56 protein-coding genes, 1 riboswitch and 1 other annotated feature (1 of these 58 cut by a window edge) are annotated in these 57671 nt (G+C 29.7%); of the genes, 45 read left to right on the top strand and 11 right to left on the bottom strand.

Annotated elements, in window-relative coordinates; translation table 11 throughout:
- The first annotated feature begins 4 nt into the window (after positions 1–4).
- The 17 genes from B3086_RS08465 (at position 5) to B3086_RS08385 (ending at position 15598) form a co-directional block, all read left to right on the top strand.
- Complete coding sequence (locus B3086_RS08465; protein WP_346848002.1) at positions 5–670, top strand: CpXC domain-containing protein; 666 nt, start codon at positions 5–7, stop codon at positions 668–670.
- A gap of 381 nt (positions 671–1051) precedes the next feature.
- A complete protein-coding gene (locus B3086_RS08460; RefSeq protein ID WP_346893195.1) occupies positions 1052–1861 on the top strand; it encodes a CAP domain-containing protein in 810 nt (269 codons plus the stop codon).
- A 474-nt stretch (positions 1862–2335) separates the two neighbouring features.
- The gene (locus B3086_RS08455; RefSeq protein WP_346893193.1) at positions 2336–4000 is read left to right on the top strand and encodes a ribonuclease J; all 1665 of its coding nucleotides are present in this window, start codon (positions 2336–2338) and stop codon (positions 3998–4000) included.
- Between the two features lie 139 nt (positions 4001–4139).
- A complete protein-coding gene (locus B3086_RS08450) occupies positions 4140–4796 on the top strand; it encodes an SIMPL domain-containing protein (protein WP_346848005.1) in 657 nt (218 codons plus the stop codon).
- A 122-nt stretch (positions 4797–4918) separates the two neighbouring features.
- Positions 4919–5398: a DUF6241 domain-containing protein gene (locus B3086_RS08445; protein ID WP_346893191.1), complete on the top strand. Its 480-nt coding sequence runs from the start codon at positions 4919–4921 to the stop codon at positions 5396–5398.
- 238 nt (positions 5399–5636) lie between these two features.
- Positions 5637–6923 carry a hypothetical protein gene (locus tag B3086_RS08440; RefSeq protein ID WP_346893189.1) on the top strand — a complete coding sequence of 429 codons (1287 nt, stop codon included), beginning with the start codon at positions 5637–5639 and terminating at the stop codon, positions 6921–6923.
- Complete coding sequence (locus B3086_RS08435) at positions 6910–7581, top strand: DUF6320 domain-containing protein (RefSeq protein WP_035129438.1); 672 nt, start codon at positions 6910–6912, stop codon at positions 7579–7581. Before B3086_RS08440 ends, B3086_RS08435 begins: the two co-directional genes overlap by 14 nt.
- 10 nt (positions 7582–7591) lie before the next feature.
- Positions 7592–8512 carry an alpha/beta hydrolase gene (locus tag B3086_RS08430; protein ID WP_346848008.1) on the top strand — a complete coding sequence of 307 codons (921 nt, stop codon included), beginning with the start codon at positions 7592–7594 and terminating at the stop codon, positions 8510–8512.
- A gap of 41 nt (positions 8513–8553) precedes the next feature.
- Entirely contained in the window at positions 8554–9330 is a 777-nt protein-coding gene (locus B3086_RS08425; protein WP_346848009.1) for a GNAT family N-acetyltransferase, read from the top strand.
- Positions 9331–9335: 5 nt separating this feature from the next.
- The gene (def, locus tag B3086_RS08420; RefSeq protein WP_346848010.1) at positions 9336–9788 is read left to right on the top strand and encodes a peptide deformylase; all 453 of its coding nucleotides are present in this window, start codon (positions 9336–9338) and stop codon (positions 9786–9788) included.
- 201 nt (positions 9789–9989) lie between these two features.
- Positions 9990–10556 carry a hypothetical protein gene (locus B3086_RS08415; protein WP_346848011.1) on the top strand — a complete coding sequence of 189 codons (567 nt, stop codon included), beginning with the start codon at positions 9990–9992 and terminating at the stop codon, positions 10554–10556.
- Positions 10557–10580: 24 nt separating this feature from the next.
- Entirely contained in the window at positions 10581–10769 is a 189-nt protein-coding gene (locus tag B3086_RS08410; RefSeq protein ID WP_346848012.1) for a hypothetical protein, read from the top strand.
- A 173-nt stretch (positions 10770–10942) separates the two neighbouring features.
- Entirely contained in the window at positions 10943–11074 is a 132-nt protein-coding gene (locus B3086_RS08405) for a hypothetical protein (RefSeq protein WP_346848013.1), read from the top strand.
- A 15-nt stretch (positions 11075–11089) separates the two neighbouring features.
- Positions 11090–11761, top strand: coding sequence for an NUDIX hydrolase (locus B3086_RS08400; protein WP_346848014.1), 672 nt, complete (start codon positions 11090–11092; stop codon positions 11759–11761).
- A gap of 144 nt (positions 11762–11905) precedes the next feature.
- Positions 11906–12595: a Crp/Fnr family transcriptional regulator gene (locus B3086_RS08395; RefSeq protein WP_346848015.1), complete on the top strand. Its 690-nt coding sequence runs from the start codon at positions 11906–11908 to the stop codon at positions 12593–12595.
- A 201-nt stretch (positions 12596–12796) separates the two neighbouring features.
- Positions 12797–14446 carry a hydroxylamine reductase gene (hcp, locus tag B3086_RS08390; protein WP_346848016.1) on the top strand — a complete coding sequence of 550 codons (1650 nt, stop codon included), beginning with the start codon at positions 12797–12799 and terminating at the stop codon, positions 14444–14446.
- 258 nt (positions 14447–14704) lie between these two features.
- Positions 14705–15598: an AraC family transcriptional regulator gene (locus B3086_RS08385; RefSeq protein WP_346848017.1), complete on the top strand. Its 894-nt coding sequence runs from the start codon at positions 14705–14707 to the stop codon at positions 15596–15598.
- Between the two features lie 49 nt (positions 15599–15647).
- On the opposite strand, the gene B3086_RS08380 is transcribed toward B3086_RS08385, so the two are convergent.
- Positions 15648–17195, bottom strand: a complete 1548-nt coding sequence (locus tag B3086_RS08380; protein WP_346893186.1) for an ABC-F family ATP-binding cassette domain-containing protein — start codon at positions 17193–17195, stop codon at positions 15648–15650.
- Positions 17196–17880: 685 nt separating this feature from the next.
- On the opposite strand from B3086_RS08380, the gene B3086_RS08375 reads away from it, so the two are divergent.
- Complete coding sequence (locus B3086_RS08375) at positions 17881–18474, top strand: GNAT family N-acetyltransferase (protein WP_346877443.1); 594 nt, start codon at positions 17881–17883, stop codon at positions 18472–18474.
- Between the two features lie 94 nt (positions 18475–18568).
- Here B3086_RS08375 and alr read toward each other — a convergent pair whose 3' ends face one another.
- Positions 18569–19729, bottom strand: a complete 1161-nt coding sequence (alr, locus tag B3086_RS08370; RefSeq protein WP_346893184.1) for an alanine racemase — start codon at positions 19727–19729, stop codon at positions 18569–18571.
- Between the two features lie 150 nt (positions 19730–19879).
- Positions 19880–21343: a PLP-dependent aminotransferase family protein gene (locus tag B3086_RS08365; protein ID WP_346877445.1), complete on the bottom strand. Its 1464-nt coding sequence runs from the start codon at positions 21341–21343 to the stop codon at positions 19880–19882.
- A gap of 218 nt (positions 21344–21561) precedes the next feature.
- Between B3086_RS08365 and B3086_RS08360 the strand changes: the two genes are divergently transcribed.
- From B3086_RS08360 to B3086_RS08345, 4 genes are all read left to right on the top strand, one after another.
- Positions 21562–22167 (top strand): DUF445 domain-containing protein, encoded by a 606-nt coding sequence (locus tag B3086_RS08360; protein WP_346877446.1) that lies wholly within the window; start codon positions 21562–21564, stop codon positions 22165–22167.
- Between the two features lie 90 nt (positions 22168–22257).
- A riboswitch (PreQ1 riboswitch) is annotated at positions 22258–22302 on the top strand.
- 117 nt (positions 22303–22419) lie between these two features.
- Entirely contained in the window at positions 22420–23400 is a 981-nt protein-coding gene (locus B3086_RS08355; protein WP_346877447.1) for a nucleoside hydrolase, read from the top strand.
- A 19-nt stretch (positions 23401–23419) separates the two neighbouring features.
- Positions 23420–23980: an ECF transporter S component gene (locus B3086_RS08350; RefSeq protein ID WP_346877448.1), complete on the top strand. Its 561-nt coding sequence runs from the start codon at positions 23420–23422 to the stop codon at positions 23978–23980.
- A 1-nt stretch (position 23981) separates the two neighbouring features.
- Positions 23982–24671, top strand: a complete 690-nt coding sequence (locus B3086_RS08345; protein ID WP_346877449.1) for a radical SAM protein — start codon at positions 23982–23984, stop codon at positions 24669–24671.
- 66 nt (positions 24672–24737) lie between these two features.
- On the opposite strand, the gene B3086_RS08340 is transcribed toward B3086_RS08345, so the two are convergent.
- Positions 24738–25631 carry a D-alanine--D-alanine ligase gene (locus B3086_RS08340; RefSeq protein ID WP_346877450.1) on the bottom strand — a complete coding sequence of 298 codons (894 nt, stop codon included), beginning with the start codon at positions 25629–25631 and terminating at the stop codon, positions 24738–24740.
- Positions 25632–25985: 354 nt separating this feature from the next.
- On the opposite strand from B3086_RS08340, the gene B3086_RS08335 reads away from it, so the two are divergent.
- A complete protein-coding gene (locus tag B3086_RS08335; RefSeq protein ID WP_346877451.1) occupies positions 25986–26441 on the top strand; it encodes a hypothetical protein in 456 nt (151 codons plus the stop codon).
- A 159-nt stretch (positions 26442–26600) separates the two neighbouring features.
- Entirely contained in the window at positions 26601–28082 is a 1482-nt protein-coding gene (locus B3086_RS08330; RefSeq protein WP_346877452.1) for a nicotinate phosphoribosyltransferase, read from the top strand.
- A gap of 77 nt (positions 28083–28159) precedes the next feature.
- Here the strand turns inward: B3086_RS08330 and B3086_RS08325 are convergent, their stop codons facing one another.
- The 4 genes from B3086_RS08325 to B3086_RS08310 form a co-directional block, all read right to left on the bottom strand.
- Entirely contained in the window at positions 28160–28465 is a 306-nt protein-coding gene (locus B3086_RS08325; RefSeq protein WP_035132868.1) for a hypothetical protein, read from the bottom strand.
- 22 nt (positions 28466–28487) lie between these two features.
- A complete protein-coding gene (locus tag B3086_RS08320; RefSeq protein ID WP_035132870.1) occupies positions 28488–29279 on the bottom strand; it encodes an SDR family NAD(P)-dependent oxidoreductase in 792 nt (263 codons plus the stop codon).
- 109 nt (positions 29280–29388) lie between these two features.
- Positions 29389–30852 carry a UDP-N-acetylmuramoyl-L-alanyl-D-glutamate--2,6-diaminopimelate ligase gene (locus B3086_RS08315; RefSeq protein WP_346893182.1) on the bottom strand — a complete coding sequence of 488 codons (1464 nt, stop codon included), beginning with the start codon at positions 30850–30852 and terminating at the stop codon, positions 29389–29391.
- A gap of 129 nt (positions 30853–30981) precedes the next feature.
- Complete coding sequence (locus tag B3086_RS08310; RefSeq protein ID WP_346893180.1) at positions 30982–31842, bottom strand: metallophosphoesterase; 861 nt, start codon at positions 31840–31842, stop codon at positions 30982–30984.
- Positions 31843–32080: 238 nt separating this feature from the next.
- Between B3086_RS08310 and B3086_RS08305 the strand changes: the two genes are divergently transcribed.
- The 20 genes from B3086_RS08305 (at position 32081) to B3086_RS08210 (ending at position 53837) form a co-directional block, all read left to right on the top strand.
- On the top strand, positions 32081–33106 hold the full coding sequence (locus tag B3086_RS08305) for a low specificity L-threonine aldolase (protein ID WP_346891758.1): 1026 nt from the start codon (positions 32081–32083) through the stop codon (positions 33104–33106).
- Between the two features lie 262 nt (positions 33107–33368).
- Positions 33369–34559, top strand: coding sequence for a MerR family transcriptional regulator (locus tag B3086_RS08300; protein ID WP_346848034.1), 1191 nt, complete (start codon positions 33369–33371; stop codon positions 34557–34559).
- Between the two features lie 128 nt (positions 34560–34687).
- Complete coding sequence (gene arcA / locus B3086_RS08295; protein ID WP_346848216.1) at positions 34688–35920, top strand: arginine deiminase; 1233 nt, start codon at positions 34688–34690, stop codon at positions 35918–35920.
- Positions 35921–36079: 159 nt separating this feature from the next.
- Entirely contained in the window at positions 36080–37075 is a 996-nt protein-coding gene (argF, locus tag B3086_RS08290) for an ornithine carbamoyltransferase (protein WP_346877456.1), read from the top strand.
- 148 nt (positions 37076–37223) lie between these two features.
- Complete coding sequence (gene arcC / locus B3086_RS08285) at positions 37224–38159, top strand: carbamate kinase (protein WP_346848036.1); 936 nt, start codon at positions 37224–37226, stop codon at positions 38157–38159.
- Positions 38160–38405: 246 nt separating this feature from the next.
- Positions 38406–38690: a putative quinol monooxygenase gene (locus B3086_RS08280; RefSeq protein WP_346848037.1), complete on the top strand. Its 285-nt coding sequence runs from the start codon at positions 38406–38408 to the stop codon at positions 38688–38690.
- A 449-nt stretch (positions 38691–39139) separates the two neighbouring features.
- Positions 39140–40039 (top strand): arginase, encoded by a 900-nt coding sequence (gene rocF / locus B3086_RS08275; RefSeq protein ID WP_346848038.1) that lies wholly within the window; start codon positions 39140–39142, stop codon positions 40037–40039.
- A 102-nt stretch (positions 40040–40141) separates the two neighbouring features.
- Positions 40142–40330, top strand: coding sequence for a DUF1858 domain-containing protein (locus B3086_RS08270; RefSeq protein ID WP_346848039.1), 189 nt, complete (start codon positions 40142–40144; stop codon positions 40328–40330).
- A gap of 164 nt (positions 40331–40494) precedes the next feature.
- Positions 40495–40698, top strand: coding sequence for a heavy metal-associated domain-containing protein (locus B3086_RS08265; protein ID WP_346877457.1), 204 nt, complete (start codon positions 40495–40497; stop codon positions 40696–40698).
- A gap of 66 nt (positions 40699–40764) precedes the next feature.
- Positions 40765–41631 (top strand): SDR family oxidoreductase, encoded by an 867-nt coding sequence (locus tag B3086_RS08260; RefSeq protein WP_346848041.1) that lies wholly within the window; start codon positions 40765–40767, stop codon positions 41629–41631.
- Between the two features lie 214 nt (positions 41632–41845).
- Entirely contained in the window at positions 41846–43090 is a 1245-nt protein-coding gene (locus B3086_RS08255; RefSeq protein ID WP_346878790.1) for a metal-dependent hydrolase family protein, read from the top strand.
- Between the two features lie 312 nt (positions 43091–43402).
- Entirely contained in the window at positions 43403–44332 is a 930-nt protein-coding gene (locus tag B3086_RS08250) for an ABC transporter permease (RefSeq protein WP_346848043.1), read from the top strand.
- Positions 44333–44343: 11 nt separating this feature from the next.
- Positions 44344–45282, top strand: coding sequence for an ABC transporter permease (locus tag B3086_RS08245; protein WP_346848044.1), 939 nt, complete (start codon positions 44344–44346; stop codon positions 45280–45282).
- A gap of 11 nt (positions 45283–45293) precedes the next feature.
- On the top strand, positions 45294–46310 hold the full coding sequence (locus tag B3086_RS08240; RefSeq protein WP_346891768.1) for an ABC transporter ATP-binding protein: 1017 nt from the start codon (positions 45294–45296) through the stop codon (positions 46308–46310).
- Positions 46303–47280 (top strand): dipeptide ABC transporter ATP-binding protein, encoded by a 978-nt coding sequence (locus B3086_RS08235; protein ID WP_346891770.1) that lies wholly within the window; start codon positions 46303–46305, stop codon positions 47278–47280. The genes B3086_RS08240 and B3086_RS08235 overlap by 8 nt, the downstream gene beginning before the upstream one ends.
- Positions 47281–47314: 34 nt before the next feature.
- A complete protein-coding gene (locus B3086_RS08230; RefSeq protein ID WP_346848047.1) occupies positions 47315–49006 on the top strand; it encodes a peptide ABC transporter substrate-binding protein in 1692 nt (563 codons plus the stop codon).
- Between the two features lie 119 nt (positions 49007–49125).
- Positions 49126–49391 (top strand) — a binding site (T-box leader).
- Between the two features lie 124 nt (positions 49392–49515).
- Entirely contained in the window at positions 49516–50523 is a 1008-nt protein-coding gene (gene asnA / locus B3086_RS08225; protein WP_346848217.1) for an aspartate--ammonia ligase, read from the top strand.
- Positions 50524–50916: 393 nt separating this feature from the next.
- Entirely contained in the window at positions 50917–52527 is a 1611-nt protein-coding gene (locus tag B3086_RS08220) for a CTP synthase (RefSeq protein ID WP_346893178.1), read from the top strand.
- Between the two features lie 256 nt (positions 52528–52783).
- Positions 52784–53197 carry a flavodoxin gene (locus tag B3086_RS08215; protein ID WP_346848049.1) on the top strand — a complete coding sequence of 138 codons (414 nt, stop codon included), beginning with the start codon at positions 52784–52786 and terminating at the stop codon, positions 53195–53197.
- Between the two features lie 13 nt (positions 53198–53210).
- On the top strand, positions 53211–53837 hold the full coding sequence (locus B3086_RS08210; protein WP_346848050.1) for a DUF3793 family protein: 627 nt from the start codon (positions 53211–53213) through the stop codon (positions 53835–53837).
- Between the two features lie 61 nt (positions 53838–53898).
- On the opposite strand, the gene feoB is transcribed toward B3086_RS08210, so the two are convergent.
- Together feoB and B3086_RS08200 are read right to left on the bottom strand one after the other, a co-directional pair.
- Positions 53899–56058, bottom strand: a complete 2160-nt coding sequence (gene feoB, locus B3086_RS08205) for a ferrous iron transport protein B (protein ID WP_346848051.1) — start codon at positions 56056–56058, stop codon at positions 53899–53901.
- A 209-nt stretch (positions 56059–56267) separates the two neighbouring features.
- On the bottom strand, positions 56268–56534 hold the full coding sequence (locus tag B3086_RS08200) for a FeoA family protein (protein WP_346848052.1): 267 nt from the start codon (positions 56532–56534) through the stop codon (positions 56268–56270).
- Between the two features lie 317 nt (positions 56535–56851).
- On the opposite strand from B3086_RS08200, the gene B3086_RS08195 reads away from it, so the two are divergent.
- Positions 56852–57349 carry a metal-dependent transcriptional regulator gene (locus B3086_RS08195; protein ID WP_346848053.1) on the top strand — a complete coding sequence of 166 codons (498 nt, stop codon included), beginning with the start codon at positions 56852–56854 and terminating at the stop codon, positions 57347–57349.
- 61 nt (positions 57350–57410) lie between these two features.
- On the opposite strand, the gene B3086_RS08190 is transcribed toward B3086_RS08195, so the two are convergent.
- Positions 57411–57671, bottom strand: partial view of a HAMP domain-containing sensor histidine kinase gene (locus tag B3086_RS08190; RefSeq protein WP_346848054.1) — the final stretch only. The gene runs 1563 nt beyond the window's last position; 261 of the gene's 1824 nt are visible here — the last part of the coding sequence; the start codon falls outside the window, past its right edge; the stop codon is at positions 57411–57413.

The raw sequence follows: 57671 nt of genomic DNA, 5'->3' as shown, positions 1-57671 counted from the left end.
ACTTATGGCTTTAAAGAGGAATGTGGAAGTAACCTGTCCAAATTGTTTGATAAAAAGCAACATTAAGTTATGGAATAGTATTAATGTAACTATAGATGAAAGAATAAAAGAGAAAGTATTAGATAATGACTTTTTTAAATTTAAATGTCCTATATGTGGACATGTATCAACCTTTGAATATGATTGTTTGTATCATGATATGAATAAAAGAGAGATGATATATTTAATAACAAATTATAGTAGAAATAACGATGAATTAGCTAAAGAGCTAGAAGCATTATCAGATGAAATCTTGCCTCAATTTGGTAATGATTATAAACTTAGAATTGTAACTAGTAACTATGATTTAATAGAAAAAATTAAAATTTTAGACTGTAATTTAGATGATAGAGTTATGGAAATATATAAATTATATTATATTACTAATTTAGTAGACACTAATTTGGATTTTTGTACTAAAAAGATATATTTTGATTATGATATTATTAAAGATAGTATGATTTTTATACTTATAGATGAAAAAGGGGAAACACCATTGTACAATATAGATATGAAAATATATAATTTTATAAGAGATAAATACTTAAATAATATAGAGAAAAAGGTATACAAGGGTTTTCAAGTTATTGATGAACAGTGGGCAATTGGGATTAATGAATATAATAATTAATGATTTAGTATAATTAAGGCGGTATAAATACCGCCTTTTTATTATTAATTCTTCAAAGATATTTAAAAAATGTGGAAAATTATAATGAAAAACATTCAGATATTCATAAATCTTATAAAATTATTTTTAGTAATTTTATCTATGGATATTTTTACAAAAATCCTGAAATCCAGTAATATTCTTATTTTGGGTTTGGTTAATAAATCCATTATGGATAATGGTTACCTTTGGAGGATAATGTATCATTCATTAGAAATTATCAACCATTATAAAACTAAAATTTATATGTTATAAATATAGGACAAGGTGGTTAGACGTAAAAGTACATTAACTACTAGAAAAGTGGACAAGTTATTAAGTCCAAATATAGGAGGAATGGAAATGAAATCGAGAACATTATCAATATTAACATTATTATTAGTAGGAAGTACATTCGTAGGTGGAGTACAAGCTGAAGCTGCTGTAAAGACTAGAAGTCAAGTGAAAACTGTGAGTTATAGAACTATAAGTAACAATCAATATGGCAATGTAGATTATACTAAATTTATGAGTGGAAACTTTACAACTGACTTTGAAGCTATGAAAAAGATTATAATAAATCAAAATAATTGTACTACAGTACCAAGTACACCGTCAAAAGACCAAGTAAAGGAACCAGTAGTGGAACAACCAACAACAGAACCAACTACCAAGCCAACGACACAACCAACAACAGGACAGGATACGGCAACTAAAACTCCTGTTACTGAAGCACCAGTTGTGCCTGAAACACCAGTTGTTAATGAGAAGTTTATGGCTCAAGTTGAACAAGCTATATTTAATAAAGTAAACGAAGAGAGATCTAAAGCTGGAGTAGCGCCTTTAACTTATAACAAGACTATGGAAAAATATGCTAGAATTAAATCTCAAGATATGGGAGATAAAAATTATTTTAGTCACCAAGACTTAAGTGGAAATCTTATAACAACTAAAATGAAGGCTGATGGAGTTTCATATAGAGCTTGGGGAGAAAATATAGCATATATAGGGGGCGTATCTGACCCAACTGCATTAGCTAATCAATTTATGACTAACTGGATGAATTCAGAAGGTCATAGAAAAAATATACTATCAACTAATTTTGAAAGTATAGGTGTAGGTGTATATAAAGCTGGTAATAGAGTTTATGCAACTCAAGAGTTCTATAAATAATAACAGATAAATTTTAAAAATCAAATATACATTTTCCCATAAAATTAAAAAATGTCCCTTATTGCAGATAGTAAAGCTGCAATGAGGGATATTTTTATTAACTTTAATTTTACTAGTTTTTATTTCTTGTAGTAGTAAATTCAGTATATTTCTCTATGAAGATTAATATATTTTACTATATAAATTATTAATTTAGGAGGAAGATATGTCTAGAGGTAGGGGTAAGGAGGATAAAAAGACAGCTAAGAATGCTGGCAAGGATAAGAAGGGTGACAAGAAAGTTAAGAATAAGAATGAGTTAAAGAAGAAAAAATAAACATAGTATTTTAAATCTATAAAAAGTATAAGGGCTATCTCAAAGTTGAGATAGTCTCTTTATTTACTATAAAAAATAATTAAATTAATAAAAGTATTTAAATTCATACTATAACACATAATAAATATATATTAATTAATGTTAAAGGAAGGGATTTTATGGAAGAGAAAAAATGTGTTAAAGTAATACCTCTGGGGGGATTAGGTGAAATAGGTAAAAATATTACTGCTATTGAATATGATAAAGACATTGTAGTTATAGATTGTGGAATAGCATTTCCAGATGAAGAAATGTATGGGGTTGACTTAATCATACCTGATATAACTTATTTAATGGATAATAAAGAAAGAGTAAAAGCTTTTGTTCTTACTCATGGACATGAAGATCACATTGGTTCATTACCTTATATTTTAAAACAACTAAATATTCCGGTGTACGGAACTAGATTAACATTAGGTATATTAGGTAATAAACTAAAGGAACATTTTTTAGAAAATGAATATACCCTTAAAACTGTGGAAGCTGGAGAAACTATAGAATTTGAAGATATTAAAGTTGAATTCATAAGAAATACCCATAGCATAGCTGATTCTTGTTCCTTAGCTATACACACTCCTATTGGGAACATAGTCCATACTGGAGATTTTAAAATTGATTATACACCTATAGATGGTTTAGTTATGGATTTAGAAAGAATATCTGAATTGGGAAAAGAAGGGGTATTGCTTTTAATGGCAGATAGTACTAATGTAGAAAGACAAGGTCATAGTTTATCAGAAAAGTCTATAGGACAGACCTTAAATAGAATTTTTTCTACAGCTACTGGAAGAGTGATAGTTGCAACCTTTGCCTCCAATATACATAGAATGCAACAAATAGCTGATGCTTCAGTTAAGTACAAAAGAAAAATTGCCTTTAGTGGTAGAAGTATGGAAAATATATCTACTGTAGCTATGGAGTTAGGTTATTTACATATTCCAGAAGGATCTATGATAAATGTAGATGACATAAGAAATTACAGAAATGAAGAAGTAACTATAATAACTACAGGTAGCCAAGGAGAGCCTATGGCAGGCCTTGCGAGAATAGCATTTTCAAATCATAGAAAGATTCAATTAGAGCCTGATGATCTTTTTATTATCTCAGCATCTCCTATACCTGGGAATGATAAGCTTATATCTAAAGTTATCAATGAACTCTATAAAAAAGGCGCAGATGTTATCTATGAAGCTTTAGAAGATATCCATGTATCTGGGCATGCTTGTCAAGAAGAGTTAAAATTAATACATTCATTAGTTCATCCAAAGTATTTTATGCCTGTTCATGGAGAATATAGGCATTTAAAACATCACAAAGATCTGGCTAAAAGTTTAGGTATGGAAGATAAGAATATATTTATAATGAATACTGGAGATATACTTCAGCTTTCTGAGGATGAAGCAAGAATATCTGGTAGGGTTCATACTGGAAGGGTACTTGTAGATGGTATAGGAGTAGGTGATGTAGGCAACATAGTACTAAGAGACAGAAGGTATTTAGGTCAAGATGGTATGGTTGTCGTAGTTGTAACTATAGAGAAGGAAAGTTATAGTATATTAGCAGGACCAGATATTATAACTAGAGGTTTTGTTTATGCCAAGGAAGCAGAAGATATGATCAATAAAATTAGAGATATAGCAAGAGAAGAAATTGAAAATTCTTTAGCAAATAATCAGATAGAATGGTATGTATTAAAGACTAATGTAAAAAGATCCATAGAGAGATTCTTATATGATGAAACTAAAAGACGACCAACTATATTCCCAATAATTATGGAAGTATAATATACTAATGTTTAAATAACGTGCTACAGATAATAGTTCTCTGTGGCATGTTATTTATTTTATAATAGCTATTAGTAATATTTAAATCCTAATTTAATAAATTTATACTATACAAATTTATTAAATTAGGAGGGGTATTATGGAAGAAAGAGTTATAAGTGTGAAAGGAAAGGGTAAAGCATCAATACCACCAGATACAATAGAAATTAATATGATATTAACTACGTTAAAACCTACCTATGAAGAAGCTATGAATGCTGCTAGTAGAGACTTGGATGAATTGAGGTTATGCTTAAGGAGTGCAGGTTTTGATAAAAAAGATATAAAGACTACTAATTTTAGAGTGGACACTAAGTATGAAAATATTTCTGATGCAAATGGAAATTATAGGAGAGTTTTTGTAGGATATGAAGTTACCAATAACTTAAGAATTGAATTTGAGCAAAATGCCATGATGTTAACTAGAGTCCTTAATGCTCTTGCAGGTTGCAAAGCAACACCTGAGTTTTCTATAAGGTATAGGGTTAAAGATGATACAGAAGTTAAGAATTTACTTTTGGAAAGGGCTGTAGAGGATGCAAGATCAAAGGCTAAAGTAATGGCAGAGGCTGCAGGGGTAAGATTAGGAAAGGTACTAAGTATAGATTATAGTGGGAGTGATATTCAATTATATAGGGATATTTATAGTATGAATAAGAATCTAATTTCTACAGGAGGAGCTCCAAACATTGATTTGCAGCCTGATGATATAGATGTAGAAGATACAGTGACTGTAGTTTGGAGGATGGAAAGTTAATTTATTATGGTATTATAAGAGTAGTTAAGCCTTAGAAATAAGGCTTTTTTTATAAAATCATTGAAAAGTATATGGAGTTATTGATACAATTATTTACATATAAGATAAAAGGGGGTAAGTGTATGAAGGGTTTTTTTAGAAAAAAGTCAGTTATCATTTTTATTATAGTAATTCTTGTAATAATAGCTGTATTTGGGGTAAATTATCTAATGGATAGAAAGTCAGGAAAGTTAACAGCTAAAGAAAATCAACAGGAAATAAAATCAATTAATGAAGAGATATCAAAAGAAGATTCTAAGGAATTGAAGCCAGCAGATTATTATCCAGAAGCAGATGTTTATGATATAATGCATAGAATGGCTAATACTAAGATAATTGCAGAGAATAATAAAATTTGGGGAGAATTATCCATGGAAAAAGAAGAAATTCAAAATTTAAAAAGTATTGTAGAAAAGATAGATTATGAGGATAGAGAAAAACTGTTAGATATTTTAAATAGATGGGAAAAAGGAGATTTCTCTCAGGCAGATAAGGATCATAATTATGTATGGGAAAAGTTAGGTGGAACTATAGGACGAGCTGTAGGTATAAAAGCTGATTAAAAGGTATAGAATTTTTATTCTATACCTTTTAATATTTTTTCACTAATATGGCTAGAATACAAAGGCAGATTAGAATTTTAATTATATATTTAGATTAAATTTTATGTTAATTTCATATAAAATGTTTATAAAAGTTATTAGCTAGATGCAAGCTAATGAAAGTATAGATTAAATTTGATATAATAATTAGTAATTAGGAATTATTATATTAACAATAGTTAAGAAAGAGTGAAGATAAATGAATAAAAAAAGTCATCAAACAAAGTGGAGACGATTAGATAATACAGCAAAAATATTTCCTGTCATTGCTAATGAAAACTTAAGTAATGTATTTAGAGTGTCTGTCACTTTGAAGGGAGATGTAGTACCAGAAATTTTACAGCAAGCATTAGAAGAGGTACTTCCATGGTTTGATGGATTTAACGTAAGGCTTAGAAGAGGTTTTTTTTGGTATTACTTTGAAACTAATAAAAAAATGCCCATAGTAGAAAAAGAAGCTACCTACCCATGTAAGTATATAGACCCACGTAGTAATCAGCAATTTTTATTTCGTGTATCTTACTATGAAAAAAGAATTAACTTAGAGGTTTTTCATGCCATTACAGATGGAATGGGTGCTATTAACTTTTTAAAGGAACTTACTTATCACTATGTAGAACTACTTAAAATCAAGGATTCCTCTAAAAAAGTTACAAGGAGACCCAGTAGTGAATGCATACTTGATACTGAGGATAGTTATTTAAAAAATTATAAGAGGTTAGCTGAGAAACCATATAGTACTAAAAAGGCTTATCAGTTAAAGGGCGAAGTACTATATCTAGATACAATAAGTGTTATTCATGGTTATGTTGACCTAGCAGGACTTAAATCAAAATGTAAAGAAAAAGGAGTAAGTATAACTAGATACTTATTGGCGTTATTGATATGGTGTATTTATGAGGAATACTTAAATAAGCAAAAATATGAAGACCCTATATCAATTAATTTACCTATTAATCTTAGATCTTTCTTTGATTCTACAACTACTATGAACTTCTTTGCTGTAACAGCTATAGAATTTTTATCTGATGGAAAAGAGCATAGTTTTGAGGATATTCTTTTTATGGTAAATAAACAGATGGATGAAAATATAACTAAAGAGAAGCTAGAAGAAACTATTTCTTATAATGTATCCAACGAGAAAAAACCTTTAGTTAGATTTGCTCCACTAGTCCTTAAGTATATTGCATTACAGTTAGTTTACGGAAGAATAAGTAGGGGAAATACTATGACTCTATCTAACTTAGGATATATAAAGGTTCTCCCAGAATTTGAGGAGTACATAGAGAACTTTCATTTTATTATAGGTGTATCTAAAAAACAAAAAATGAAGTGTGGAGTATGCTCTTATAAAGATAAAGTGGTAGTGACTTTTTCTTCAGTGTTAGGAGATACATATTTGCAAAGAGCTTTCTTTAGAGCTTTAACTAAAGAAGGAATTGGTGTAACAATAGAAAGTAATGGTGTATTAAATGAAAAGGTGTAGAAGATGTCAAGTAAACATATTGGATGAAACACATACTTGCCCTCTATGCAGGAGAGTATTAGAGTATGATGAAATGAATGAAGAATCCACAAGAATGTATCCTAATGTTGAGTTTGATATAGGTAAATATAACAAAATAAAAAGAATTTTTTTGTTTATATTAACTGTAGTTTCTGTAGTTTTAGGTTTTATTAATTATATTACCTACTCAGGAGTTATATGGTCTTTAATTGCGGTGGTTGGAATTATATATTTTGGAGTTACAGTTACCTATTCCATTATGAATAATGCTAATTTGGCTTCTAAAATATTAGTTCAAACCATAGGAGCTGGAATACTAGTTGTAGTCATTGATAATGTTACAGGATACATTGGATGGTCTGTGAACTATGCAGTCCCTGCAATGATACTATTTGCTAATTTAGCAATTGTGCTTCTTATGATAGTTAATCCCATGAATTGGCAAAGTTATTTTATGTATCAAATTGCTATTACTATTTTTAGCTTTATTCCTTTGATACTATTTTGGGTAAAATTAATAGATAGACCGTTTTTAGCTATTTTAACTAGTGGAATTTCAATTCTTATTTTAATTGGTACCATAGTTTTTGGGGATAGAAGCGTAAAAAATGAATTAATTCGCAGATTTAATACCTAGGAGAGAGAAGATGAAAGAGAAAAAGATTAGTATTCGTGGAAATTTAGTTAGAGAATTAATTAATAATATTACAGATACTTCCTTGGGGGAACCAATTCAAACAGGGAAATTTAGAAAGCATCCTGTAGAACCACCTTGGAAGTGTCCTAATGGATATTTATATGAAAAAATAGAGTTAGATAATTTTGTTATGGAATACTTAAAGCCAGAAGAAAAATCTAACGGAAAAGTAATTCTGCAACTTCATGGTGGAGGCTACATTGGTCCCATGAAAAATGTGTATAGAAGATTTGCAGTAAATTATTCAGAACTAGGTAAAAGTACAGAGGTTTTAACTATTGATTATAGAGTAGCTCCAGAGAATCCATTTCCGGCAGCATTAGAAGATGCAATAGCTGCTTATCAGTGGCTTATAGAAGAAAAAAATTATGAATCAAAGAAAATCATGGTAGTAGGAGATTCTGCTGGAGGAGGATTAGCATTAGCACTGTGTCTTTACCTAAGGGATAATGAAATTTCTCTTCCGGCAGGAATTGTAGTTATGTCACCTTGGAATGATTTGACTCATAGTGGTACAAGTTATATAGAAAATTATGAGATTGATCCTCTTTTTGGTAAGACTACAAACAATATGCTATATGATTCAGCATATGTAGGAGATAATAATCCTCATAACCCATATATATCACCGGTATATGGAGATTTTACAGGATTTCCACCAATGCTTATGCAAGTGGGAACCCATGAAGTACTTTTAAGTGATACTCTTACCGTGGCAGAGAAGGCAAGAAATGAAAAGGTTAAAGTTAAATTGTCTGTTTATGAAGGTATGTTTCATGTGTTTCAAATGGCAGGAGATTTAATTCCGGAAAGTAAAGCGGCATGGAAGGAAGTTGGAACTTTTATAAATAAAATTTGGAAAACTAAATAGTGATAATAGATTTAACTATTTTGGGGAAGGGGAATAAATCATTGAATATTATTACTGTAAACAATGAAAATATTGAAAAGGAACATATTTGCTGTGCTATTGCTGATAAGAAAGGTGAATGCCAAGTGTCATCGAAGAAAGCATGGATGAAGGCTAGGTTCGCTGATGGATTGGTATTCAAAAAAGGTGATGTAAGAGGTAAAGTTTTTATTGAGTATATACCTGCAGAGAAAGCTTGGTGTCCTATTATTGCAGAAGAGTACATGTTCATTAATTGTCTTTGGGTATCTGGTCAATATAAGGGTCAAGGGATTTCGAATAAATTATTAAATGAATGTATTATATATAGTAAAAACAAAGGAAAAAAGGGATTAGTAATCCTATCTTCAGATAAAAAAAGATCCTATTTAACAGATAAAAAATATCTGATTCATAAGGGGTTCTTAATTGCAGATAGAGCAGAGCCTTATTATGAACTGTTATATTTACCTTTTAAAGATGGAGAAAGTAAACCTTCATTTAAGTCATGTGCAAAGGAAGGTAAAATAGATGAAATGGGATTTGTACTTTATTATAGTAATCAATGTCCTTTTACAGCTAAGTATGTGCCTCTTGTTGAGGAAATTGCTAAAAGTATGAATATTAATATGCAGGTTAAGAAATATGAAACTAAAGAAGAAGCTCAAAATTCACCAACACCATTTACTACCTATAGTTTATTTTATAATGGAGAATTTATTACAAATGATATCTTAAGTGAGAAAAAATTTATTAAAATATTAGAAGAAAATCAAGATTACAGTAAAGTAGAGGTATAGAATAAATGGCATTAAGAAAAATTAGACTTTCAAATGATGAGATATTAAGAAAAAAAAGCAAAGTGGTTGAAAAGGTAGATGATAGAATTAGATTAATCTTAAATGATATGGCAGATACTATGTACAATACAGAAAATGGTGGTGGCTTAGCTGCTCCACAGATAGGAATATTAAAAAGATTAGTTGTAATGGATATGGGACAAGGATTGATAAAATTAGTTAATCCAAAGATAATCTACAAAGAAGGGGAACAAAATGTGGTAGAGGGTTGCTTAAGTATACCAGATACTTGGGGAAAACTAAAAAGACCAGCAAAGGTTATAGTGCAAGCCTTAGATGAAAATGGTGAGGAGGTTACATTTACCGGTACAGGTGACTTAGCAAAATGTTTCTGTCATGAGATTGATCACTTAGATGGAATACTCTTTACGGATCTTGTAACAGAATACATTAGGTAATTATCTTTTAAAATAAAAGTATCCTATACTATTTAAAGAATAATATAGGATGCTTTTTTAAATTATGTTATATAAAAATTATAATAGCCTTGAATGCGTTGAATGTGCAAATTAATTTATGTAAAATAAAGAATATTATAACAATATATTTTATTATGATATATAATTAAATAGATGTTTTATGGTAAAGAGAGGTACTTAATGGTGGATGAGCAAAATATACAGAATGAAATGATAAGTAAAGAAAAGTTAATAGAGTTTGTTGCTCCTTATTATAAAAATAAAGATATAATGCATGGCTTATCACATATTGAAAGAGTTCTAAAATATGTTGAAAGATTAGTGAAGAGCATTGATTATAAAGTTGATATGGATATTTTATTATATGGTGCATACTTTCATGGCTTTATATATAATAGTGAGAAAAATATAATTCAATGGTTACAGTCACAGAATATGTCTCAGAGTATGATAAAGAAAATTATTAATGCTTCAATAGAATCACAAAAGGATGAGGAAGCTATCACTATAGAAGGAAAAATTCTTCATGATGCACACATGATAGAAGGTGGAAAAACATATTTAATTGTTAAATCACTTATAACAGGGTCAGTTAGAGGACAAACATTAGAAGAAACGATTAAATATATAGAAGATAATATACTTGGTAAGGGTACTTGTTATTTGCCAAAAGCAAAAAAGATCTATCGGGAGCAACAAGAGTTTGCTAAGGCTTTTATTTATGATTTAAAGGTGGGTTTAAAGTGATAATTACATTGGGAGGTTTTTAATTTGAATTTTGAAGTTGTTTTAAGAGAAAAGTACTTAGAAAATCCCTGCTCACTTCAGCCAACGGCGTTATGGAAAACCATAAAGATGACTTCTGATTTTAAAAAGGAAATTAAAGTTAATAATAATGAAATTGTAAATCTTATTATAGAAAATGTGGATTTCAAGGAAATGATATTTGACATATTTTAAGAAGAAAATTATAGATAAGGCTTATTTTCAAAATTAATGAATCTTTAGTACAGGTGCTTTTATATAGCAAAATTCCTGAAACCCGCATGAATAGAACAACTATTTAACTATTTACCTATTTAACTAGTTTCATAGTTAAATAGTAGAAATTTTAAATAGTTAGGAGAATATTTATGTATAATATACGCTATGCTACTATTGATGATGCAAAAATACTAGGAGAAATTAATATTGGTAAGGAGCTAAAAGAGTATCGTTATGTAAAAGAAATTGAACAATTAAAGGTGGTGACTTTTAGGCAATGAGCCTAAAAGTAAATTATGACAATTCATAGAGAAAAAGTAAATTCTAGAGGTGAGACCTTGGAAAAATTTTTAGAAAGGTATAATCCTGAGAAATATAAGAAACCTGCAGTGACGGTGGATACTTTAATATTTACTGAGAAAAAGGTGCATGAAGAAAAAAATCAACTACAAATATTGCTAGTGAAGAGAAAAGATCACCCTTGTATAGGTAAGTGGGCAATTCCTGGAGGGTTTGTGAATATGGATGAAGATATAGAGGCGGCAGCTCTTAGGGAATTGAAAGAAGAAACTAATGTGGATGATGTTTATCTAGAGCAACTATATACCTTTGGAGACGTAGGAAGAGACCCACGAGATAGGATTATAAGTGTTTCATATGTTGCATTAGTAGATTATGATAAATTAAAACCTAAGGCTGGAGATGATGCAGCAGAGGTGGCTTGGTTTAGAGTTGAAAAAAACTTATTATACTCTAGTCAGGAAGAAGGTACCTACAGACTAATTTTTTATAATGAAGAAAGAAAAATAAAAATAGAATATTTAGTATTAGAAAAGAGTGTTAAAAAAGGAAGTGGTAGAAGCAGAGAAGTATATATAAAACCTTCAATGGAAAATACAGACTTATTAGCTTTTGACCATGAAAAAATGATTAATTTAGCTATTAACAAGTTAAATATTCTTAGGTAAACTAATACACTTATATTTTAAAATTGTTAAGCAAATGAGGAAATAATCTTTGTTTGTAACACTTATTACAGCAATTTATAGTGCCATGTGATATTATATTACAAAATGAAGAAATAAAGGATAAGTAAGGAATGGTGAAGTCTTATGGATGAAAAATGGATTAATCAGTTAATGACCATTGAATTATTTAAAGATATTGAAAAAGAAGAACTTAAAAGTGTATTAAGCTGTTTAAAGTCTAGCATAAAAACCTATAAAAAAAGAGATATAATAACTATTGAAAAAGACAAATTAACTGGGATAGGAGTAGTTTTGGAGGGTGAAGTAAGTGTTAGTAAGGAAACTTTAGATGGGGATAGAGTTATGATGTCAAGAGTAAAAAGAGGAGATTTATTTGGAGAGATAGATGCTTTTTCTAAGGATGGATGGCTTTCAACTGTAGAGGCATATACTGATTGTACTATCCTATTTTTGCACCCAGATAAGATTGTAGGAGTATGCAATAAAGCCTGTGAAGGACATAAAAATTTAATACAGAATATGTTACAAATAGTAGCTAAAAAAGCTCTTAGTTTAAATGAAAAGGTAGAAATTCTTTCATTAAAAAGTATAAGAAAAAAAATTAGCACATACTTGATTCAGCAATATAGTATTAATAACAGTCTTACCTTTGATATACCTTTAAAGAGAAATGAATTAGCTGAATATATACTTGTATCTAGACCTTCCCTTTCAAGAGAATTAATAAATATGAAGGAAGAAGGAATTATAGATTTTCACAGAAGCTCCTTTAGAATAATTGATCTAAAAGGTTTAAGAGAATGTCTAGGATAGCGAGTTATTCAAGAGAGGCTTTCTCAAAATAGAAAAATCTATTTTGAGAAAGCCTCTTTTGATAAATCTATAAATAATCATAAAATTTACAAATATCTAACAATGGTATCCTGAGATACCGAAATTAAGTGTGAAATTACATATTATATTAATATAGATTAAAAAAACCAATTGAAACAAAATTTAAAAGGAGGTTTTTAAATGAGTATGTTTTGTTATCAATGTCAAGAAACTGCAAAAGGTACAGGCTGTACAATAAGAGGTGTATGTGGAAAGACAGAGAAGGTTGCTAACTTACAAGATTTAATGATTTATTCACTAAAGGGAATTGCTATTTTTCAGCAAAAAGGATTAGAAAAAGGTATAAGATTTCCTAAAGCTAATCATTTTATAGTAAGTGGATTATTTATGACTATTACAAATGCTAATTTTGATGATTCTGCATTTGTTGAAAAAATAAAGGAAGCTATAGAACTTAGAGAAGAAGTTAAGAAAGAATTACTGGATAAAGGAATAAATTTAGGAGAATTACATGATGCTGCTACTTTTGTAGTACAAGGTGATTTAGAGCTTTTAGAAAAATCAAAGGCTATTGAAGTTGGAATATTAGCTACTGAAAATGAAGATGTACGTTCTCTTAGAGAATTAATTATTTATGGTGTAAAAGGTATGGCAGCATATGCTGAACATGCATTAAATTTAGGAAAAGAAAATGAAGAAGTTTATGATTTTATGGTAAAGGCATTAGTAGCTACATTAGATAATACATTAAGTGCAGATGAACTAGTTGCCCTTACTTTAGAAACAGGTAAATTTGGTGTGGATACTATGGCAATGCTAGATGCTGCCAATACAGGTGCTTATGGAAATCCAGAAATTACTGAAGTAAATATAGGAGTTAGAAATAATCCTGCTATATTGATATCAGGACATGATTTAAAGGATTTAGAAGAGCTTTTAGAACAAACAAAAGATACAGGAGTAGATGTTTATACTCATGGTGAAATGTTACCAGCTCACTATTATCCATTCTTTAAGAAATATTCTAATTTTGTAGGTAACTATGGTAATGCTTGGTGGAAACAAACTGAAGAATTTGAACCTTTTAATGGGCCAATACTGTTTACAACAAATTGTATAGTACCACCAAAGGAAAGTTATGCAGATAGAGTTTATACTACAGGTGCTACTGGATATCCAGGATTTAAATATATTAAAGATAGAAAAGATGGAAAAGCTAAAGACTTTAGTGAAATTATAGAACATGCTAAAAAATTACCATCACCTAAAGAAATTGAAAAGGGTAAAATAGTAGGTGGTTTTGCTCATGCACAAGTATTTGCTTTAGCAGATAAGGTAGTAGAAGCTGTTAAATCTGGTGCTATTAAGAAGTTCTTTGTTATGGCTGGTTGTGATGGAAGAATGAAATCAAGAAATTATTATACAGAGTTTGCAGAAAAATTACCAAAAGATACAGTAATATTAACTGCAGGATGTGCTAAATATCGTTATAATAAATTAAATCTTGGCGATATAGGCGGAATTCCAAGGGTTTTAGATGCAGGACAGTGTAATGATTCTTACTCATTAGCTGTAATAGCTTTAAAACTAAAAGAAATATTTGAACTAAATGATGTAAATGAACTTCCTATAGCTTATAACATAGCTTGGTATGAACAGAAAGCTGTAATAGTACTTCTAGCATTACTTTATTTAGGAGTAAAAAATATTCATCTAGGACCAACACTTCCAGGATTCTTATCACCAAATGTAGCAAAAGTATTAGTAGAGAATTTTGGAATAGCAGGCATAGGAACTGTGGATGAAGATTTAGAAATGTTTCTAGGATAATATATGCCCCTAATTTACCCCTAATATATTTATCCTTAACATATAAATATTTCAGTGAAAATAAGGGTATTGACTTTATATATTAAGTTAATACCTTTATTTTTGTATATAAATTAATCTATATAAGTGAAATAATAATATAGAAATATATTCTAGTGTAATATATAATTAAAGTTAAATAATCTTGCAGAAGAGGACAAGAACTGCAAGGTTTAATGCTTTATAACTTGATATACTTTTATTAAAGGAGGGATAGATATGGAACTTTTAGATAAAATGAATAGAGCCATTGAGTATATGGAAAGTAATATAACTAATAGAATTGATTATGAGAAAGTAGCTAATGAAATTGGGTATTCAGTGCATCACTTTCAAAGAATGTTTTCTTTTATTACTGAGATTTCAATGGTAGAGTATGTTAGACGTAGAAGGATGACTATGGCTGCTTTTGAACTGCAAAACAGCTCTATGAAGGTTATCGATATTGCACTAAAGTATGGGTATGAATCACCAGAGGCTTTTGCCCGCGCATTTCAGAATTTGCATGGCATAACTCCTACAACAGCAAGAAATAAGGGAATAAGTCTAAAAGCATATCCACGTATATCCTTTCAAATTTCTATTAAAGGAGTAAGTGAAATGAAGTATAGAATTGAAACAAGAGAAGCTTTTCAAGTTTATGGCATTGAAAGAATATTTGACACGAATTATGATGAGAATTTAAGAGAGATACCCAACTTTTGGGATGAAGTATTAAGTAATGGGGAATGTGACAAATTAGCTGAATCTACAGGTAACTTAAACAATCAAGGAGAGTTATGTCCAGTAAATGCAATATGCGATTATAGGAAAACTGGTGGAACTACTTTCCCATATATGATATGTGCTTTAAAGAGTGATAAAAGTGATACCACAGGTTATAAAATAGTAGAGATTCCATCAGCCACGTGGGCGATTTTTACTTCAGAGGAATATGATATTGATGATATTAGTACTGCTTTTCAAGATTTAAATAAGAGGGCACACACTGAATGGCTACCTACATCAACTTATAATAAATTAGAAGGTTATGATTTAGAAATGTATTATGAAAAAGAGAGTGGTAAAGGCTATTGTGAATCTTGGATTAGAGTAGAGTCTAAAACTGAATAAGGATATATAAATAAGGATCAGCTATAAATTTATAGCTGATCCTTATTTATTATACTAAAAGTTCTTCCATATTCCATATCTGAGTTGCTAAATCTTTATAGAAATCAACTTCATGGCAAACTAAAAGGAGAGTACCCTTAAAATCAATAAGAGCTTTTTTTAGTTCAGCCTTAGAGATAGCATCTAAATGGTTAGTTGGCTCATCAAGTAAAAGCCAATTTGTTGGAGTTAAGGTAAGTTTGCAAAGTCTAACCTTTGATTGTTCTCCGCCACTTAAAGTTTTTAGTTTTTGGTTCATATGCTCATTTTTAATACCACAACGACCAAGGGCTGCTCTTATTTCACTCTGAGATTTTTTAGGAAAAGAATCCCAAACTTCCTCAAGAGGAGTATGGTCTGAACCATGAACCTGTTGCTCAAAGTAAGCTGGGTACAGATAATCTCCAAGCTTTATATCACCATCTATTGGAGGTATTACTCCCATTATGGTCTTTAAAAATGTGGATTTACCTATGCCATTACAACCTGTAATGGCAATTTTTTCACCTCTTTTTAAAGTAAGATCAAGATTTTTTATAAGTGGATAGCTATAGCCAATGGTTAGACTAGAGCTTTTCATCACAAGGGAAGCAGAGGTTCTTTTAAAATTAAAGGAAAAACTAGGTTTAGGTGAAATTATTTTTGGTTTTTCTAGTTTTTCAATTTTATCAAGAGCCTTTTGTCTACCCTTAGCCATTTTTGCAGTAGAAGCACGAACTTTATTTTTATCAATAAAGTTCTGAAGCTTTTGAATTTCCTTTTGTTGAGCAGTATATTCAGCTATATATCTTTTTCTTTCCTCATCTTGTAGTTTTAAGAAGTTATCATAATTTCCCATATACCTTTTTATAGAGGAAAACTCTAGATTAAAAATTACATTTGTAATATTGTTTAAAAAGCTAGTGTCGTGGGATATGACCACAAAAGCATTTTCATAGTCATGTAGATATTTAGATAACCACTCTATATGCTCTTTATCTAGATAATTAGTAGGCTCATCTAAAAGTAATATATCAGGAGCTTCAAGAAGTAGTTTTGCTAGCATAACCTTAGTTTTTTGACCTCCACTTAAATTTTTAAAGGGAGTATTCATACCAAGGGCAGTTATACCAAGCCCTTTACACATAGTTTCAATATGCTTTTCAATATTATAAAACTCACTAGAATCCAGCCTATCTTGAAGATGACCTAATTTATTGATTAATTTATCATAGTCATCTACATCTCCGGTAGCTAACTTATTACTTATGAGTAAGATCTTTTCTTCTAATTCATAAAGATTTCTATAGGCTTCCCTTAAAACTTCTTTTATGGTTAAGTTTTCATTTATATCAGAATTTTGTTTAAGATATCCAATCTTACAGGAAGAAGCTTTAGTAAAAGTACCTTCATCGCAGATTAATTTTTCAGTTAAGATGTTAAACAGGGTAGTCTTACCAGCACCATTAACTCCAACAAGACCAGCGTGTTCGCCCTTTAGTAGTCTAAGGGACATATTTTTAAAAATAGTTTTATCTCCAAAACTAAAGCTTATATTTTCAATATTTAATATACTCATGTCTTTATACCTCCGTAAAATAAAAAAGGAAAGAGGCTTTGCTCTTTCCTTAAAATTCATGTAAATTAATGCAATGAAAATTATATTCTAAATCATAGTAGAGTAAAAAATTAGTTCTCATATTAGCTATAACAAAATAATAGTGTAGTGATACTAATTTAAATTTTATATGATTTAGAGTATGAAAAAAGAGTCTTATCCTGTAAAAGATAATTCTATTCAAATGCTTAGGTAAAAAAGGGCGCAGTTATCCCGTTATTAACCTAAAACACTTACAAGAACTACCATTTTACACAATTCGACTCAACCTCTTTCTTTGCATTAATTTATTTTAAATATAATAATATTCAATATATTTATTATTACATATATACATAAATATTATACCATAGTAGTTGAAAAAGTAAATACAGTAATAAAATAACTTTTACTTTTAAACATGCCTTCATACTAATCCTAGTAAAGAGTTTGTAATTAAGAGAATGAAGTGAGAAGTAGATATTATAGAAAATACTTATTGTAGGCATTAATAAGTACTAATAGGACAATTGTATAAATTAGTAAGAATTCAATAATAGCATAAAAGTACTAAATACTGCGGATCTAAAGCCTTAATTAATGTTTCTAATAATAATATAATAGAATTAAGAAATTTAAATAAAAATTTCATGAAAGAGGGATAATTATGAAAAACTTAGCATTAAGAGATGCAACGGAGGTGGATGCCCCCATTATCGCTGGTCTTATATATGATACTGAGGAAACACCAGATCATATTTGGGGCCAGGGCACTAAAGAGGAGATTTTAAATAGGATTCAATGGCTAGTATTAAGTCAGGAATCTAGATATTCATATTTAAATATAAAGGTAGCAGAACTAAATGGAAAGACCTGTGGAGCTATAATTCTTTTAAACAGTGAAGAAATATCTCATTTAGATACAAAAACTAGTTTTGAATTACTTCATATGATAAAAGGAATTAAAGGAAAAATAAAATTTATAAAGGACCTTATTTTAGGAATGTACTTAAAAGAGGGTGGAGATAAAGAGCTTTATATAGCAAACTTAGCAACTACTAAAAAAGTTAGAGGTCTTGGAATAGGAAAAGAACTAATGAAGTTAGCAGAAAAGGTAGCTAAAGAAAAAGGATATAAAGGTTGTTCACTGCTAGCTAAGGATGAGAAAGTAAGAAAGTTCTATGAAAACTTAGATTATAAATTTGAAAAAGAAGAAAAGTATTTTTCTCAATATTTATATAGAATGGTAAAAATGGTTTAATGTTATATATGTAAATTACAAGGACTAAATGTCCATGATATATATTACCTATGAAAAAAAGTCTTGTCATTTAGAAATGACAAGACTTTTTTCATTATATATTGTTTCTAACTTTAAATACTTCTTTATTCTTAATATATACTCTAGGAATTCTGGATTTAATTCTGCAAAGAATTTCGTAGTTTATTGTGCCTAAGGCTTCTGCCATATCATCAGCATTAAATTTTAAGTCTCCTTCTCCACCTAAAATAATAACTTCATCACCAGTCTTTATATTTTCTATGTCTGTTACATCAATCATACACTGATCCATACAAATTCTACCTAGAATACTAGCAAATTTACCATTTACAATTACCTTAGCATTTTCACTTAATGCTCTAGGATAACCATCTCCATAGCCTATTGGTAGTGTAGCTACAATAGTTTTTTTATTGGTTTTAAAGGTTTTACCATAACTTATATACATATCCTTATGCAATTCTTTTACATGGGCTACCTTTGCTTTCAAAGTTAGAGCTGGTTTTACTGAAAGGTTATCCTTAGAAACTTCTTTAGAAGGGTAATAACCATAAAGTATAATGCCTGGTCTCACGCCATTTAAATAAGTTTCAGGCATATCTATAATTGCTCCACTATTAGAAATATGTTTTAATGGAAGTTCAATTCCAAGAGCTTTTAAATCCGCCATAACCTTTTTAAATTTAAAAAGTTGTTCATTGGCATAGGATTTGTCTTTTTCATCAGAGGTGGAGAAGTGGGAATATATTCCAATCACTTCTAAACCTTCTAAGTTATAAACTTCATTTATAGTTTTAACGGTATCATCACCAGGGAGAAATCCTATTCTACCCATACCAGTATCTATGGCAATATGGATTTTAACTTTTTTATTAAAGTTTAAGGCTATTTTTGATAGTTCCTTTGCATAATCTAAATCATATACTGTTTGCTCAATATCATAATTTATTAGATCTTCGCCTAAGTATAAAGGAGTATATCCTAAAATTACTATAGGAGCATTAATATTATTTTCTCTAAGCTCTATGGCTTCTGTCAGCATTGCTACAGCGAGTCTAGAGGCTCCATTTTCTAAAAGGGTAGGAACAACATCTACAGCTCCATGTCCATAGCAATCTGCTTTTACGATAGCAATGAGCTCTTTATCTCCGACTAATTTTTTTATATTTTTTGTGTTAGTGGCTATTGTATCTAAATTTATCTCTGCCCATACAGGTCTCATTATTTTTTCCATTGTTACACCTCGTAATTTCTTTCATTATTTCTAGTAAGCTATTTTAGTTATATTCATTAAGAATTTACTTCGTTATATCAAGTGAAACTTACCTTATACTATTATTTTAGTATAATTACATTAAATCACAAGAACCAGTTAGTACAGGATTTATTGATAAGGTGGTTTACTTAGTTTTTTTATATTATCACCAATTATTTTTATTCCTACTTTGATATCTTCATCACTTACTCTACCAAAGCCGATTCTAAAGCAGTCTTTGCCTTTGCCACTATTTATATAAAAGATATCACCAGGCATAAATAGTACATTATCCTTATAACATATATCTAGAAGTTGTCTTGCATCTATATTATTTTTAAGCTTAATAAATATATGAAGGCCACCTTCTCCAGTAACATATTCATAAGGGATGTATTCATTTATCATTTCCATAACCAGATTATACTTATCTCTATAATATTTTCTTACATTTTTTACATACCTACTAAAGGCTCCACTTTTTAAGTAATAGTAAAAGGAAGCTTGATCAAGGAAAGAACAGTGAATGGTTCTACCTCTTTTTACACTTTCTAAAACATCAATTAAATCTTTACTAGCTAAAATCCATCCAATTCTAAGGCCTGGAAAGAGTATTTTAGAAAGACTGCCAATATAGATTATACTATTGCCCATGCCACTTAATGATGCTATGGGATCGATGGGAGAGCTAGAGTATAGAAGCTCTTCATTAAATCCATCTTCAATTATAGGTACAGAGTACTGTCTAAAAAGATTATAAATTTCTTTTCTTCGTTTGGTTTTGGTTACAATACCTGTAGGATTATTATAAGAAGGGATTATATATCCAAATTTAGGATTATACTTTTCAAGCTTCATTTGTAAATCTTCTAAATCCATACCTTCTTCATTCATTTTTACCTGGATAACTTCAATTTCATGGGCTTTCATAATTTTTAATGCTGTATTATGGGTAGGTTCTTCACAAAGTATTATATCTCCTTTTTTAGTTAAAGAACCTATAATAATATCAAAGGCTTCAGTAAAACCGTTAGTGATTAATATATCTCTACCTTCAGTATTAACTCTTTTTTCCTCCATATACTGAAGAAAATATTGGATTAAAGGGGCATATCCCTTAGCATATCCATAGTTTAATAGGTTTTCTTCCTCATAAGTCCAAGCATCTAAGAGAGCTCTTTTAAAGTCATCCATATTAAAAAGACTAGGTTCAGGGGCAATAGATTTAAAAGAAATCATATTGTTTTTATAGGGAAGTTCACTTTTAATAATATCAAGATCTCTAAGGGTATCAGCATAATTGCTAATCATATTCATAAAATTAATATTATATTCTTCACAGGTATTTTCAGTCTCCATTAAAATAAAGGTACCAACACCCCTCTTAGTAGTTATTATTCCTTTGCTTTCTAGTTCTTCATAGGCAGCAATGACAGAATTTCTACTTATGTTTAAAAGCTTACTTGCTTCTCTTGTGGAAGGTAGTTTACTATCTTTTTTTAATTCACCCTTTTTTATTCCATTAATGATATGTGTTTCTAGTTGCATATAAATAGGTTCATCCCTATTAATAATTAGAGTAGAAAATATCATATTTAACACCACCTATTTTTATTAATTGTATTCCTATAAAAGTTATCATAATAATACAAAGTAAAAAAGATTCAAGTTTGCACTGGTTATCTTTACAAAACCAAACAAAAGAATCACTTAAAAATAGTTTATTAGAAAAATAAGTTAGTTTCAATAGAAAAACAAGAATAATTGTTGTAGAATATTAATAGAAATTTTGAAATACTTAGGAGGACATCATGAATAGTTTAGTTATTGTATTTTTATTAGCAGTAGTAGGAGGGGTTATTGGATGGGTAACAAACATATTAGCCATAAAGCTTATGTTTAGACCAATTAATCCAATTAAAATTCCATTAATAAATTTAGAGATAATAGGATTAATTCCAAAGAGAAAAAATGAAATAGCACAAAATATTGGGGAAGTGGTGGCAAAGGAATTATTGTCAATTGATGATATAATAAAAAATGCAATCACAGAAGAAGATAAGGTTATATTTAGTCAGTTAGTCAAAAATAAAATAAGAAATTTAGTGGCAGGAAAGATGGATTTTGTGCCAGCACCCTTTAGGATCATGGTTCAAGGACCTATAGATAACATTATAGAGGAAGAAGTTGATGGGGCTTTAAAGGAAATGGAAAGTGAAGCTGTTAGTCATATCAAAGATAAAGTAGATATTAAAGAAATGGTTGAAGAAAAAATAAATGAGTTGGATTTACAAGAACTTGAAAGAATTATTATAAATGTAGCTAAAAAGGAATTAAAACATATTGAAGTTTTGGGCTTTATCTTAGGAGCTGCAATAGGTATAGTTCAAGGATTAGTGGTTATGCTCTTTAAATAAGAATATACATAATTATAGATAAGCAGTTGATATAAGGTATAAAATATGATATGTTAAATTAAGAATTTAATAAAAAATCCACAGAATTCTGTGGGAGAGGTTCGTAACCATCCCTCTATAAAAAACTAGGGAATAAGACTTATATGGTCGTGCTATACCCTTAGTGCGACCTTTTTTAGGTTGTATTTTTTATGCCTTGGGATGGAGCTCAAGGCATTTTTTTATGGTTTCATTAAGAAAGGAAGAGAAAAGATGGACAAGAGAAAAGTAATAATAGATTGTGATCCAGGAATTGATGATTCATTGGCTATAATTCTTGCACTAAAATCAGAGGAGATAGATGTTAAAGGGATAACTATAGTATCGGGGAATGTCCATGGAAAAAAAGGGGCAGAAAATGCATTAAAGATACTTAAAGAACTAAATAGGTTAGATATACCAGTGTATCTTGGGGAATGCGAACCTATGGAAAGAAAATTAATTACTGCAGAAGATACCCATGGAAGTGATGGACTTGGAGAAAGTTTCTTACCAAGGGTAGAGGAGGTAACCTATAAAGAAGGTGCAGTAAATTTTATTCTAGATGAGTTAAAATCAGAGGATATAACAATTATCGCATTGGGTCCTTTAACTAATATAGCAAAAGCTTTAGAAAAAGATTGTGAAGTTACAAGAAAGATGAAGGAGTTAGTTATTATGGGAGGAGCTTTTAAGAGCTTTGGTAATTGCTCTCAAGTAGCAGAGTTTAATTTTTGGGTTGACCCTCATGGTGTAGAAAAAGTCTTTAAGGAATTAAAAAGGAATATTACCATGGTGGGATTAGATGTTACTAGACAATGTGTTTTAACTCCCAATTATATTGAGATGATAAGGCAGTTTAATGAACCTCTTGGAGAGCTAATTGTAAGGATAACTAAATTTTATGTGGACTTTCATTGGAACCAAGAAAGAACCTTAGGATGTGTAATTAATGATCCACTAGCAATAGCATATTTTATTAATCCTGAATTATGTTCTGGAAAGGAATATTTTGTAGATATAGTTACAGAGGGAAAAGCTATAGGAATGACACTGGTGGATGAAGGGGATTTTTATAGAGAAAAACCAAATTGTCTAGTGTTAACAGAGGTAAATTCAAAAGGTTTTATGGAAATGTTTCTAACAAGAATTTTTCCAAAACATAAAGAAGATATAATATCAATTTTAAATAATTCTAAATATGGACTAAATTAAGAGGAGGAAGGTTAGAAATATGAATAGTAAAAAGAATAAGGGAATTATTTTTATGGGTTTAGCAGTAGCTATAAACTTAGTAGGAGGATTTATAGCATTATCATTAAAACTTCCAATTTACATTGATACTATAGGAACTATTTTAGTTTCAATATTGTTTGGACCAGTAAGTGGAGCTGTGGTTGGAGGATTATCATCAATTATTAATGGTATAACCTTTGATCCTATTTCATTTTATTTTTTACCAGTACAATTAGTAGTGGGGATAGGTACAGGAATGTTATTTAAAGGTGAGAAGGTTGGAGTTTTAAAGTCGATTTTAAGAATATTATTAGTTACAGTTTTAGGTTCAGCAACAGCAGCAGTTATTGCTTCCTTTGTTTTTCAAGGGATAACTTCCTCAGGTTCAAGTATTTTAGTTGCAATACTTAAAAACTCTGGAATTAGTATTATTACAGCAGTTTTTTCTACTCAGATTTTTACAGATTTATTAGATAAAGCTGTGAGCTTTGGATTAGTTTTTACAATTATTAAAATGTTACCATTAGATATTAAAAGTAATATTGTTGGGTATGAATAGTATGGATAGATATAATATAATAAAAGGGAAGAATAAAAGAGAAATAGTATTACTAAAGGCTTTTCCATGTGTTTGGGGGAAGTGCACATTTTGTGATTATATAGAGGATAATTCAACAAAATCTTCAGAAATCAATGATATAAATAAAAAGGTGTTAAAGGAAGTAAAAGGAACATATGGTACCTTAGAAGTGATTAATTCAGGAAGTTGCTTTGAATTACCTATTGAAACCTTGGAAAGCATTAGAAAAATAGTAATAGAAAAGAATATAAAAAAGATGTTCTTAGAAAGCCATTGGTGCTATAGAAGTAGATTACAAGAAATGAGAGATTTCTTTGGAATTGAAGTTATTTTTAAAATTGGAGTTGAAAGTTTTGATAATAATTTTAGAAATTTAGTGTTAAATAAAAATGCTAGATTTAAAGATTATAAGGAAGTTAGAAAGTATTTTAGCTCAGTATGCTTAATGGTAGGTATAAAAGGACAAAGTAAAGAAATGATTAAAAGAGATATTGATATAGTATTAAGTCATTTTGATTATGGAACAATAAATATATTTACAGAAAATACTACGGATATTAAGAGGGATGAAGAATTAATAAGTTGGTTTGAAAAGGAATATAATTTCCTTAAGGATGTTAGTAAAATTGAAGTGTTATTTGAAAATACAGATTTTGGAGTAGGGGATTAATTTTAAGAATTGCCTTATTAAAAGATAGAATATACGAGGTGAGCTAATTACTCACCTCGTATATTATTATATTAACGAAAATTCAATAATCTTATCTAGTAAAGTTGAATATTCCATGTTAGCAGCTTTTGCACTTTTGGGGAATAGAGAATTTTTGGTCATACCAGGTAAAGTGTTTAGTTCTATTACATAGGGTTTATCATTACTTACCATTATATCTACTCTTGCGTAAGCTTTACAATCAAAGAGCCTATAACATTTTTTAGATATTTCATTGATTTCATTTTCAAGGGATTCTGAAAGAATAGCTACTTCCTCTAAGGTATCTGTATCATTGTACTTAGATTCATAATCAAAGAAAGTTCCTCTATGGATTATAGATAGAATAGGTAATGTGTCACCATTCAATAGGGGAACGGTGTACTCGCTACCATTTATATATTCTTCTATAATTATTTCATCACCATACTTAAATCCTTCTAAAATAGCATTCCTAAGTTCTTCACGGCTATAAACTAAAGAAATTCCAATACTTGAACCACCACTGTTAGGTTTAACTATCATAGGGTATTTTAATTCTTCTATCTTTTTTAAATTTACACCTTCGTGTTTGTATAGATTAATTCCCTTTGCTATAGGGATACCCTCAGCTTTAAGAATTCGCTTACATTGTTTTTTATTCATGCAAAGGGCACTAGTCAAAGGATTACTTCCGGAGTATGGAATTCCTAAACTTTCTAAAATACTTTGAATAGTACCATCTTCTCCAAATTCACCATGAAAGGCTAAAAAAGCAAAATCTAAATCACGAACTTTATCTATTACTTCTTTTTTAGAGTTTATAATCAAAGGAATTACTTCATATTTATCATTATTTAGGTTTTTAATTATTTCTTTTCCAGATAAAAGGGATATTTCTCGCTCAAAGGAAATTCCACCCATTAATACGCCTACTCTCATATATACATCTCCTCAAATTTATATTCTTATACTATAATAATATTTCAATGAAAAAAAATAGAAAGTACCATTAAGTAATGGATTTTAGATAAGGGTGGTTTAAGAAGGTAGCTAAATTTTAAAATTGTCATTTTATTTGTATTGCTAGTACATAAATGAGTTTACATTATATTATAAATTATATGGAATATAAGTACCGCATGGTGTATAATTATTCTCAATATAGGAATATAATGGATGACGTTGGTGTATGTATGAACAATTTATATAGCAAACATGAATTACATCTAAATCTATCTATGGATAGGTAAAATAAGTGTTTAAAATATATCGATATTTTATATAGGAGGAAAAATGAAAAGAAAGATATTTATAGGAATATTAGTCATAGTAGCAATAGGGATAATATGTGTCATTTATCCTAAACAGGGAACTTTTGAAGAGTTTATTATAAATAGGTATAACATGGATAATTGTACTAGTGTCACCTTTTTTTCTTTAAAAGGAGGAATTGATTCATCTGAATCATGGAATATATATAAAGAAGAAAAGACAATGAAATTTATAGATTATATGAAGAATGTGAAAATGAAGGAAAATAGAAGTAGTGATCATGGATGGGAATATTTAATGACAATTATAGGCTCATATAAGGAAGAGGGTTCAACAGGTCCAATAAGAATTGATATAGCTTGGATTAATGAAAAAGAGATTATGATAAGTTATAAAGGACAAAAAAGAAGGTATTATAAAATAGTAGATGAAGACTTTAGTATGGACAAGATTAAAGTATTACTAAAAGATGGGTAATGCTTTAGGGCAATATAAATAAGAATTTGTTAGAATAGTCCTTAGTATAATAATCCAAGAATTAAGAAATAACTAAGAATAATATATTTATTTTTAGTTATAAGTCTTTGATTTAATAAGGGTTAAGAGGAAAACTAAGGAAAGGAAGCTTGTTAACATATGAGTACTATAGTATGTGATTGCGTAAATATAAAGAGAAATTTAAGCATGTTAACGGATTTTTACCAATTGACTATGGGTAATGGATATCTAAAGAAGGGGATGAAGGATAGAATAGCATATTTTGATATGTTTTTTAGAAAGATCCCTGATGATGGGGGATATGTAATAATTGCTGGATTAGAACAATTTATAGAGTATATAAATACTTTAAGTTTTACTGAAGAAGACATAAGCTTTTTAAGGGAAAGAGGAATATTTTCTGAAGATTTTTTGGCGTATTTAGGAGAGTTTAAATTTCAATGTGATATATGGGCCATTCCAGAGGGCACGGTGGTATTTCCAAATGAGCCTATAATAACTGTTAGAGGGCCAATTCCTCAAGGTCAATTAATAGAAACTATGCTACTTTTAACTATAAATCATCAAAGTTTAATTGCTACTAAAGCAAGCAGAGTTGTTAGAGCATCTAAGGGGCGAAATGTTTTAGAATTTGGTTCTAGAAGAGCTCAAGGTTATGATGGAGCATTATTAGGAGCAAGAGCTGCTTATATTGGAGGTTGTTTTGGAACTGCATGTACAATGGTAGAAGAATTATATGGAATTCCATCTCTAGGAACCATGGCTCATAGTTGGATTCAAAGCTTTCAAAGTGAGTACCAAGCTTTTAAAGCTTATGCAGAAGTTTATCCAACTTCCAGTGTACTTCTTGTGGATACCTACAATACTCTTAAAAGTGGTATACCTAATGCAATAAGAGTTGCTAAGGAAATATTAGAGCCTAAAGGAAATAGATTAAAGGGAATTAGGTTAGATAGTGGTGATATTGCTTATCTTTCAAAGGCTGCTAGGAAAATGTTAGATGAAGCTGGCATGGAAGATTGTAAAATAACTGCATCTAATTCCTTAGATGAATACCTTATTAGTGACTTGTTACTACAGGGTGCTGAGATAGATATCTTTGGAGTGGGAGAAAATCTAATAACTTCTAAATCTAATCCTGTATTTGGAGGAGTATATAAGTTAGTAGCTATAGAAAATGAAAACAAATTAGAGTCTAAAATAAAATTAAGTGAAAATCCGGAAAAGGTAACTAATCCTGGTTTTAAAAAATTGTATAGGTTTTATCATAAGAAAACTAATAAAGCAATAGGTGACTTACTTACCTTAAGGGATGAAGTTGTAGATGAAAGTAAGCCATATATTCTTTTTCACCCTGTTCATACATGGAAGAAAACTGTTTTAACAGACTATTATGTAAAAGAATTACAAGTGAAAATCTTTGATAAAGGACAATGTGTATATTCATGTCCTAGTATTCAAGAAATTAGAGAGTATTGCAAAGGACAGGTTGAAACCCTCTGGGAGGAGTCTTTGAGGCTTAAAAATCCTCACAAGTACTATGTAGATTTATCTGAAGAACTATGGACACTAAAATATGATTTAATTAATAAATATTCCAATGAAGAAAGTAATCCTTAGAAAGCGTTAATTATTAATATATAAATATAAAAATGACTATATGATATGAATGTCACATAGTCATTTTATGGCTTCATTTATTTATTCATTAAAGGTAAGCTATTTAGATTTACAGAGTCTTTTCTATCACTAAGATTACTTAGGGTTTCATGACCTTTCTCTGTTTTACCTAATGAATCTATTAGTATATTTTTAGAGTTTTGGGTTTGAATTGTATGTTGATCCTTAACCTGTTCTTCGTTGGAGAAATCATCATTAATTTTTATATGATCTAGATCTTTATTTAAAGTAGTTACATAGTCTAAATCATCATCCATAGAAGAAATAATATCTTTTGGCTTAAATAGAATTTCTTCAAAGTTATTGTTATATTTGCTATTCATTATGAGCCTCCTTATAATATAATTAGTTTTTTAATATGTTTTTAGCTTTTACAGCACATCCCTGAACACAAGGAGCTATGTATCTAAATTTAGGGTGAGGTTCTTCTGTAGCAGCTACATATTTCATAACTATGCTATCCAAATTAGATGATTCAGTAAGTTTAAAGTATAGATATTGTTTCCTCTGTAATTTATTTATTTTATTTTTAAAGTATGAGTTTACCTTCATCCAATTAAACTGTTTACTTATATTTAATTGATTGAAACCTGTAGCATAGGAACCAGGTTCAATTAAGATTACAGGAATATTCACTCTTGGAAGTTGCTTAAGTTCTTTATTTAAACAATACCCAATGGATTCAAGGGCAAATTTAGTAGAACAGTAGGGCGATAAAAATGGTATAGCCATGCGACCAGTTAAGGAAGATAGAAATATAATTCTTCCTTTTCTTCTTTTTATCATTCCTTTTAAAACAATCTGAGTCAATTCTATAGGACAAAACACATTGGTTTCAAAAGTAGCTCTAAATCTGTTTACATCTATCTCAGCTACGGAGCCAGAATCTCCTATGGCAGCATTATTTATTAGTACGTCTATAGGTAAGTCTCTTACTTTTTCTCTATCCTCTTTACACAATACATCTAACTTAAAGCTTTCAATGGGAAGTTTCCATTTTCTATTTAACATATTTAATTTGTATGCCTGTTCATCGGTATGAGTGGTTGCATAAACATAGTGACCTCTACTGGCCAAGGTTATAGCTGCTTTACGTCCAAGACCAGAACCACAACCAGTTATTAATATGTGTTTCAATATTATCACCTCTAGGTTAGTATGTGTTTTATTTCACTTATAATTCTTCTTATACAAATAATGACTTATGGAAAATTATCCATAAGCCATTAATCAATAATAGATTGTCTTATTTTAAAAAGTTTTTAATAGCATTTATAGCAACTTCTCTATCATCAAAATGAAATTTTCTTTTACCTATAATTTGATAGTCTTCATGACCTTTTCCAGCAATTATAAGCAAATCATCATCTTTTAGTATTTTTAATCCTTTTTCTATAGCATTTTTTCTATTAATAATTTTTTCATAAGGAGTCATTGTAGATAACATTCCTAATTCTATATCATCGATGATTAATCTTGGATTTTCAGTTCTAGGATTATCAGAAGTAATTATACAATAATCTGATAAAGAGCCAGCTATTTTACCCATAATTCCACGCTTGGTTGTATCTCTATCTCCGCCACAACCAAAGACGGTAATAATTCGTCCACAGGTTATTTCTATTGCCATAATGAGGAGTTTCTCCAAAGCATCTGGAGTATGAGCATAATCTACTATTATATTTTTATTTAAGTTGTTTTTTATCAATTCAATTCTACCAGGAACAGGGTTAATATTGGGGAGTAGTGTTATAATGTTCTCAATGCTCATTCCTAAGGAATAGCATGCAGCTACTGTAGCTAATATATTGTATACGGTAAATTTACCGGGAATTTTTACATTAACTTCATTACAAGTTTTTTTAAAATTCACTTTAAAACTAACAGAATTCCTTCTATACATTACATCAGTAGCTTGAATATCAGCTGAATTTTCTATTCCATAAGTTAGTATTTTACATGGCACTTCTTTTATTATTTCTTTTGAAACATTGTCATCAATATTAATAATTCCTAATTTGCATTTATAAAATAACTTCATTTTTTCTCTTTTATATGCTTCCATGGTACCATGTTCATCTAAATGATCTTGAGATAAGTTGGTAAATATTCCTATATCAAAATCACAAAAATCTACTCTGTGTTTTGCTAGAGCAGAAGAAGTAACTTCCATAATGACACTGTTGGCATTATTATCTTTAAATTCTCTAAAGGCTTTTTGAAGTTCCAAAGCTTCAGGAGTAGTTGGAGTAGTTTTGCTAATATTTACTTTTTGATTGGTAAGTTTGAATCCTAAGGTGCCGATGACACCTACAGTTTTTCCAGTGGATTCTAATACATCTTTAATATAATGTGTAATTGTAGTTTTCCCATTTGTTCCTGTTACTCCTACAAGTTCTATTCCTTTTGAGGGCTCCTTATAAAATATATTACATATATTAGCCAAAGAAATTCTAGTATCTTTCACTTTTATCATAACTATATCATTATTTGAATAAATAATATCTTTCTCTACTAATATGGCAATAGCACCATTTTCAACTGCTTCATCGATAAGATTATGACTATCAATATTATTACCATTTATACATATAAATAAGGAGTTTGGCTTTATCTCTCTAGAATCATAACTCACGTTTTCGATGTTTATATCCACATATCCATTTATTAAAATGTAACTAATTTGATTAAGCAATTTATATAACTTCATAATTATTCCTCCGCAATTAAATAAACTCGTATATTCTTATTATACGGAGTAGATTTCCTATAAATAGTGTTTATATTGCTTAAAATAATGCAAAAAGTGCTTATTAAAAAATGATTTAGTGTTAAATAATTATTCATTTGATAAAGTTACAACTACTAATTCAGGACGATTAAATATTCTTTGAGGAGCGAGACTATTACCAAGACCTCTACTAACTACTAAGGATGTAGAGGTTAATTTATGAATTCCATTAGTATATTTGGGGAAAAAGCCTTGATCTGGAGCTATAATTCCACCTAAAAAAGGAAGGCGAATTTGTCCACCATGGGCATGACCAGAAAATACTAAATCTATATTTTCTTTGGCATAAAGTGTAATTAGCTCGGGTCTATGAGAAAGGAGAATAGTAAAATTATTTTTACTTTCAGTTTTTAAATTCCCCAATATTTCATTAAAGCTAAAAGGACAGTTAGGGTACTCGTAATTATCTATGGGATTAAAGCATATGTCTGCTAGTCCTAAAAGAGAAATAGTAACACCATTTAACTGTATATTTTTATGAATGTTGTCCATATTTATGACACCATACTCTTTAAAGATGATTTTTAATTCATCATATAAATCTGATCTTGATTCATGATTTCCAGATACATAGTATACGGGAGCTATATCTACAGCTGATTTAATGTAGGAAGTAGCTATATTCATATTATCTTTATTTGTTCTTCGGCTATCAATTAAATCACCAGTAATTACAATTATATCCGGGTTAATTTCTTTAGTTAAGGATATAAGATTTTTTTGATTAGCTCCAAATTCTTTATTATGTAAATCAGAAATTTGAAGAATTTTATATCCATTAAAACCACTAGGAATTTTTGAGTTTACGTAATCTATATTAGTTACAACTATATTATTATTTTGCCAATAACAGAAAGTTATAATAAATATTAGTAAAATCATTACAATTATTAATTTTTTTATATTCATATTACACATCCTTATATTAATTATTAGCATGTTCTATTATATTAAATAGCAATTTTAAAACTAATTTATTTATAGTATACACAAATAAATTTCTTTACTAAAGAGAAATGTACAATATTTAACATATATGTAATAAGTGCAAAATCATAATAAGAACTCCTTTCATAAGTCTATTTAGCCTTTATTGATATTTCTATGGCAAAGTGATAGAATATGAAAAAATGGAGGTAATATTATTATGTATAGCTTTAAAAATGACTATAGTGAAGGAGCGCATCCAAGAATATTAGAGGCATTAATCAAGTGTAATATGGAGCAGAGTGAAGGTTATGGAGAAGATATATTTACAGCAAGAGCTATTAAGTTAATTAAGGAAAAAATAAGAAGAGAAGATGTAGATGTTCATCTTTTAGTTGGAGGAACACAAACTAATCTTACTGCTTTATCAGCATTCTTAAGACCTCATGAAGCGGTAATTGCAGCAGATACTGGTCACGTGCTAGTTCATGAAACTGGAGCCATTGAGGCTACAGGGCATAAGGTTATTTCTGTAGACGTGGAAAATGGAAAATTAACCAGAAAAAATATAGAAGCTGTAATAGAAGAGCACACTGATGAACATATGGTAAAGCCAAAACTTGTATATATTTCTAACTCTACAGAAATAGGAACAATATATAAAAGGGAAGAGGTAGAAGAGTTAAGTGAAGTGTGTAAAAAACACGATTTATATCTCTATGTTGATGGTGCACGATTAGGCTCTGCACTATGTTCTAATGAAAACAATATGAAAATCTATGAATTGGCTCAATTAGTAGATGCCTTTTATATAGGTGGAACTAAAGGAGGAGCTTTAATAGGAGAAGCTCTTGTAATATGTAGAGATACTTTAAAAAAGGATTTCAGATACCATATTAAACAAAAGGGAGCTCTACTTGCAAAGGGAAGAATACTAGGAATTCAATTTGAAGAATTATTTAAGGATAATCTATATTTTGATTTAGCAACTCACGCTAATAATATGGCACAAATCCTTAAAAAGGGTATTAAAGATGCTGGTCACAGTTTTATGATAAATTCATCTAGTAATCAAGTCTTTCCTATACTCCCTAATAAATTAATTAATAGTCTTAAAAAAAAATACTTATTTTTGATTTGGGAAAAAATCGATAAAGAGAATTCAGCAATTCGTCTTGTCACATCTTGGGCAACAAATGAGGAAAAAGTATTGGAGTTTATAGCTGATGTGAAATTATATAATTAATATATAAAAAGATAGAAAACTAGATTTAACTAGTCAATTCTGTCTTTTTACTTTTATAACAATATAAGTATTAGATAGATAGTTTGAAGTTGAGTAAAAAAGTAAGAATATTATGCAAAATTATGATACAATTATTACATACAGCACTAAGTATGTTGTATAAATGTAATAAAATTCATAAAAAGGTATTGACAGTTACCTTACGTAACCTTCTATTATATTAATATAGGGTAAGGTATACGATTGCTTTGGAGGGATAAATATGAATAGTGATGAATTTTATACCACTGGGGAATTTGCAAAGAAAGCAGGAGTTACCATTAGAACTATTAGATATTATGATAGCAAAGGAATTCTTAAGCCATCATATACTAATAACCTAGGATATAGATATTACTCTGATGAAGATTTTATAAAATTAAAAAAAATCTTAGCTTTAAAGTACCTGGGATTATCCTTAGATGAAATTATAAGCACAGAAAATTGTGATTATAAGAAAGAAGATATGATGAATTCTCTGAAACTTCAGAAAAGTATTATTAAAAATAAGATGAATAATATGAAGGTAGTATTAAATGCTATAGAAACAGCTGAATTTAGTATGAATGAGAACTCTAATATGAAATGGGAAGAGGCTATTGATGTAATAAAATCTTTAGAGAGTGAGAAGGAATTACTGCAACGTAGTAGAGATGCATCTAATTTAAATGAAGGTGTGAAGTTAATGGATAGATTCTCAACAAATAGGTATGGTTGGTATCCATGGGTATTTGATAATATGAAAATCAAAAAGAAGGATAAGGTTTTAGAAATAGGTTGTGGTAATGGAGTTCTATGGGCTAAAAATATGGACAATCTACATGAGAGTATAGAGGTTACGCTAACAGAGATATGTGAAGATATGATAAATGAAGCAAAGTTAAATTTACGAGATAATTCTAAAAGGTTTAATTTTATAATAACTGATTTAACATCATTACCCTTTGATGATAATAGTTTTGATGTAGTAATTGCTAATCATATATTATTTTTTATGAAAGATATAGATTTAGCTCTGGCTGAGATAAAAAGAGTTATTAAACCTAATGGAGTAGTATACTGTTCTACTATTGGAAGTAATCATTTAAGGGAGTTACAAGAATTAATGTTAAGCTTTAGTAGTAATATACGCATATATGAAGATAAGTTATCTTGTAAATTTGGATTAGAGAATGGGGAAAAAATACTTAGTAAGTATTTTAATACAGTAGAGAAAGTTTTGTATGATGATAAGCTTATAGTTAATGACACCAATAATATATTAGAATATATCTATTCTATACCTGGAAATATATTAGACATTATTGATTCTAAGAAAAAAGAATTTGAAGGTTATATAAAAAAAATAATTGATAAAAATGGAGAAATTTTTATAACCAATAGTTTAGGTTTGTTCAAGGCTAAAAATAAATAGAGTGTAAACTTTTACTTGTGTAAAACAATATTACATAATTTAATTTATTACTTAGGTTATGGGATATTGATATTATAAATAAAAAATTGTTAATTTAAATAAAGTATTTTTAATTAACAAAATGTTGTATAAGAAAGGAAAGAATTATGGGAATAAATGTTACAAGCGAAATTAAACCATTAAAAAAAGTCTTGTTGCATAGGCCTGGTGCAGAAATTGAGAATTTAACACCGGAATATCTGGAGAGATTATTATTTGATGATATTCCTTATTTAAAAGTAGCACAGGAAGAACATGATGCCTTTGCACAGGTTTTAAGAGACAATGGAGTAGAAGTTGTATATTTACATGAATTGGCAGCAAAAGTAATGGAAGACCCAGATGTTAAAGATGAATTTATTAAAATGTTTATAAAAGAAGCTAAAGTAGAGAGTGAACAAGTTAAAGAAGAATTATATAACTATTTAATTAGTTTTAATTGCAATGAAGAGTTAATTAGAAAGACTATGGCTGGAATTAGTAAGTCAGAATTGAAGAAAGCAAAAGCAAGGCATTTAGAGGATTTTTTAAATGAGGCATATCCATTTATTACAGATCCAATGCCAAATCTTTATTTTACGAGAGATCCCTTTGCATCCATTGGAAATTCAATAAGCTTAAATAGGATGTATTCTGAAACAAGAAATAGGGAAACTATATATGCACACTTTATATTTAAATATCATCCTGATTTTAAGGGAACTAATAGGCTTTATGACAGAGATTTTGATTATAATATAGAGGGGGGAGATATTCTTAATATATCTGAAAAGGTTCTTGCAATTGGAATATCTCAAAGGACAGCTCCACAGGCAATTGAAAAAATATCAGAGAGAATATTCTTTGAAACACCAGATAGCAAAATTGAAACTGTATTAGCATTTAAAATACCAAAGACTAGAGCATATATGCACCTAGATACAGTATTTACTCAAGTTGATTATGATAAATTCACTATTCACCCACAAATAGAAGGACCTCTTGAAATATTTGAATTAACTAAAGGGGAAAATGGAAAAGTGAAAATTACTAAGGAAAGTATGACATTACAAGAGGTATTGTCGAAATATTTAGAATGTGATGTAAAGTTAATTCGATGTGGTGGAGGAGATTATGTAATTTCACAAAGAGAGCAATGGAATGATGGCTCTAATACTTTATGTATAAGACCAGGTGAAGTTATTGTATATTCAAGGAATTATGTAACTAACAAGATATTGGAAGAGTATGGGATAAAAACTCATGTTATACCATCATCTGAATTATCAAGGGGACGTGGAGGCCCTAGGTGTATGTCTATGCCTTTGATTCGTGAGGTTTAATAACACAAATATAACCAACATTTATTGTGTATTTTAAATTAAATAAAAATATAATATATTTGTAAAATAAAAAATCTTCTTTAAGTATCCAATAATTAAATACTGAAGAAGAATAAAATAAAATTATATAAAAAACAACATATTAGGGGGAGTATAACAATGGCAATTAATTTAAGAGGACGTTCATTTTTAAAATTATTAGATTTTACACCAGAGGAAATTAGATATTTATTAGACTTATCTAAGGACTTCAAAAATTTAAAGAGAGCTGGAGTACCTCATAAAAATTTAGAGGGAAAGAATGTTGCAATATTATTTGCTAAGGATTCTACTAGAACAAGATGTTCCTTTGAGGTAGGAGCTATGGATTTAGGTATGGGTGTTACTTATTTAGGACCTACAGGTTCTCAAATGGGTAAAAAGGAATCTATTGCAGATACAGCTAGAGTATTAGGTAGAATGTATGATGGTATAGAATATAGAGGTTTTGATCAAGAAATAGTTGAAGAATTAGCAGCTTATGCAGGAGTTCCAGTTTGGAATGGATTAACAACTGAATTCCATCCAACTCAAATGCTTGCAGACTTATTGACTATAGAAGAGAAGTTTGGAAGATTAAAAGGAATTAACTTTGTATATATGGGTGATGCCAGAAATAATATGGGTAACTCTTTAATGGTTGCTTGTGCAAAAATGGGTTTAAATTTTACAGCTTGTGCACCTAAAGAATTATTCCCAGCTGAGGAGCTAGTTGAAACTTGCAAGGAAATTGCAAAGGAAAATGGATGTACTGTAACATTAACTGAAGATGTTATGGTTGGAACAAAAAATGCAGATGTTATATATACAGATGTTTGGGTATCTATGGGAGAACCAGATGAAGTTTGGGAAGCAAGAATAAAAGAGCTAAGACCATATCAAGTGAATAGAACTGCAATGGAAAATGCTAAACCAGAAGCTATATTCATGCACTGTCTACCAGCATTCCACGATTTAAAAACTGTAGTAGGAAAAGAAATGGGAGAAAAATTTGGAATGACAGAAATGGAAGTTACTGATGAGGTATTTGAGTCAAAACAATCTGTAGTATTTGATGAAGCTGAAAATAGAATGCATACAATTAAAGCAGTTATGGCTGCAACTATAGGGCTATAATAATTAAACCCCTTCTTAAAATTAAGAAAGGAAGGGGTTTAACCTATTATTTAATTAGCTAAACAATAAAATATTATATTTAAGGCATAGATAAAAATATAGTAGTCTCAACATATTTTATATTTAAATTATATATGGGGTGAATTAAATGAAGGAACTAGTAATAGCTTTAGGGGGAAACGCCTTAGGAAAAACAGCTGAAGAACAATTAGATTTAGTTAAGCATACAGCAAAAACCATCGTTGATTTAGTAGAAGAAGGCTATAATGTAATTGTTGGCCATGGTAATGGTCCACAGGTTGGAATGATAAACTTAGCTATGGAATTTGCAGCAAATAATGGAGCAAATACTCCATTAATGCCTTTTGCAGAATGTGGTGCCATGAGTCAAGGATATATTGGATATCACTTACAACAATCTATTAGAACAGAGCTTATATCTAGAGGAATTAGAAAAAATGTTGCAACTGTAGTTACTCAAGTTGTAGTTGATGAAAATGATGAAGCTTTTAAAAACTTAAGTAAACCAGTAGGAATGTTCTATAGTAAGGAAGAAGCAGAAAAGATAGCTGCAGAAAAAGGATTTACATTTGTAGAAGATGCAGGTAGAGGATATAGAAGAGTAGTTGCATCTCCACAGCCGCAAAAAATTGTAGAGCTTGAAACAGTTAAACAATTAGTTGAACAAGGAACTATAGTTATTACTGTTGGTGGTGGCGGTATTCCTGTAGTAGAGGAATCTGATGGATCTCTTAGAGGTGTTGCAGCAGTTATAGATAAAGATAAATCAAGCGCAAAACTTGCAAAAGATTTAGATGCAGAAATGCTAGTTATTTTAACAGCTGTTGATAGAGTTTGTATAAACTTTAATAAACCAAATCAAGAAGAACTATCAGAAGTTAATCTAGAAGAGGCTGGTAAATATATACAAGAAGGCCATTTTGCTAAAGGTTCAATGCTACCTAAGGTAGAAGCATGTATGGACTATGTTAAATTTAGTAATAATGGTAAAGCTTTAATAACTTCACTAGAAAAAGCTAAAGAAGCTTTACATGGTATAACAGGAACTATAATAGAAAAATAATCGAATTTTATCTGGGTAAAACTAGAGTATGAGGATTTAAAGCATCTGTGAAAGCTGTTTTAAGTCCTCATTTTTATATGTAAATTTTAGTAAAGGTGATATAATTCTTTTATAGGGTGTTTAACTATTTTTATATTTTTATATTTTTATATTCAGTGAAGGTTAAAATCTATGAAGCTTAAAGCATGTAGGGAAAATATTATGGTGAACATTAACTAAAATAATTTATATTGGAGGTATATGAATATGATTACTATTGTAGCAAAAAAGACTATAAAAAAAGATAAAAAAGAAGAATTTAAAAATTTAGCCAATAAACTTATAGAAGAAAGTAGGAAAGAAACTGGATGTATAGAGTATGATCTTTACGAAGATTTAAGAAATAGTGATGTAGTTGCATTCATTGAGGTTTGGGAGAGTGAAGAAGCAATAAAGTTACATAACAATACAATACATTTTACTAATCTTGTACCAGAACTCGCTAAACTTCAAGAGGGAGAAACAGAAATAACTCTTTATAAAAAAATATAGATAGAAAGCCTATTTCAAAGATAATATTGAAATAGGCTTTATTATATTTGAGAAAGTATTCCTAAATTATAACTTGATGTATGTATAAAAATACATATTTTAATAACAGGCAATGGAATATATGAAAAGTTTAATATATTGAAATTTTTATAAAATATTCTTTAAAATGAAATGAAGTTTATTACATATATTATAAAACCTTTAAGTTAACCACATAATTATCCATTAGAACAGTGAATATTATAACAGTTATTATATAAAAATATATATATTCGATAAAATAAATATTAGTTTTCTATTGTAATTTTATTAGTTTTGGAATAAAGTAATAATTGCTGATAAATTTCTACGTTATATTAGATAGATACATAATAGAAATAGGGATTTGAAAGTAAAATTTGACTGAATGCTAATATAACATAAGTGGCATTTTAACGGAGGGGATTTATATGGATATTAACTTAATTGGAGTACCTCTTTATTATGGATGTGATAGAGCAGGGGTAGAAAATGGACCAGATGAATTAAGAGAAAATGGAATTAAAAAATTATTAGAAAATCATAAAAATAAGGTATATGATTTAGGTAATATTTATGTTAATAATACAAAGGATAAGCAACCTTTTGCGGCCGGAGTAAATGCAAAATACATTAATGAAATTATAGAAGTAACTGAGAATTTAGCTAATTCAGTTTATAGTTCCCTATGCGGTGGAGGTTTTCCTATAACTTTAGGTGGAGATCATGCTTTAGCTATGGGAAGTGTTGCTGGTTCAAGTAGATATTTCCAGGGAGATTTAGCTGTAATATGGATTGATGCTCATGGAGATATAAATACCTTTGAGACAAGTCCTACAGGAAATGTTCATGGTATGCCATTAGCTGCATCAATGGGTTTTGGAGATGAATCTTTAACAACTTTATATTTTAATGGTATAAAAGTTAAAAAGGAAAATGTATTTATAATTGGAGCAAGAGATTTAGATGAAGGTGAACTTCAATTAATTAAAGATAAAAATTTAACTGTTTGGACTATGGATAAAGTAATAGAAATAGGTGTAGATAAAGTGTGTAAGGAGCTTTTGGAAGGTTTAAAAGCACGAGGAATAAATAATATTCATATTAGCTTTGATATAGATTCTGTAGATCCAAAATTAATAAAAGGAACGGGAACTCCAGTTCCAAATGGATTTAATATAAATGATGCAGAGAAGTTATTAACTAGTATATTTAATACTAGATTAGTTAAATCTATGGATTTTGTAGAATTTAATCCATGTTTAGATGATACTGATACTACGTTAAAAAGTTGTATGGCATTAATAAAAAAAATAGGTGAATTAATATAGATATAAAAATTAAATAATTAAATCTGTAGAAATGTAGTATACTATGTTTAATGATATATATTTATATCTAAGTTAATCAAAATAAAAATGGAGGTAATAGTTATGCAAGTAACAAAGGAAATGACTATTGGGGAAGTAATAAGACAAAATGAGAAAGCAGCAGAAGTTTTAATGAGTTTTGGTATGGGTTGTGTTGGATGTCCTTCAGCACAAGCGGAAACTCTTGAAGAAGCATGTATGGTTCACGGATTAGAAATAGATGACTTATTAAGTAAACTCCAAGCTATTTAGGAATAAAATATAAGATTTAAAGACGCTACATAGGTAGTGTCTTTTTTTATAGATTAATTTACAAAAATGAAAGGTGTATAGTTTAGAATTAGTATTTCTATGCATAAAAATTGCTCTTTTAAAAGATAATATATTAGAAAACTAATAATTGGAGGTAAATTAAAATGAAATCAGTACATTATAATGTTTCAGGATTAGTAAATTCAGAAAGTAGAACTAAGTTAAATAATTCTTTAGATAAAATTAATGGTGTACAACAGGTCTGTGTTGATATAGCAAGAGGTACAGTGGAAGTAAATTATAACAGTCCAGCAACTCCAGAAGAAATTAAGGACTGTATTTCTCATACAGGGTATATAGTAAAGTAAAAAAAGATAGAGCAAGAGTAATGGAGTTAAAATATTAATTTCTATATATAGATAAGGAGTATTAAAATGGACTACAATTTTCCAATTGGGTTTAAGCCTCAACATCAAAGTATACAGCCAGGCATTGAAAGTGAAATGGAACCAAAACCTATCTATGAAATAAATGATTATCATAAAACTTCAGACAGATTAAAGGGCAAAGTAGCTTTAATTACAGGGGGAGATAGTGGTATAGGAAGGGCTATTTCTATACTATATGCAAAAGAAGGAGCAAAGGTATGTATAATTTATTTAAATGAACATGAAGATGCTAAGGAAACAAAAAGTCTTATTGAAGAAAGAGGAGGAGAGTGTTTGCTCATCTCTGGAGATATTGGTAATGAAGACTTCTGCAAGGAAGCTATAAAAAAAGTAGTACAAAAGTATGGAGTTATAAATATTTTTGTATCAAATTCTGCAGAACAACATGAGTGTCAACAAATTAATGAGATAACTAGTAAGCAATTACATAAAACCTTTGATACAAACTTCTTTGGAGCTTTCTATTTAACAAAAGAAGTACTCTTTCATATGAAGAAGGGGGATTCAATAATATATACAACTTCTGTAACAGCATATGAAGGAAATGAAACTTTAATAGATTATTCTTGTACTAAAGGAGCTTTAACAGCCCTAACTAGAAGTTTATCAAAGTCATTGGCTACAAGAGGAATAAGGGTAAATGCAGTGGCACCAGGTCCAGTATGGACACCACTTATACCATCATCCTTTCATAGTGATAAGGTATCTACTTTCGGCAGTAATACCTTGTTTAAAAGAGCAGGTCAGCCTGTTGAAATTGCAGAGAGCTATGTATTCTTAGCTGGAGATGGGGCTTCATTTATAACTGGAGAAACTATTCATATAAATGGTGGTCAATTTATAACTAGTTAATAATTTATATAATTAAATTAAGTTACTTAGTTAGACCATGAGTAGATAATGTAATTATTGTCTACTCATTTTATTTTCATGAAATAAATTATAAAAAACATAAAATTAACCCTGTTTAATTTTACATATATGGTATAATAATGAGTTGAGGCAAACTATTGGAGTATATCAAAGTGAAGCCATAATAATGTGAATAATTTTTGGGGGGTAAAATATGAGAAGTATAGCATTTATAGGAGGACTATTGATAGATGGATCAGGAACTGAACCTGTAGAAAATTCCTTAGTTCTTGTTGAAAATAAGAAAATTACTTATGCTGGAGTGATGAAAGAAATAGAAGAGAATTATGAAATAATAGATATATCAGGAAAAACTATTATGCCAGGGCTTATAGATTCTCATCTACATTTTAGTGGAAATAGAACAGATAGTGATACAGAGTGGGTATTAGAGCCTGTGATACAAAAGACAATAGTAGCTGTTGCTCAAGCTAGAGAAGCTTTGGAGCATGGACTAACATCCGTAGGTGAAATTTCTCGTTCTGGAATTCATCTTAGAAATATGATTGAAGAAGGAATAATACCAGGACCACGTATAGTTGCAACAGGTTTAGGATTTTGTAGAACTTCAGGACATGGAGATTCACATAATTTACCATTGAACTATAATGAAGATTCACATCCATGGGCAGAAAGAGTTGATGGACCTTGGGAATTGCGTAAGTCTATCAGAAAACGAATACGTGAAAATCCTGATGCTATAAAAATATGGTCTACTGGAGGAGGTATATGGAGACATGATGCCAAAGCAGCATCTCACTATTGTATGGAGGAAATACAAGCTGTGGTAGATGAATGCAATATGGTTGGATTACCGGTTTGGTCTCATGCTGAAGGTTATGAAGGAGCTTTAAATTCATGTAAGGCAGGAGTTTCTGCTATAATCCATGGTCAGGAATTAAATGAAGAATGTTTAGAAATAATGAAGGAAAAGAATATAAGCTTTTGTCCAACCCTTCAATTCTTCTATCAATGGTTTACAGTGTACGAGCCTCCCTATAGAAAAATTTTAGATGATTATGAGGGAGAGACAGTAGCTGAAAAGGAGCTAAATCGTATAATAAGTAATCTAAGAAATGCAAATAAAAAGGGAATAAGAATAACAGTAGGTTCAGATTCCTTCTGTAGTAGCTTAACTCCCTATGGAGAATATGCAATAACTGAAATGTATACTCTTTGTAAAGCTGGACTTACCAATATGGAGGTAATTTTAGCAGCTACAAAAAATGGAGCAGAAATGCTAAAAATTGATGATATAACAGGCACTTTGGAGTCAGGTAAGTTTGCTGATATTATTGTATTGAATGGAAATCCATTAAAGGATATTCATGATATAAGAAGTGGTAACATGCAGATAATTATGAAGGAAGGTACCTTTGTAAAGAAAAATATAAATTAATAGTTTAAAGAGTTGTCTTAAAATACACTAGATCTTAAATTGATGTTTAAGCATCATTTCCTTAATGAAATGTGAATAAATATCTTAAAGAGTGCAAAATTTTAAGGCGCTTTTCTTTTTTTGAAAAATATAATTACTTAGCTTTATTGAGCAACAAAGCACATTAACCCATTAAGAAATAGTGAAATATAGATATATATGAAGATTGTTATTAATTTATCATTAAAAAGTAATGGATTAAACAAAAATTAATGGAATATTGAGAGAATAAATCAATATATATATATCATATAAAAAATGGGGGGTGAGAATTTGATTAAATACATTCTAAAAAGACTAGGTATAAGTGTAGTAACTATATTTATAGTTATCACTGCGACATTTTTTTTAATGAGATTAATGCCTGGTGGACCTTTTGATGGTGAAAAGCCACTACCACCAGAAATAAAGGCTAGTTTAGAAGCAAAATATGGATTAGATAAATCTTTAGGTGAGCAATATTCTATGTATTTAAAGGACTTGCTTAAGGGGGATCTAGGTCCAAGTATGAGATACAAAGGAAGAGAAGTACAAGAAATAATAGGTTATTCTTTCCCGGCATCTGCTAAACTTGGTGGAGTAGCTGTGGCAATTTCCTTAATTTTTGGAATACTTTTAGGGATAATTGCTGCTCTTAAATATAATAAGTGGCCAGATTCAATATGTATGGTACTTGCTACACTGGGAGTTACATTGCCAAGCTTTGTTATAGCTACATTATTGATGTATGTATTTGGAGTTAAACTAAGCTTAGTTCCAATAACAGGGTTAGATAACTTAAAGAGTTATATTTTACCATCAGTAGCTCTAGCTGGATATTCCATAGCATTTATATCTAGACTTACAAGATCTAAACTTTTAGAAGTTTTGAAATCAGATTATATTAGAACTGCAAAGGCAAAAGGAGTTAATGGTAGAAGAATCATGTTTAAACATGCTCTTAGAAATACATTAATCCCTATAGTAACCTACGTAGGTCCATTGATTGCAGGAATATTAACTGGTAGCTTTGTAGTAGAAAAGATATTTGCTATACCCGGACTTGGAAGAGAGTTTGTAACTACAATAACAAATAGAGATTATACAACTATACTTGGAGTAACTATATTCTATAGTACACTTCTTATACTATGTAATTTAATTGTGGATATTATGTATGTAATTATAGATCCAAGAATTAAATTAGAAAATGTTGAAGCGTAGGAGGTGATGTTATGGAATTTAATGAAGAAATTAATGAAATTTTAGAAAAGGATTTTGTCTTTGTAGATGAAGGTAGTAAACAAAAGGATACAATAAATAGGCCAAGTGTATCTTATTGGAAAGATTCGTGGAGAAAACTTAAAAAAAATAAGTTAGCAATAGTAGGGCTTATCTTTGTTATTCTTATAACTCTAGGAGCTATATTTATTCCTTGGTTTTCTAAACATGATTATACGACAAATAACTTAATGCTTACTAACCAAGGACCGTCTGCAGAGCATTGGTTTGGAACAGATTCACTAGGAAGAGATTTGTTTGTAAGGGTTATGTATGGTGCTAGATATTCTTTAATAATTGGTTTTGTGGCATCTATACTTAATTTGGTTATAGGTATAGTATATGGTGGAATTGCTGGACTTATAGGTGGATGGGTAGATAATATTATGATGAGAATTGTAGATATAATATCTTCTATACCTATGACAATATATGTAATACTATTAATGGTCATTCTTGAAAAAGGTGGTTTATTCAATATTATTGTAGCATTGGCTATTTCTTATTGGATAGGTATGGCTAGAATTGTTAGGGCAGAAATACTTCAGCTTAAACAACAAGAATTTATTTTAGCTGCTAAAACTTTAGGAGCTCAAGGTAAGAGAATACTATTTAAACATCTAATTCCAAATTGTTTAGGTCCAATTATAGTAACTCTCACACTGCAAATACCAACTGCAATATTTTCAGAAGCTTTTTTAAGTTTTATTGGATTAGGATTAGTACCACCACTTGCATCATGGGGAACTTTAGCTAGTGATGCTTTATCTACTTTAAGATTATATCCGTATCAGCTTTTATTTCCGACGTTGGCTATATGTATAACAATTTTTTCATTTAATATGCTTGGTGATGGGCTTAGAGATGCTCTAGATCCAAAGATTAAAAAGTAGGGGGTGGAAGGATGAGTAATTTGTTAGAAGTAAATAATTTAAAAACATCTTTCTATACTCAATTTGGAGAAGTGCAAGCTGTAGGGGGAGTTTCATTTAATCTAGAACATGGTGAAGTTATGGGTATAGTTGGAGAATCTGGTAGTGGAAAAAGTGTTACAATGATGTCTATTATGAGGCTTTTAGATGATAATGGTAAAGTAAAAGAGGGGAAAGTAAGATTTGAAGATAAGGATATAGTAGCTATCAGTGAGGAAGATATGTCTACCATAAGAGGAAATGACATATCCATGATTTTCCAAGATCCTATGACTTCTTTGAATCCGCTTATGACTATAGGAAATCAAATTATGGAGCCGCTTAGAATCCATAAGAAGATGACTAAAGAAGAAGCGCATAAAAAAGCTGTAGAATTATTACACTTAGTTGGTATACCTAGTCCTGAAAGCAGAATGAAGCAATATCCACATGAGTTTTCTGGGGGTATGAGACAAAGGGTTATGATAGCTATGGCATTAACTTGTAATCCCAAGCTATTGATAGCTGATGAACCAACTACTGCACTAGATGTTACGATACAAGCACAAATTTTAGAGATAATGAAGGATATAAAGGAAAAACTAAATACATCTATAATTCTTATTACACATGATTTGGGAGTTGTTGCAGATATTTGTGATAATGTGAATGTAATGTATGGAGGTCTTATTATAGAGCAAGGAACTGTAAAGGATATATTCTATAATTCTAAACATCCATATACTTGGGGTCTTATGGAAAGTGTTCCTAATCCTAATACCTTGGTAAGAGAAAGATTAAGACCTATAGATGGTCAACCACCAGATTTATTTAAACCTCCAAAGGGATGTCCATTTTATGTTAGATGTAAATATTCTATGGAAGTATGTAAAGAACATAGACCTGAATATTATGAAATAACTCCAGGACATAAATCTGCTTGTTGGTTAAATGATAATAGGGCACCAAAGGTTGAAACTCCATTGAAGAGGAGGAAGGAAGATGAGTAGCATGGAGAAACTAATAGAAATAAAAGATCTATGTAAATATTTCAATACTAAGAAATCAATTTTTAGTAAGAATAAAGGAATACTAAAGGCTGTTGATGGGGTATCTCTTCAAATAAAAAAAGGAGAGACTTTAGGCCTAGTAGGAGAATCGGGATGTGGTAAAACAACTTTAGGTAGGACTCTATTAAAATTATATAATCCTACTGCTGGAGAGATATTTTATGATAATGAAGAGATTGGTAAGCTAACTAATAAGCAGATGCTATCTTATAGAAAAAAGATGCAGATGATATTTCAAGATCCTTATGCATCACTTAATCCACGTCTAACCGTTGGAGATATTATTGGTGAACCATTAGATATTTATAAAATATGTAAAGGTAAAGAAAGAGAAGAAAAAGTGAAGTATTTTTTAGATAAAGTAGGGCTTGATCAAAATCATTTAAATCGTTATCCACATGAGTTTTCAGGAGGTCAAAGACAAAGAATCGGAATAGCTAGAGCTCTTGCAGTTAATCCAGAGTTTATTGTTTGTGACGAACCTATTTCTGCCCTTGATGTATCAATACAAGCTCAGATAATTAATATGATTGAGGATTTGCAAAATGATTTTGGCTTAACTTACTTGTTTATAGCTCATGATTTATCCATGGTTAAGCATATATCCAATAGAGTTGGAATAATGTACTTAGGAAAATTAGTTGAAATAGCAGAGAGTAATGAGGTATATAGTAAACCAATCCATCCCTATACTAATGCATTATTATCTGCAATTCCAATTCCTGATCCGGATGAGGCTAAAAGAAGACAAAGAATAATTTTAGAGGGAGATATTCCATCTCCAATTGATCCCCCACCAGGATGTAGATTTAAATCTAGATGTAAATATGCAAAACAAATCTGTGGTGAAGAGGAGCCAATTTTAAAGGAAGTATCTCCTGGTCATTGCGTAGCTTGTCATTTATTTTAAAATAAATTAATTAATTTAATAAGGAGGTCAATGAATGAAGAAAACTAGAATAATGGCACTGATAATGACTGCAATAATGACAGGTACATTACTTTTAGGATGTACTAAGACTAAAGGAAATGAAGGAGAAAAACCTGGTGATAGCAATACGCCTGTGGTAGAAGAAACAGTAGAACAAAAAATAGTATATAATTTAGGTGCAGATCCTAAAACTATTGATCCACAACTAAATTCAGCAGTAGATGGTTCAACAATAATTCACAATGCTTTTGAAGGGTTAATGAGAGAGGATGAAAATTCTAAAATAGTACCAGGTACTGCTGAAAAGTATGAAGTATCTGACGATGGAACTGTATATACTTTCCATTTAAGGAAGGATGCTAAATGGTCAGATGGAAAACCGGTAGTAGCTGGGGATTTTGAATATGCATGGAAGAGAGCATTAAATCCTAAAGTGGCAGCAGAATATGCATATCAACTTTTCTATATAAAAAATGGAGCTGCATACTATAATCAGGAAAAAGTAGGAGGTAAGGTTGCTACAGCAGAGGATGTAGGTGTAAAGGTTATAGATGATAACACCTTAGAAGTAACTCTTGAATCTCCAGTTCCATATTTCTTATCATTGGCAGCTTTTCCAACTTATTTCCCAGTTAGAAAAGATATTATAGAAGGAAATGAAGAAAAGTGGACATTAAAGCCAGACACATATATATCTAATGGACCATTTAAGATGTCTGAATGGAAAGAAAAAGAAAGTATTACATTTGTAAAAAATGAAAATTATTGGGATGCTAAAAATGTAAAACTTGAAACATTAGAAGTAAAATTAATAGATGATCAAATAACTTATTTAAATGCCTTTAAGAGTGGAGAAATAGATGTAATAGAATCACCACCTCAGGCTGAAATTCCTACATTACTAGATGAAGGAACAGCAAAAATATATCCTTATTTAGGAACGTACTTCTATGTAATAAATGTATCAGACAAAGCTAAGGATGTAGACCCTAAAGCAGCTGAAGCATTAAGTAATCCTAAGTTCAGAAAAGCTTTATCACTAGCTATAGATAGGCAACTAATAGTTGATAAGGTAGCTCAAGGTGGTCAAGCACCAGCAACTAGCTATGTTCCAGCAGGTATTCTTGATTCAATAGGAAAAGAGTTTCAAAAGGATTATTCATCAAAGGGTGCAAATATTGAAGAAGCTAAGAAATTGCTAGAAGAAGCTGGATATCCAAATGGAGAAGGAGCACCAACAATAACATTTACTTTTAATACAGATCAAGGTCATCAAAATATAGCTCAAGCAGTACAAGATATGTGGAAAACAAATCTTGGAATTAATGTAGAGTTGAAAAATGAAGAGTGGGCAGTATTCCAAGATACAAGGAATAATTTCCAATATTCTATGGCTAGACATGGATGGATAGCAGATTATAATGATCCGATGACATTCTTAGATATGTGGACAACTGGTAATGGACAAAATAATGCAGGATATTCAAATAAAGAATATGATAAGTTAATAGCTCAAGCTAAAGTAGAGTTAGATGATGCTAAGAGAACAGAATTATTACACAAAGCAGAAGATATTTTAATGGATGAATCACCAATTATACCACTATACTATTATACAAATGTATTATGTATAGACAAAAATGTTAAAGGAACTTATAAATCACCATTAGGACAAATGGAATTTAGAGATGCTTATGTAGAGTAATTAAATAAATAAAAAGAACTTTAAAATCAAAATGCTATCTCAAAAGAAATTTTGAGGTAGCATTTTAAAAGTGCTTTACAAAATAAATTAATTGTGATATTATTTAAAAAAATGAAATGTAGAAAGCGTTGAAGAGAAGAAGTAAAATTAATGTATCTTTACAGAGAATTCCCCATAAGCTGAGAGGTGGAAGAGTAAGTTGATTTGAATAACATCTCTGAGCAGTGCTCCGAAAGATAACAACCAGTAGGCAGTACCGGATCTGCACCCGATATAGTGCTAGAGTATAATCAATTTGTATTAATTGACGTACTTGAAGAGATTGTTATTGTAAAGTAGCAATGAATTAAGGTGGTAACACGTGAGTAGTACTCTCGTCCTTTTATATTTATATATAGGGATGAGAGTTTTTTTATTATATATAAATAAAAAAGATAAAGTATGGGCCCATAAAACTTTATCAACTCTTTAACTTTAAACTTAAAATCTAAGGAGGAATTATTATGAAGATAGAAGGGATTGTTATTCCGAAAGGATATAAATCCAATGCCACATTAATAGAAACAGAAGTACACATAAAGAAGATAAAAGATTTTTTTGAAAGAACTTTATCAGAAAATCTTAGCTTGACTAGAGTTTCAGCTCCACTGTTTGTGGACTCTCAAAGTGGATTAAATGATAATTTAAACGGAGTTGAGAGACCGGTAGTATTTGACTTGCTGGCTACAGGAAAAAATGTTGAAATAGTACACTCCTTAGCAAAATGGAAAAGAATGAGTCTTCATAGATACAACTTCCAAGTTGGAGATGGATTATATACAGATATGAATGCTATAAGAAGAGATGAAGAACTAGACAATTTACATTCAGTTTATGTAGACCAATGGGATTGGGAAAAGGTAATAAAAAAAGAAGATAGAAATGAAGAATATTTAAAAGATATTGTAAGAAAAATCTATAAGGTATTTAAGAAAACTCAAGAATTTGTTGATAAAAATTTAATGAAGGTAGAAAATCCTTTACCAAATGAAATACATTTTATAACTACTCAGGAGCTAGAAGACATTTATCCAAACTTTACTTCTAAGGAAAGAGAAGATGAAATTTGTAGGGAGTTTGGCGCTGTATTTATAATGAAAATAGGTGGAGCGTTAAAATCGGGAGAAAAGCATGATGGTAGGAGTCCGGATTATGATGATTGGAATTTAAATGGAGATATATTATTTTGGTATCCTTTATTAGATAGGGCTGTAGAACTTTCATCAATGGGAATAAGAGTAGATGAAAAAGCCCTTGATTATCAATTAACAGTATCAGGTAATGATAACAGAAGACGTCTAGATTTTCATAAGAGATTATTAGCAGGAGAACTTCCATATACAATTGGAGGAGGAATAGGTCAATCAAGAATATGCATGTTTTTTTTAAACAAAGCTCATATTGGTGAAGTTCAAGCTACTACATGGGATGAAAAAAATATAAAAATTTGTAAGGAAAATAATATAAATTTACTTTAATTCATAAGTGGATTTGTATATTTAATTTTTATATGATGAAGAAATGAATCATAATAAATTTAATTATTAAAGTGTGTTTTAATTTAAAAAATAGTTAAAAGTGAGGCTATCTTAGAATGTTTTTTATTATTCTAAGATAGCCTCACATATTAATATGTAAATTAGTTAGATTTATACTAACAATAATTTTATATATTTAATTATTAAATTAAATATATAAAATGACAAAAAACACTAGCCATATATATGGAAGTGTGGTAATATAAATTCTATGTTAAAAGTACAGACTACCCCATATTATTTATGGGGTAATTCTTATTATACAAATGTAGAGATTAAAAGTCAATAGTAAATTAATAAAATATAAAAATAAATTGTATGGGAGAAGATAACATGAATAGTAAGTATATTTTTGTAACAGGTGGAGTAGTTTCATCCTTAGGAAAGGGTATTACAGCAGCATCTTTAGGTAGACTTTTAAAAAATAGGGGATTAAATGTTACAATACAGAAGTTTGATCCATACCTAAATGTAGATCCAGGAACAATGAGTCCATATCAACATGGAGAAGTATTTGTTACTGATGATGGTGCTGAAACTGATTTAGATTTAGGACATTACGAAAGATTTATTGACGAAAATTTGAGCAAAAGTAGCAATGTTACTACTGGTAAAATTTATTGGTCAGTCATATCTAAAGAAAGAAGAGGAGAGTATTTAGGTGGAACTGTTCAAGTAATACCTCATATAACTAATGAGATAAAAGAAAGAATATGTAGGGTAACAAAGGAAAAGGCAGTAGATGTGGTAATAACTGAAATTGGTGGTACTGTAGGAGATATTGAATCCTTACCATTTTTGGAAGCTATAAGACAAATTCAGTATGAAGTAGGTAAGGAAAATGTGTGTTTTATACATGTGACTTTAGTACCTTATCTAGGAAAAGCTGGTGAATTAAAAACAAAGCCAACTCAACATTCGGTTAAAGAATTAAGAAGTATAGGAATTCAACCAGACTTAATAGTTTGTAGAGCTGAAAAGGAAATATCAGATGAATTGAAGGCAAAAATAGGTTTGTTTTGTAATTTAGAAGGTAAAAATGTAATACAAAATCTAGATGCAGAGTACTTATATGAAGTACCTTTAATGTTACATAAGGAAGGTCTAGATAGGTTAGTATGTGAAAGATTAAATTTAGAATGTACGGATATTGATAATTCACAATGGATTAATATGGTTAATAAAATTAAAAATTTAAATGAGAAAATTAAGATTGCTTTAGTTGGTAAATATGTAGAACTACATGATGCGTATATCTCTGTAGTTGAGGCTTTAAGTCATGGTGGATATGCTAATGATTGCATAATAGAAATGAAATGGATAAATGCAGAAGAGGTAGCAAGATATAATTCGGATGAAATTTTTTCTGATGTGAATGGGATATTAGTACCAGGGGGATTTGGAGATAGAGGAATAGAAGGCAAGATTGAAGCTATAAGGTGGGCAAGGGAGAATAAAAAACCTTTATTTGGGATATGTTTAGGTATGCAATGTTCAGTTATAGAATTTGCTAGAAATGTACTTGGATATGAAGGAGCTAATAGCTCTGAGATTGACCCAAATACAAAATATCCAGTAATAGACTTAATGGCAGATCAACAAGAAATTGAAAACTTAGGTGGTACTATGAGACTTGGTTTATATCCATGTAAACTAGACAAAAATTCAATAGTGGCTAGTGAATATGATGAAATATTGGTAAATGAAAGACATAGACATAGGTATGAATTTAATAATAAGTTTAGAGAAGAATTAGTAGAGAAAGGTATGAATATTACTGGGACAAGCCACGATGATAGATTGGTAGAAATTGTTGAAATAAAAGATCATCCGTGGTATGTATCAGTGCAATTTCATCCAGAATTGAAATCAAGACCTAATAATCCTCATCCTTTATTCAAAGGATTTATAAGAGCTGCAATTAGAGATAAGGAAAGTAAATAATATAAATAATAAAAGAAGCATTTTTCTAGAATATTAACTGATATCTATAAATTTGATAGCAGTTCAATAGAAAGATGCCTTTTATTATTTATTTAAAGAGCTTTAATAAGTATAAAACCATACATATACAAGCATAATAGGATTATGATTTATTTGTTACTATTCAATTGAGAATAATTATCAAAAACTATTGACAATACCGCGAAGATCCGATATTATTTAATTGAGAATAATTTTCAATTAAGGAGGATGTGTTATGAAAATAGTTTATTGGTCAGGTACAGGTAATACAGAGAAAATGGCAGAATTAATTGCTAAAGGAATCAGAGAAGAAGGAAAAAATGCAGAAGTAATCAATGTTGCTAATGCTAACAGTAGCATCTTTGATGATGAAAATGTAATAGTATTAGGATGCCCATCTATGGGAGATGAAGTATTAGAAGAATCTGAGTTTGAACCTTTTATTGAAGAGATATCTTCAAAAATATCTAAAAAGAAAGTTGTTTTATTTGGATCCTATGGTTGGGGAGATGGAAAGTGGATGAGAGATTGGGAAGATAGAATGCTTTCTTATGGATGTGAAATAAAAGAGGACTGTTTAATAATTTGTGGCGAACCAGAAGATGAAGATGAATGTATAAATTTTGGTAAAAAAATAACACTTTTATAGGTAGGTAATGAAAATGACATGTTTAGAATTTTATAATAAGTTAGAATCTATGAATGGTGAAGAATATATTAAAAACTTTTTAATTTATAATACTTCATTGGTGATTGCAAAGGTTAAACCAGCTGCTACTATTACTTTTAAAAAATATAATAGAAATTTATATAGCAACTGGGGTTCAATGGGAAAAGCGTTTATTCAAAGTATAGGTCTTGACTTTATAGAACTAAGAGAATCTGATGATTCAATTGTAGTATTAATTTATAATCAGCGGTTACTTGAAAAATATATAGGGAAAGAAGAAAATAAAGAGTTTTTAATAGGTCTAGGCTATTCAGAAAATGGAACTATTATAGAATATTTAAATGTGTTAAAAAATAGATATAAAGAATTTAACTGTCCACATGAATTAGGTATTTTTTTAGGAATACCAATTAATGACGTGAAAGATTTTATTAACTGTAATGATAAGAAGTGTTTATTGTGTGGATATTGGAAAGTGTATAATGACTGTATTTCAGCTCAAAGAATTTTTCAATCTTATGATCAGGTTAAAGAATATACAGTAAATTCTATATTTAAAGGAATTGAAGGAAGTACTTTAGTGCAAAGTATAGAAAATAATTTTAGTTTTTATGGGTAAGGCAAAAGTAGAGATGAATAAAAAAACAGAGTGTGTAAACTCTGTTTTTTTATTTAAATGTTTAAGCAAGGCCTAGAATTCGAACTAGAGTTGTTATCGTAAAACAAATTACAATACCTGTTATGGTAGGAATTGCAAAGGAAATGGCGGTCCATTTAAAGCTTTGAGTTTCCTTTTTTATAGTTAAACAAGTTGTACTACATGGCCAGTGCATTAAAGAAAATAACATTACATTTAATGCTGTGAGCCATGTCCAACCATTTGAAGTTAGAAGTTGTCTTAGTTGAATTAAACTATCAAATTCCAATAAACTTCCAGTGGCTGTATAACTCATAATAATAATAGGAATTACAATTTCATTAGCAGGAAAACCAAGTATAAATGCCATTAATATATAACCATCTAAGCCTATTAAATTGGCGAAGGGATTTAAAAAATTAGCACAATGAGCTAGTAGACTAAAGTTTCCAATTGTAATATTAGCCATTATCCAAAGAACTAATCCAGCAGGTGCTGCTACAACAACTGCTCTACCTAAAACGAATAGAGTTCTATCCAATATAGAGCGGATTATTATTTTCCCCACTTGTGGTTTTCTATAAGGGGGAAGTTCTAGAGTAAAGGATGATGGTACTCCTTTAAGTATAGTTTTAGATAGAATTTTGGATATCATTAGGGTCATAAATACTCCTAATAGGATTACACATGTTAGAATTAATGAAGATATAATAGATTGTGATGGTCCAACAAAAGTGCCAGCAAAGAACATGGTGATTATAGCAATTAAAGTTGGAAAACGTCCATTACAAGGTACAAAATTATTTGTAATAATTGCAATTAGCCTTTCTCGAGGGGAGTCTATAATTCTGCATCCAATTATTCCTGCTGCATTACAGCCAAATCCCATGCACATAGTAAGAGCTTGTTTTCCGCATGCACAGCTTTTTTTAAAGAAGTTATCTAAATTAAACGCTATTCTAGGTAAATATCCTAAATCTTCAAGAAGTGTGAATAATGGGAAAAAAATAGCCATTGGAGGAAGCATTACAGCAATAACCCAGGCTAAGGTTCTGTAAATTCCTTTTATTAGAACACCTTCTAGCCACCAGGGTGCACCTAAACCTAGTAAAAATACACTAAGTCTATCTTCAATCCAGAAGAGTGCAGTAGATAAAAGGGATGAAGGGTAATTAGCACCTGTAATTGTTATCCAAAAAACAACACATAAAAGTAAAATCATTATAGGTATTCCATATATTTTAGATGTAAGAATTCTATCAATTTTTCTATCAGTAATATTATATTTATAATTCTCTTTTGTAACCACTTTCATGCTGATTTTTTCGGCTTTACTTACTAAAGTAGTTACTAATATATCCCTAAAATGTTCTCCCGTTATGTTATAAGTAGTTAAAAGATTAGTTGCTTCTATTATCTTTTTTTTAATTATTTCATTATTTAGCATGTTAATATTTAAATATTTATTCAAGGATTGAATTAGACTAGGGTCATTTTCTAATAATTTTAAAGAAATCCATCTAGGGTTAATTTTAGAAGCTATATTTTTTAGAGCTATTTTTACTTCTGGTTCTATTAGTGAGATAGAATCTTCTAAAACTTTATCATACTTAATTTTAATAGGATTTATAGGCACTTCATTATTTGTGAGATTATATACTATATCCATTAATTCTTTAAGACCATATCCTGTGGTAGCGCTAGTACCTACAGTAGGAACACCGAGAAGTAAGGAAAGTTTTGTTAAGTCTACATTAATTCCTTTTCTTTTAGCTTCATCTAGTAGGTTTACACATATTACTACATTGTTAGTTATTTCTATAGTTTGAAGTGCTAAGTTTAAGTTTCTTTCTAGACAAGTAGCATCAAGGATAACTATAGTGGCATCAGGATTACCGAAACAGATAAAGTCTCTAGCAACCTCTTCTTCTACAGAGTTAGCCATAAGAGAGTAGGTTCCAGGTATATCAACTAGTATAAAGGATTTATCCTTGTGAGTATATCTTCCTTGTGCATTGGATACTGTCTTTCCAGGCCAATTTCCAGTGTGTTGGTTAAGTCCAGTTAAGCTATTAAAAATTGTGCTCTTGCCTACATTGGGATTACCAGCTAGAGCAATTATTTTATCTGAGGGGGAAGCACGATCTATATTAAGTTCTTTTTCTAAAGCGCTAACTCCGGTAGATTGATTAGTTAATCCCATTAAAAAACCTCCTATAATAAATTATTGTATTATTTAATCTTATATAATTATGAAAAGTTTAGGGTAAGCATAGATTGTGTTACATAATGTCTAGTAATAGGCTTCAGATGAAGTTACTATTCTATCTGAAGCCTATAATGTTTTGCAAATAAGAATAAAACTAATATATTTTTATTCTTATAATGAAATGCTTTAGTAGGCTTACCACATTAAAGTGCTTCAACTAATATGTTAGAAGCATCTTCTTTACGAATTGCAATTACTGCTCCACGAATTAAATAAGCTACAGGATCACCAGAAGGACTTTGATTAAGAACTTCTATTTCTGTATTGGATATAAGTCCAAGATCAAGCATTCTGCGTCTTATAGATCCACTAGAGGTAAGAGTTTTTACTTTGCATTTTTTGCCCATAGATAAATCTGTTAAGGGTAATATTCTAGATGACTCTATATAAACATTTGAATTTTTATTCATACTGTTAATCTCCTTTTAAACTTTTTGTATTTATAATTAATTAAGTAAGTTATAGTACTTCTAATTATTTTTAATTAATCATATATTTAACTAGTTAGAGTAGGGAAAAAATCTTTCCCTACTCTAACATATGATTATTTATATATTCATGATACTATTTTAAAAATACTATTTTAAAAATAAAGTAGAAATATTTAATAGTTTTTAATTATTTATATTTTAGTGTTTATAATCTAAATAAATATGTAATAGAAATGGAAGGTTGAAAATTTGTTAAGGAACAAAATATAATTTATAGAATATGGAGGATAAAGTAAGTGGATAAAAAATTTTATACAGTTAGAGCATATGAACAGAAGCTATTTGATGATAGATTAATCACTGCATCCATGGAAGATTATGTAGAGATGCTTTATAGATGCACTATGGAAGGGGAGGATTATATAAGACTTAATAAGCTGTCTGCAATGCTAAATGTTAGGGATTCTTCAGCCTCCAAGATGATGCAGAAGCTCGGTAAGCTAGGTTTGATTGATTATGAAAAGTATGGAATTATAAGACTTACTGCTCTTGGTATAAAGGTAGGTAAATATCTTTTATGCAGACATAATACAATAGAAAAGTTTTTGAAATTTTTAGGCTCTGATAGTGATATACTCATAGAAACAGAGTTAATTGAGCATGTGGTAGGTAGTGATACTGTAGAGAATTTAAATATATTTAATTGCTTTATAGAAGATAATAAAAATATTTTAGATGAGTATAGAACATTTAGAGAAAAGTACTATAAGAATGAAGATATTGAGGAAATATAAAAAAGCTACCTAAACGCTATAGCTTTAAGGTAGCTTTGTAAAGTTTATCTAATTTTATATTTTAAGATTTAGGAAGTTTAATTATTACCTTAAATAAGTCTCCGTCACATTTCACTTTAAGAGTACCTTTATGGAGTTCTACTATAGTTTTAGAAATAGCAAGGCCTAAACCAGAACCATCTATTGTAGAATTTCTAGATTTATCGCCTCTAACAAATCGTTCAAGAATATCATCTTCATTAAAATCTAAATCATATTTTGATATATTTTTTACTATTATCTCACATTCTTTTTCACATTCAATAACTTCAAGATAAATTCT

Origin of the sequence: Clostridium sp. UBA871, assembly GCF_002295255.1 — a bacterium.
In the GTDB taxonomy this organism is placed as follows: domain Bacteria; phylum Bacillota; class Clostridia; order Clostridiales; family Clostridiaceae; genus Clostridium_J; species Clostridium_J sulfidigenes.
Note: the sequence above shows the minus strand (reverse complement) of the source record. Positions and strands in the feature narration are given on the sequence as shown.

Bases quoted from the DNA above. Each gene is read 5' to 3' on its own strand.
- B3086_RS08465 (WP_346848002.1), top strand. From the start codon at position 5: ATGGCTTTAAAGAGGAATGTGGAAGTAACCTGTCCAAATTGTTTGATA.
- B3086_RS08460 (WP_346893195.1), top strand. From the start codon at position 1,052: ATGAAATCGAGAACATTATCAATATTAACATTATTATTAGTAGGAAGT.
- B3086_RS08455 (WP_346893193.1), top strand. From the start codon at position 2,336: ATGGAAGAGAAAAAATGTGTTAAAGTAATACCTCTGGGGGGATTAGGT.
- B3086_RS08450 (WP_346848005.1), top strand. From the start codon at position 4,140: ATGGAAGAAAGAGTTATAAGTGTGAAAGGAAAGGGTAAAGCATCAATA.
- B3086_RS08445 (WP_346893191.1), top strand. From the start codon at position 4,919: ATGAAGGGTTTTTTTAGAAAAAAGTCAGTTATCATTTTTATTATAGTA.
- B3086_RS08440 (WP_346893189.1), top strand. From the start codon at position 5,637: ATGAATAAAAAAAGTCATCAAACAAAGTGGAGACGATTAGATAATACA.
- B3086_RS08435 (WP_035129438.1), top strand. From the start codon at position 6,910: ATGAAAAGGTGTAGAAGATGTCAAGTAAACATATTGGATGAAACACAT.
- B3086_RS08430 (WP_346848008.1), top strand. From the start codon at position 7,592: ATGAAAGAGAAAAAGATTAGTATTCGTGGAAATTTAGTTAGAGAATTA.
- def (WP_346848010.1), top strand. From the start codon at position 9,336: ATGGCATTAAGAAAAATTAGACTTTCAAATGATGAGATATTAAGAAAA.
- B3086_RS08415 (WP_346848011.1), top strand. From the start codon at position 9,990: ATGGTGGATGAGCAAAATATACAGAATGAAATGATAAGTAAAGAAAAG.
- B3086_RS08405 (WP_346848013.1), top strand. From the start codon at position 10,943: ATGTATAATATACGCTATGCTACTATTGATGATGCAAAAATACTAGGA.
- B3086_RS08400 (WP_346848014.1), top strand. From the start codon at position 11,090: ATGACAATTCATAGAGAAAAAGTAAATTCTAGAGGTGAGACCTTGGAA.
- B3086_RS08395 (WP_346848015.1), top strand. From the start codon at position 11,906: ATGGATGAAAAATGGATTAATCAGTTAATGACCATTGAATTATTTAAA.
- hcp (WP_346848016.1), top strand. From the start codon at position 12,797: ATGAGTATGTTTTGTTATCAATGTCAAGAAACTGCAAAAGGTACAGGC.
- B3086_RS08385 (WP_346848017.1), top strand. From the start codon at position 14,705: ATGGAACTTTTAGATAAAATGAATAGAGCCATTGAGTATATGGAAAGT.
- B3086_RS08380 (WP_346893186.1), bottom strand. From the start codon at position 17,195: ATGAGTATATTAAATATTGAAAATATAAGCTTTAGTTTTGGAGATAAA.
- B3086_RS08375 (WP_346877443.1), top strand. From the start codon at position 17,881: ATGAAAAACTTAGCATTAAGAGATGCAACGGAGGTGGATGCCCCCATT.
- alr (WP_346893184.1), bottom strand. From the start codon at position 19,729: ATGGAAAAAATAATGAGACCTGTATGGGCAGAGATAAATTTAGATACA.
- B3086_RS08365 (WP_346877445.1), bottom strand. From the start codon at position 21,343: ATGATATTTTCTACTCTAATTATTAATAGGGATGAACCTATTTATATG.
- B3086_RS08360 (WP_346877446.1), top strand. From the start codon at position 21,562: ATGAATAGTTTAGTTATTGTATTTTTATTAGCAGTAGTAGGAGGGGTT.
- B3086_RS08355 (WP_346877447.1), top strand. From the start codon at position 22,420: ATGGACAAGAGAAAAGTAATAATAGATTGTGATCCAGGAATTGATGAT.
- B3086_RS08350 (WP_346877448.1), top strand. From the start codon at position 23,420: ATGAATAGTAAAAAGAATAAGGGAATTATTTTTATGGGTTTAGCAGTA.
- B3086_RS08345 (WP_346877449.1), top strand. From the start codon at position 23,982: ATGGATAGATATAATATAATAAAAGGGAAGAATAAAAGAGAAATAGTA.
- B3086_RS08340 (WP_346877450.1), bottom strand. From the start codon at position 25,631: ATGAGAGTAGGCGTATTAATGGGTGGAATTTCCTTTGAGCGAGAAATA.
- B3086_RS08335 (WP_346877451.1), top strand. From the start codon at position 25,986: ATGAAAAGAAAGATATTTATAGGAATATTAGTCATAGTAGCAATAGGG.
- B3086_RS08330 (WP_346877452.1), top strand. From the start codon at position 26,601: ATGAGTACTATAGTATGTGATTGCGTAAATATAAAGAGAAATTTAAGC.
- B3086_RS08325 (WP_035132868.1), bottom strand. From the start codon at position 28,465: ATGAATAGCAAATATAACAATAACTTTGAAGAAATTCTATTTAAGCCA.
- B3086_RS08315 (WP_346893182.1), bottom strand. From the start codon at position 30,852: ATGAAGTTATATAAATTGCTTAATCAAATTAGTTACATTTTAATAAAT.
- B3086_RS08310 (WP_346893180.1), bottom strand. From the start codon at position 31,842: ATGAATATAAAAAAATTAATAATTGTAATGATTTTACTAATATTTATT.
- B3086_RS08305 (WP_346891758.1), top strand. From the start codon at position 32,081: ATGTATAGCTTTAAAAATGACTATAGTGAAGGAGCGCATCCAAGAATA.
- B3086_RS08300 (WP_346848034.1), top strand. From the start codon at position 33,369: ATGAATAGTGATGAATTTTATACCACTGGGGAATTTGCAAAGAAAGCA.
- argF (WP_346877456.1), top strand. From the start codon at position 36,080: ATGGCAATTAATTTAAGAGGACGTTCATTTTTAAAATTATTAGATTTT.
- arcC (WP_346848036.1), top strand. From the start codon at position 37,224: ATGAAGGAACTAGTAATAGCTTTAGGGGGAAACGCCTTAGGAAAAACA.
- B3086_RS08280 (WP_346848037.1), top strand. From the start codon at position 38,406: ATGATTACTATTGTAGCAAAAAAGACTATAAAAAAAGATAAAAAAGAA.
- rocF (WP_346848038.1), top strand. From the start codon at position 39,140: ATGGATATTAACTTAATTGGAGTACCTCTTTATTATGGATGTGATAGA.
- B3086_RS08270 (WP_346848039.1), top strand. From the start codon at position 40,142: ATGCAAGTAACAAAGGAAATGACTATTGGGGAAGTAATAAGACAAAAT.
- B3086_RS08265 (WP_346877457.1), top strand. From the start codon at position 40,495: ATGAAATCAGTACATTATAATGTTTCAGGATTAGTAAATTCAGAAAGT.
- B3086_RS08260 (WP_346848041.1), top strand. From the start codon at position 40,765: ATGGACTACAATTTTCCAATTGGGTTTAAGCCTCAACATCAAAGTATA.
- B3086_RS08255 (WP_346878790.1), top strand. From the start codon at position 41,846: ATGAGAAGTATAGCATTTATAGGAGGACTATTGATAGATGGATCAGGA.
- B3086_RS08245 (WP_346848044.1), top strand. From the start codon at position 44,344: ATGGAATTTAATGAAGAAATTAATGAAATTTTAGAAAAGGATTTTGTC.
- B3086_RS08240 (WP_346891768.1), top strand. From the start codon at position 45,294: ATGAGTAATTTGTTAGAAGTAAATAATTTAAAAACATCTTTCTATACT.
- B3086_RS08235 (WP_346891770.1), top strand. From the start codon at position 46,303: ATGAGTAGCATGGAGAAACTAATAGAAATAAAAGATCTATGTAAATAT.
- B3086_RS08230 (WP_346848047.1), top strand. From the start codon at position 47,315: ATGAAGAAAACTAGAATAATGGCACTGATAATGACTGCAATAATGACA.
- B3086_RS08220 (WP_346893178.1), top strand. From the start codon at position 50,917: ATGAATAGTAAGTATATTTTTGTAACAGGTGGAGTAGTTTCATCCTTA.
- B3086_RS08215 (WP_346848049.1), top strand. From the start codon at position 52,784: ATGAAAATAGTTTATTGGTCAGGTACAGGTAATACAGAGAAAATGGCA.
- B3086_RS08210 (WP_346848050.1), top strand. From the start codon at position 53,211: ATGACATGTTTAGAATTTTATAATAAGTTAGAATCTATGAATGGTGAA.
- feoB (WP_346848051.1), bottom strand. From the start codon at position 56,058: ATGGGATTAACTAATCAATCTACCGGAGTTAGCGCTTTAGAAAAAGAA.
- B3086_RS08200 (WP_346848052.1), bottom strand. From the start codon at position 56,534: ATGAATAAAAATTCAAATGTTTATATAGAGTCATCTAGAATATTACCC.